This window comes from Streptomyces sp. NPDC021562 (assembly GCF_040640875.1).
Classification (GTDB): Bacteria; Actinomycetota; Actinomycetes; order Streptomycetales; family Streptomycetaceae; genus Streptomyces.
In genome coordinates this window covers 57,672-113,655 of sequence record NZ_JBFACN010000015.1, presented here as the reverse complement: position 1 = coordinate 113,655, position 55,984 = coordinate 57,672, and the positions used below count along the sequence as shown (strand labels likewise).

The following is a 55,984-nucleotide window of genomic DNA, read 5'->3' as shown; positions in this document are numbered from 1 at the left end:
GTGACGAGGGCCGCCGCCGCCATCTCGCAGGCGACCCGGACCAGCAGGGCCACGTTGAGGTAGCGGGTGGGGTCGGCGGCGACCTGGGCGAGCCTGGCGCTGCCGCGCCGCCCGGACTTCACCGCCTCCTCGGCGCGGAAGCTGGAGACGCGGGCGATGCCGGCCTCCGCGCAGGCGGCCAGCCACGCGACGACGACCAGCGCGATCGCTCCGACGACGATCTGCGGACTCATACGGATACGACCCGGCCCCCGGTCAGGAGACGGTCGGCGCCGGGGACGGGCCGGTCAGGCCCTGCTCCGCGCGCCAGCCGTCCACGATGGCCGCCTGCAGACCGAACATCTCGGCCTTCTCGTCGGGCTCCTCGTGGTCGTAGCCCAGCAGGTGCAGCACCCCGTGGACGGTGAGCAGCTGGAGCTCCTCGTCCATGGAGTGCTGCGTCTCGGCCTCGGCCCCCTGCTTGGCGGCGACCTCCGGGCAGAGCACGATGTCGCCGAGCAACCCCTGCGGCGGCTCGTCGTCGTCCTTCGACGGCGGACGCAGCTCGTCCATCGGGAACGACATCACGTCGGTCGGACCCGGCAGGTCCATCCACTGGATGTGCAGCTGCTCCATGGCGTCGGCGTCCACGACGATCACCGAGAGCTCGGAGAGCGGGTGGATGCGCATCCGTGCGAGTGCGTAGCGGGCGATGTCGAGGATCGCCTGCTCGTCGACCTCGGTTCCGGACTCGTTGTTGACGTCGATCGACATGGCGCGGTGCTTGTCTACTTCCCCTTGTGCCCGGCCTTCGAGCGGCCGCCGGGGTGCGTGCCGTTCTCCGTGCCGTGCTTGCTGTCGTACTTCTCGTACGCGTCGACGATACGGCCCACCAGCTTGTGCCGTACGACATCGTGGGACGTGAGGCGGGAGAAGTGGACGTCGTCCAGCCCCTCCAGGATGTCCTGGACCTGGCGCAGACCGGACTTGGTGCCGTTCGGCAGGTCGACCTGGGTGACGTCACCCGTGATCACGATCTTCGAGTCGAAGCCGAGGCGGGTCAGGAACATCTTCATCTGCTCGGGCGAGGTGTTCTGGGCCTCGTCGAGAATGATGAAGGCGTCGTTGAGGGTGCGGCCGCGCATGTAGGCGAGCGGCGCCACCTCGATGGTCCCGGCCGCCATCAGGCGCGGGATCGAGTCCGGGTCGAGCATGTCGTGCAGCGCGTCGTAGAGCGGGCGCAGGTACGGGTCGATCTTCTCGTAGAGCGTGCCCGGCAGGAAGCCGAGCCGCTCCCCCGCCTCCACCGCGGGCCGGGTCAGGATGATGCGGTTGACCTGCTTGGACTGCAGGGCCTGCACCGCCTTCGCCATGGCCAGGTACGTCTTGCCGGTACCGGCGGGGCCGATGCCGAAGACGATCGTGTGCTTGTCGATCGCGTCGACGTACCGCTTCTGGTTGAGGGTCTTGGGGCGGATGGTGCGGCCGCGCGAGGACAGGATGTTCTGCGTCAGAACCTGGGCGGGGGTCTCCTCCGCGCCCTCCCCGTTCTCACTCGCCCGCAGCATGGCGATCGAGCGTTCCACTGCGTCCTCCGTCATCGGCTGCCCGGTGCGGAGCACCAGCATCATCTCGTCGAACAGGCGCTGGACGAGGGCGACTTCGTGCGCCTCGCCGACCGCGCTGATCTCGTTGCCCCGGACGTGTATGTCGGCCGCCGGGAAGGCCGTCTCGATCACGCGCAGCAGGGAGTCGCCGGATCCCAGCACGGTGACCATGGGGTGCTGGGCGGGAACCTCGAACTGAGCTCGGGCCTGCGGCTGCGCGGGGGTGTGAGCTGTGGGTGTCTGAGTCATGGGCCGGCGCTTAAGGCCTGCGGTTCCTCCTCATCACGGCCGCGTAGCTGAGGGCGGCCTCGCGGTATCAAGCCTACGACGCGGGACGGACAACGCCGTAGGCCTTTTCACCGGGAAGGGCGCCCCCGTTGCCGCGGTGAGCCCTGGATGCGCTCCGGTGGGCCCGGGCAGAATCCGAACGGTCGTCCGTATGTCCTGACAGCGTCCTTCGGGGTTCAGAAAGAGGGAGCCGTGCAGCTGTGTCTGCCCACGTCGGTGTCCGAGGCCCGGGAGTGCCTGGCGGAGGGGGCGGTACCGGTCGGCGGTGCGACCCTCGTGTGGGCCGCGTGGCTGCGGGACGGCTTCCCGGCCCGTGCGGTGTCCCTGCGGAAGGTGCCGGAGGCGACGGCGGCCGGGGACGGGGTGCTGGGCGGCGCGGTGCTGCTGGGCCAGGTGGACGACCGGGTGCCCGAGGTGCTGCGGCTGGCGGCGAGGGGCGTCGGCACGGGGGCGGTGCGCCGGGCGGCGACGGTGGGCGGGAACATCGCCGGGTCCAGCCTGCGGGACCTGCTGCCGGCGGCGATGGTGCTGGACGCGCGGGCCGACGTGCTCACCGCGGACGGGGTGTTCGAGGTGGAGGCGGCGGAGGTGGCGGCGAAGTCGCCGGTGCTGCTGGCGCTGCGCTGGCGGGAGCCGGTGGCGGGGGTGTACGCGAAGGTGCCGGATCCGGCGGGGGGTGAGGTGCCGAGCATCGTGGCGGTGGCGGTGGACGCGGAGGGTGTGCTGCGGGTGGCGGTGCGGGAGGGGTACGCGGTGAGCGGGGGGAGTGCGGGGGCCGACGGGGGCGGGGTGGAGGAACTGTTCGCCGGGGAGTTGTCGGGGGTGTCGGAGGGGGTACGGGGGCTGGTGCGGGAGCAGGTCGCGAGGGTGGCCGGAGTGTAGGTGGGGGCGGTGCGGTCGTCAGTCGGCTGCGGGCCGGTGGGGGCCGATCGCGCAGTTCCTCCCCCAGCCTTCGGCCGGGGGTACCCCCAGCGCCCCTAAAGGGGCACGTTTCACTCCGGTGCCCGCCCCCGCTCACCCCGCCCTGCCGAACCCGATCGTCGGTACCGCTCGGCGCAGGGGCCACGGCCTCACCTGGTCCTCGTCCGGTACCAGGCCCTCCAGGAACGCGTAGCGGCGCAGCGCCGCCGGATCCTGGCCCTCCACCGACTGGACCTCGCGCCACCACGCCCCGATCTCCGACCAGCCCGGCGCCGACAGGGAGCCGCCGAACTCCTGGACGGACAGCGCCGCCGTGAGCCCCGCGAAGGCGAGGCGGTCCGCGAGGGGCCAGTTCGCGAGCGTGCCGGTGACGAACCCGGCGACGAAGACGTCGCCCGCGCCCGTCGGGTCGAGGGCCTCCACGGCGATCGCGGGGACCTCGGCGGACTCGCCGGTACGCCCGTCGACCGCGTACGCCCCCTCCCCGCCGAGGGTGACGACCGCGAGCGGCACGTGCGCGGCGAGGGCGTGCGCGGCGGCGCGCGGGCAGTCGGCGCCGGTGTACCGCATGGCCTCCTCCGCGTTCGGCAGGAACGCCTCGCAGTACTCCAGGTCGGCGAGGTTCGCCAGGTCCCAGGCCCCGGTGTCGTCCCAGCCGACGTCACCGAAGATCAGGGTGCCCTCGGCGGCGGCGCGGGCGATCCACGGGTTGCGTGTGCCGGGCGTGAGGGAGGCCACGGCGGCGCGCGCGTGCGCGGGGTGGCCGGGCGCGTTCTGCTGGCGGAACAGGGTGTCGGCGGGCGGTTCGTGCCCGTGCGAGACCATGGTCCGCTCCCCCTCGTACGCCATGGAGACGGTCACCGGCGAGTGCCAGCCGGGCACGGTGCGGGACGGGGAGAGGTCGATGCCCTCGCCCCGCGCGAGCGTGTCCCAGCAGTACTCGCCGTAGTGGTCGTCGCCGAAGGCCGCCGCGAGGGAGGTCTTCAGGCCGAGGCGGGCGAGGGCGGTGGCCATGTTGGCGATGCCGCCGGGGCTGGAGCCCATGCCCCGGGCCCAGGACTCGGTGCCCCGGACGGGGGCGGAGGCGAGGCCGGTGAAGATGATGTCGAGGAAGACGGTGCCGGTGAGGTAGACGTCCCAGGGCGGATCGCCCGGCGCGCGCAGCCCGGCCAGCGGGTCGACCTGCGCGGCGCAGTGCGGTGTCGTTGCTCCCCTGTCGTCGTCGAGGTACTCCGGTTCCTCTCCGGCGAACGCGTTGGACGCGGTCACGGTGCGCTCCCTGACGTGGTGCGGATCCGGCCAGTGTGCACCATGCCAGGGGAGCGGCGGCCGCTTGCGTCGTACGACCGCCCGGTCGGGCACCGCGGCCCGCGCCGCTACCAGCGGGGCACGGCGGGTGTCGTCCACCCGGGTTCGGCCACCCGCATCGCCGCCGCGTCGTCGCGGTCGCGCAGCGCCCCGTCGTCGTCGAGCCACCGCTGGTGCAGCCGTCGTACCTCGACGTGGTCGAGTTCGACGCCCAGGCCGGGCGCGTCGGGGACGGTGACCCGGCCGGCGTCGAAGGTGAGCCGTTCGGTGAGGACGTCCTCGGTCTGCCAGGGGTAGTGGGAGTCGCAGGCGTGGTGGAGGTCGGGGACGGTCGCGGCCACGTGGGTCATGGCGGCGAGGCTGATCCCGAGGTGGGTGTTGGAGTGCATGGAGACGCCGACGCCGAAGGTCCGGCAGACGGCGGCGAGGTGCTGGGTGTTGCGCAGCCCGCCCCAGTAGTGGTGGTCGGAGAGGACGACCTGGACGGCGCCCCTGGTGAACGCCTCCTGGATCTCCCCGAACGTGGTCACGCACATGTTGGTGGCCAGCGGGATGTCCGTGGCCGCGGCCACCTCGGCCATCGCCGGGGTGCCGAGCGCCGGGTCCTCCAGGTACTCGAGGACGTCCCCGAGTTCCTTCGCGACCTTCAGCGAGGTCTCGACCGACCAGGCGCCGTTGGGGTCGAGGCGCAGCGGGTGGCCGGGGAACGCCTCGGCGAGCGCCCGTACGGCCGCGATCTCCTCGTCGGGCGGGAAGACCCCGCCCTTGAGCTTGAAGGAGGTGAAGCCGTGGCGCTCGGTGAAGCGGCGGGCCTGTGCCACCACCCCGGCCGGGTCGAGCGCGGCACCCCAGTCGTCGGTCTCGGCGGGCACCCCCTCGGGATGCGCGGCCCACTTGTAGAACAGGTACGCGCTGTACTCGACCGAGTCGCGCACCTTGCCGCCGAGCAGCGCGTGCACGGGCAGTCCGAGCGCCTTGCCGAGGGCGTCCAGGCAGGCCACCTCGAAGCCGGAGACCACGGACAGCCGCAGTTTGTCGGCGGTCTGCACGCCGCGCAGCCCGCCGACGTCGACCTGTGCGGAGACCCGGGCCGCGTCCACGGCGACCTCGTCGGCGAGGGTGAACAGCCCGTTCAGGTCACTGACCGGGCGCCCGCGCAGCCGCTCGGCGAACGGCCGGGCCAATTCGAGGTACTTGGTGTCGCCGTAGGTCTCGCCGACGCCGACCACCCCGTCGGCGGTCTCCACCTCCACGATCAGGCGGGGCGTGTACGGCTGGTGGACGCCCTGCGTGTTCAGCAGCGGCGGGTCGGCGATCAGGATCGGCGTCAGGCGGACGTCGGTGATCGTGAGGTTCACAGGGACGCTCCTACGAGGTCGAGTCCGGCGGTGAGCAGGGTCCGCAGGGCGGCGAGGTCGGCGGGCGAGGGGTCGGTGAGCGGGGCGCGCACCGGTCCCACGGGGCGGCCGCGCAGCCGGGCCGCCGCCTTGACGAGGGACACGGCGTACCCGGGGACGCGGTCGCGGAGTTCGACGAGCGGCACGTAGAAGTCGCGCAGCAGCTTGTCGACCGTGTCGTGGTCGCCGCCGCGCAGGGCGGCGAAGAACGCGTCGGCGATCTCCGGGGCGAAGGCGTGCACGGCGGAGGAGTAGGCGGGGACGCCGACGGTGGCGTAGGCGCGGGCCTGGATCTCGGCGGTGGCGGCGCCGTTGAAGAACAGGAAGCCGTCGGGGGCGGCGAGGGTGAGCCGCTGGAGCCGGTCGAGGTCGCTGTGCCCGTCCTTGAGCCCGACGACGCCGGGGATCCGGGCGATCCGCGCCAACGAGGCGGCCGTGTAGGCGACCTGGCCGCGCTGGTAGGCGATGAGCGGCAGCGAGGTGCGGGCGGCGAGCTGCTCCAGCTGCGCGACCAGTCCGTCCTGGGGGGCCGCGACGAGGTAGTGCGGCAGCACGAGCAGGGCGTCGGCGCCCGCCTCCTCGGCGACGCGCGCGAACCGGGCGGCCTGCGCCCAGCCGTACCCCACGCCCGCGACCACCGGCACCCGCCCGCCGGCCTCCTCGACCGCCACCGCCACGACCTGCCGGTACTCGTCCTCGGCCAGCGAGAAGAACTCCCCGGTGCCGCAGGCCGGGAAGAGGGCCCCGGGCCCGGCGGCCAGCTGACCGGCGACGTACGTCCTGAACCCCTCGACGTCGAGTGACCCGTCGGGGTGGAAGGAGGTGAGCGGGAACGACAGCACCCCGTCCGCCATCCCGTCCCGCAGTCTGCGCACCGTGCTCTCCGGCTGTCCGCCCATCGAACCCGTCTCCCCACCTGGATGGCATCTACGTATGAAGACAGAGACTAGGTATGCGAACAGTCCTCGTCAACGGCGCCCCCGGCCCCGCCCCGTACGATCTGCACATGTCCGAGACAGCAGGCGTCCGCGAGGTGAAGTCCGCGGCGCGCACGGTGGAGCTGCTGGAACTCCTCGCGGCCCGCGCCGACCGCCCGGCCCGCCTCCAGGAACTCGCGGACGAACTCGGCGTCCCGCGCAGCTCGATGTACGCCCTGCTGCAGACCCTGATCGCCCGCGGCTGGGTCCGCACCGACGCCACCGGCTCCCTCTACGGCATCGGCATCCGCACCCTGCTGACCGGCACCAGCTACCTGGACTCCGACCCGCGCGTCCGCCTCGTGCGCCCCTACCTCGACGAGGCGTCCGAGGCACTCGGCGAGACGATCCACCTGGGCCGCCTGGACGGCCCGAACGTGGTCTACCTGGCGACCCGGGAGTCCCACGAGTACCTGCGCACGATCAGCAGGGTGGGCCGCCGCCTCCCGGCCCACGCGGGCGCCCTGGGCAAGGCCCTCCTCGCGGAACGCCCCGACGGCGAGCTGCCCGAGGGCCCGTACGAGCCCCTGACCCCCCACACCCGGACGACCCGCGCCGCCCTCGCCGCCGACCTGGCCCAGGTCCGCGCCCGCGGCTGGTCGACCGACCGCGAGGAGGGCGTCCTCGGCATCACCGGCTTCGGCTTCGCCCTCCGCTACGACACCCCGGCCCAGGACGCCGTCAGCTGCTCGGTACCGGTGGCCCGCCTGACCCCGGAACACGAGGCCCGCATCATCGAGGTGATGCGCGAGATCCGGAGCCGGATCGAATCGGCGACACCAGCCGGCACAGTCGACTGGCGTTAGCAAAAAGCGCCCCTCAGGGGGCGCGAGGAACTGCGCGAGCAACCACCACCGGACCGCACCCGCCGGCACACCGCTCCCCCACGGCGCGCGGCGCTGCTACCCCCCACCCCGCCCCCGAAACCGAACATGACCCACATCACACCCCCCGCGCTTCTTCGATCCCCCCGCGCTTGATACAAATTGCCCGCGCGTTCCTGTCCCTCGACGGCCTGCGCCCAACCCCCTTGTCGAACCGCACCTTTCGCATGCCCTGGGAACGCCCGTGTCCGCCCCCCGCACCACCCCCTGGCCCCTCGTCGCCCTGTTCACGGCCGGGTACCTCGCCCCGTACCTCCTGCCGACCACCGTCGGCAGACTCGACTCCGGCCTCCCTCTCACCCCCACCGAGGCCGGTGCGATCGGCAGCGCCCTGCTGCTGAGTTCCGCGGCGGCCGGCTTCCTGCTCGCCTCCCGCGTGGACCGCTTCGGCCCCCGTACGCTCGCCCGCGCCGGCCTGCTCCTCGCGGTCCTCGGCTACGGCGGCGCGGCCCTCACCACCCACCTCCCGGCGGTCGTGGCCGGCGCGGTCGTCGGCGGCTTCGGCTCCGGCACGGTCACCGCGGTCGCGGCCACCGGAATCGCCGCCCAGAGGGACCCGCACCGCGTCACCACCCTCGGCCTGCTCGCCGTGTCCGCCCTCGCCGGCGCCGTCTACCTGACGGTCCCGCACCTCGGCCCGGGCCACGCGCAGCCCCTCGCCGCGATCGCGCTCACCGCGCTCGCGGTCTGGCCGCTCACCGCACGGCTGACCCCCCGTACCGCCAAGGCCGTCGCCGTCACCGCCGGCCCGCGCCTGCCCCACCTGCGCTCCGGCCTGCTGCTGGCCGCCGCGATGCCCTGCTGGTCCGCCGCCCAGAACTCGCTGTGGGGGGTGAGCGGCCGGATCGGCCTGAGCCAGGCGCACCTGAGCGAGGCGACCGTCGGCGCGGTGTTCGCCGTGGCGCTCGGCTTCGGCCTGCTGGGCGTGGTCGGCGCGGGCGTGCTCGGCCCGCGGCTCGGCCAGGCCCTGCCGATCGGGCTCGGCACGGTGCTGATCGCGGGCTGTATCGCGCTCAGCGCGTCCGCCGGCGACCTGACGACGTTCGCGTCCGGCGAGATCGCCTGGAACCTGCTCTACCCGGTCGTCCTGTCGTACGTCATCGGCCTGGCCGCCGCCCTGGACCCGCGGGGCCGCTGGGCGGTGCTGGTCGGGTCGGCGTCGTCGCTGGGCACGGCCGTCGGCCCGATGACCGGCAGCCTGCTGGCCGCGCGGGCGGGTTTCCCGGCGATGGGGACGGTCCTGGCGGTGGGCCTGCTCGCGGTCGCGGTACCGCTGACGGCGGTGGCGCTGCGCCGCAGGACCACCACCGTCACGACCGGCCCGGCGCTCACCGACGTCGACGAGACGACGGTACGGCTGGACGTGGCGGCCTAGGCCGGACCGGCACCGAACTCGTAGGCCTCCACCTCGGCGAGGTAGCGGGCCCGCAGTTCCTCGTCGTCGTCCAGGAAGGACGCGAGGAAGGAGTTGCGGGCCAGTTCCCGCATCTGCTCCCGGGACAGGCCCAGGGTGTCGCGCACCGCGTGGTAGTTGTCGGCGACGTACCCGCCGAAGTACGCCGGGTCGTCGGAGTTGACCGTGCACAGCAGCCCGGCCTCGATCATGGCCGGAAGGGGATGGTCGGCGAGCCGGTCGACCGCGCGCAGCCGGACGTTCGACAGCGGGCACAGCGTCAGCGGGATCCGCTCCCGCACCAGCCGCTCCACCAGCTGAGGGTCCTCCATGCAGCGCAGCCCGTGGTCGACGCGCTCCACGCCGAGCAGGTCCAGCGCCTCGGTGATGTACTCGGGCGGGCCCTCCTCACCGGCGTGGGCCACCCGCCGCAGCCCGAGTGCGGCGGCCGCCTCGTACACCTCGCGGAACTTGACCGGCGGGTGCCCGACCTCGGCGGAGTCCAGCCCGACACCGGTGATCCGGTCCAGGTACGGCTTCGCGGCCTCCAGCGTCGCCATCGCCGACTCGGCGGTGTCGTCGCGCAGGAAGCACATGATGAGGCGGGTGGAGATGCCGTGGCTGTGGACGCTCCGGCCGAGCGCCCGCCACAGGCCCTCCACGACCGTGTTCATGGCCACCCCGCGGGCGAGGTGCGCCTGCGGGTCGAAGAAGATCTCCGCGTGCCGCACGCCCTGCGCGGCGGCCCGCGAGAGGTACGCGTCGGCGAGGTCGTCGAAGTCCTGCTCGGTGCGCAGGACGGCCATCAGCTCGTAGTACAGGTTCAGGAAGGACTGCAGGTCCTCGAACTGGTACGCCTTGCGCAGCGCTTCGGTGTCCGGGTACGGCAGCTCGACGCCGTTGCGCGCGGCCAGCATGAACGCCAGCTCGGGCTCCAGGGTGCCTTCGATGTGGAGGTGCAGTTCTGCTTTCGGGAGGGGCATCAACGCATCGTACGGCGGTTTCACCTGCGCTTCGGGACCGGCACTCGGAGCAGGTCGTGGGCGACGGTCAGCTCGCCGTCGTAGCCGGCGGCCCGTGCCTGCCGTCCGAACTCCTCGGGGTCGGGGTACCGCTGGCTGAAGTGGGTCAGGACCAGGTGACGCACGCCCGCGTCGCGGGCGACGGCCGCCGCCTGTCCGGCCGTCAGGTGGCCGTGTTCCGCAGCGAGTTCGGCGTCCTCGTCGAGGAAGGTCGACTCGATGACGAGCAGGTCGCAGCCCTCTGCGAGGGCGTGCACGCCCTCGCAGAGCCGGGTGTCCATGACGAACGCGAACCGCTGGCCCCGCCGCACCTCGCTGACCTGGTCGATCGTGACGTCCCCGAGGACGCCCGCACGCTGGAGCCGGCCCACGTCGGGGCCGGTGACGCCGTGCGCGGCGAGCCGTTCGGGCAGCATGCGCAGGCCGTCGGGTTCGGTGAGCCGGTAGCCGTAGGACTCGACGGGGTGGGAGAGCCGGCGGGCCTCGAGCCGGTAGGACCGGGTGACCGCGAGGTCGCCGTCCGCGTCGACCGGGACCTCGGTGACGCCGACGGTCTCCCGGTAGGCGGTGGCGTAGCGGAGGCGGTCGAAGAAGCGCTGCCCGGAGCGCGGGTAGTGGGCGGTGACCGGGTGCGGGACCCGGTCGAGGTTGATGCGCTGGACGACCCCGGCGAGGCCGAGGCAGTGGTCGCCGTGGAAGTGGGTGACGCAGATCCGGTTCAGGTCGTGGGCGGCGACCCCGGCGCGCAGCATCTGCCGCTGGGTGCCCTCGCCGGGGTCGAAGAGGATGCCCTCGCCGTCCCAGCGCAGCAGGTAGCCGTTGTGGTTGCGGTGCCGGGTGGGCACCTGGCTGGCCGTGCCGAGGACCACCAGTTCACGTACGGACACGGTGACCTATCCGGGCGGCCACTGCAGGCCGCGGCCGCCGAGGACGTGGGCGTGGGTGTGCCAGACGGTCTGGCCCGCGCCGCTGCCGGTGTTGAAGACGATGCGGTAGCTGTCCAGCTTCTCGTCGTCGGCGACGGCCTGGGCCTCGCGCAGTATGTCGGCGGCGATCGCCGGTTCGCCTTCGGCGAGTTCGGCCGCGTTCTTGTAGTGGACCTTGGGGATCACCAGGACGTGGGTGGGGGCCTGGGGGTTGATGTCCCGGAAGGCGACGGTGGTGTCGGTCTCCCGGACGATCGTCGCGGGGACGTGGCCCGCGACGATCTTGCAGAAGAGGCAGTCGTCCTGGGGTTCCCCTGGCATGTCTTCTCCTCGCCCGGTGATCGGTTTCGGTTTTCCGGGGCATCGTATCGTCGTCGGGTGCGGGTGCGGCGGGGGCTTGTCGCGGCGTGCCCCGCGCTCCTTACGTCGGCAGCACCGGCGGCGTTTTCGCGGGACTGTTCTCCAGTGCCTCCAGTGCGAGCCGGACGGCCTCGTCCAGTTGGGGGTCCCGGCCCGCGGCCCAGTCCTGGGGGGTCTGGACGACCTCCACGTCCGGGTCGACGCCGTGGTTCTCCACTCCCCAGCCGTAACCCTCCAGCCAGAACGCGTACTTCGGCTGGGTGACCAGGGTGCCGTCGACCAGGCGGTAGCGGCTGTCGATGCCGATGACGCCGCCCCAGGTGCGGGTGCCGACCACCGGGCCGATCCCCAGGGCCTTGATCGCCGCGTTGACGATGTCGCCGTCCGAGCCGGAGAACTCGTTGGCGACGACGACCACCGGTCCCCGGGGCGCGTCCTTCGGATAGCTGAACGGCCGCATGCCGCGCGGCAGGTCCCAGCCGACGATGCGGCGGGCCAGTTTCTCCACCACGAGCTGCGAGGTGTGCCCGCCGCGGTTCTCGCGGACGTCCACGACGATGCCCTCGCGGGCCATCTCCACGCTCAGGTCGCGGTGGATCTGGGCCCAGCCGGGCGCCTGCATGTCGGGGACGTGGAGATAGCCGAGGCGGCCGTCGGACGAGGCGTGGACGTGGGCGCGGCGGTCGGCGACCCAGGCGTGGTAGCGCAGCGGCTCCTCGTCGGAGACGGGTACGACCACGGGGTGGCGCAGGTCGCCGCCGCCGGCCGGGGACACGGTCAGTTCGATCGCCTTGCCCGCGGTGCCGACGAGGAGCGGGCCGGGGCCGGTCACCGGGTCGACGGGGCGGCCGGCGACGGCCACGACCGCGTCGCCGGGGCGCACCGCGGCGCCGGGTGCCGCCAGCGGGGAACGGGCGCCGGGGTCGGAGGTCTCGGTGGGCAGGATCCGGTCGATGCGCCAGCTGCCGTCCTCGTGCCGGGAGATGTCGGCGCCGAGCAGGCCCTGGCGGGCGCCGCCGCCGTAGCCGCCGCGCGGGGTGACGTAGGCGTGCGAGGTGCCGAGTTCGCCCTGCACCTCCCACAGCAGGTCCACCAGGTCGTCGTGGGTGGCGCACCGGTCGACGAGCGGACGGTAGCGGTCGAGGACGCCGGCCCAGTCGACGCCGCCGAGGTCGGACCGCCAGAACTGGTCGCGCATGATGCGGCCGGTCTCGTCGAACATCTGCCGCCACTCGGCGGCCGGGTCGACGCTCGCCCGGATCCGGGTCAGGTCGACGGTGATGTTGGTGTCGCTGTCGTCGTCGCCCGAGGCGCGGCGGTCGCTGGGTACGACCCTGAGCTTGCCGTCGGCCCGGAGCAGGACGCGTTTGCCGTCGCCGCTGACCTCGAAGCGGTCGGCGTCGGAGGCGAGGTACTCGATGCGCTGCTGGGCGAGGTCGTAGCGCTCCAGCTCGGTCCTGGGCGCCGGGTCCTCGGGGTGGGCGCGGGAGGCGCCGAGGACACCGCGCACCGGGTGACGCAGCCACAGCACGCCGTCCTTGGCGGCGCGCAGCCCGGAGTAGCGGCCTGCCTCCACCGGGAACGGCACGATCCGGTCGGCGAGGCCCTCCAGGTCGATCCGGGTGACGGGGGTGCCCTCGGCGTCCGGGGTCTCGTCCTTGTCGGGGGTCTCGAAGGGGCGGCCGTGGCGCTGCGGGCCGAACGGCGAGGGGGTGGTGGCCGCGAGGGTGATCAGGTGCGGGCGGTCGCCGACCACGAAGGCCAGGTCGAAGACGTGCTCGTCGTAGACCGGGTCGAAGGAGCGGGTGGAGAGGAAGGCGAGGTGTTTGCCGTCGCGGGTGAAGACGGGGTCGTAGTCGCGGAACCGCAGCGGGGTGGCCTCGGTGACGGTCAGGTCGGTGGTGTGGGCGATGCGCAGCTGGCACAGCCCGCCCGCGCCGGGGTGGGACCAGGCGAGCCAGCCGGAGTCGGGGGAGAACGCCAGCCCGGACACGTCGCCGTCCTCGCTGCGGTCGACCTCGCGGACCTCGCCCGTCTCACGTTCGACGAGGAGCAGCCGCCCGTCGTGCGCGGCGACCGCGACCCGGCCGCCGTCGGGGGCGACGGCGAGGTCCAGGACCCGGCCGAGCTGTCCGCCGGCGAGCCGGCGCGGGGTGGAGCCGGGGGCCGGGCCGGTGGCGGGCGCGAACTCCAGGGCGTCCTCGCCCTCGGCGTCCGTCACCCACACCACCCATTCCTCCGTGTCCACGCGGAAGGTGACGGGCAGCCGGGCCCGCACCCCGGGCCGGGCGGCGAGGGCGCGCGCCGGACCGGACCGGTGGGTCACCCAGTGCACGCCGCCGCGCACCAGGACGGCGCTGCCGCGCGCGGTGTGGTCGGGCGAGGCGGCACCGAACCAGCGGGCCGCGTCGACCGGGTACGGCTGCCGGTCCACCCGCTGCCCGCCGAGCCGGACGTCCAGCGGGCGCGGCTCGGCGCCCTCCAGGTCGTCCAGGAGCCAGAGTTCACCGGCCGAGGCGTAGACGACGCGGGTGCCGTCGCTCGCCGCGTGCCGGGCGTAGAAGCCGTCGAGGGGAGTGTGCCTGCGCAGGTCGGAGCCGTCGGCCAGGGAGGAGTACAGCGCCCCGGTGCCCTCGTGGTCGGAGAGGAACGCGATCCGGTCGCCGACCCATTCGGGGCACTCCAGGTTCCCGTCGAGTTCGGCGTGCAGCCGGACGAACTCGCCGTCGCCCTCCCGGTCGATCCACAGCTTCCCCGCCGTACCGCCCCGGTACCGCTTCCACCAGGCCGCCTCGCGGCCCATCGGCGCGGACAGCAGCACCGTGGCGGGCCCGTGGGCCACGTGCCCGACCGGGCCGTACGGAAGGACGGTGGACGGTCCGCCGTCGAGCGGGACCGCGTGGGCCCAGCTGCGCCGGAGGCTGGACTGACCGTAGGTGGTGATCGCGAGGACCCGTCCGTCGCCGGTCCAGCCGCGCACCTGGGTCCGGGAACTCCCCCAGTGGGTCAGGCGGGTCGAGGGGCCGCCGTCGACGGGAGCGATGTGGATCTCGGGGGCGCCGTCGCGGGTGGACGTCCAGGCGACCGTGGTGCCGTCGGGCGAGACGCGCGGCACGGTCACCGGCACGTTGTCGGCGCTGACCCGCCAGGCCCGGCCGCCGTCGAGGGGCGCGAGCCACACGTCGTCCTCGGCGGTGAAGGCGATCAGTTCACCGTGGACGTGGGGAAACCGGAGGTAGGACCGCGGTCCTGTCGCTGCACCCTGAGTCACCCGCTCAGCCTATGCACCCGGGCCCGCCCGCCGCGGCCGATTTCGATCACTTGCCCTGCACGGGCCAGCACGTGGGGTCCCCCTGACACCAGATCGTCCTCGTCACGGTCACGGTGGGGCCGGGCCGCTGCCCGTAGGTGGGGGGCCGGTAGGTGCTGTACCCGGGGCCGGGCGTGGCGTCGCAGTTTCCGAGGCCGTTCACCCGGAACCACTCCTTGCCGCCGACCTTCGCGACGAGGTCGCCGCGCACACAGGCACCGCTGACCGCCTTGGTGACCCGGCCGGTGACGGTGATCGCCCGCCCGTCCTTGGTCCTGCCCTTGCAGTCGACGGAGACGACGGTGGTCTCGGTCGCCGAGGGCGTCCGCGCCGACGAGCCGGACGTGCCGGCCGTGCCGTAGCTGCCGGTGCAGGTGAGCCAACTGACGTCGACGTGCTGCCGTTTCAGCTCGGCGGTGGCCGTCTGGTCGGTGGTGTACGCGACGGTCGCGGTGTTCAGGTCGCTCGGCCGGCAGCCCGCCAGGACGCCGACGGCGACCACCGCGAGCCCCGCCGCGGCCGCCGCCCTGCTGCCGCCCGGCCGGCGCCAAATCCGCCTCAATGCCCCCATGGAGGGCAGCCTGCCACCGTCCCGGCCGTGGCGGTAGGGGGCTTACGGCCACTCACGTGTTCGGGACCGTCACCCTTCAGGTGCGCAGCAGCAGCCACTCCTGGAGCTCCACCAGGTTCCCCTCCGGGTCCTTCAGGTGGGCGACCCGCATCCGCTGCGTCATCGGCGCAGGCCCGTGCACCAGGACCGCACCGCGTCCGGTGATCTGCTCGCAGTAGGCGTCGAGGTCGTCGACGCGCAGCACCACCAGCGAACGGTGCCCGGTCGCCGCGTCCCCCAGTTCGCCCAGTATCTCGGCCATCATCGCCCGGTCCTGCAGGGCGATCCCCGCGGACCCGGCGTGCGGACTGAACTTCTCGTACGGCCCCTCGCTCGCCCCCGACTGCGGCTTCAGCCCGAGCACGTCGGAGTAGAAGCGGTAGCAGGCGGCGAAGTCGGTGACCAGGAGCCGGACTTGGGCGAGTTCCACGGCGCGTTCCCCCAGGAGGTGGTGCGGGTGCGGTACGGCTGGCGTGCGGTCAGGACCACCGGCCGGTGCGGCCCAGCAGCAGGGCCGCGGCCGCGGTGCCGGCGGTCGACGTACGCATCACCGTAGGCCCCAGGGTGTACGCCCGCGCACCCGCCTCCTCGAACAGCGCCAACTCGTCCCGGGCCACGCCCCCTTCGGGCCCGACGACCAGCACGATCTCGCCCTCGGCGGGCAGTTCGGCGGTGGCGAGCGGCGCACTGTCGTGCTCGAAGTCGGAGTGCAGCACGGCGCCGAGGGCGGCGCCGGCGAGCAGCGCCGCGACCTGCTTGGTGGTCGCCGTGTCCGCGACCTCGGGGAAGCGCACCCGCCGGGACTGCTTGCCGGCCTCGCGGGCGGTCGCCCGCCACTTGGCGAGCGACCTGAGCCCCCGGTCGCCCTTCCACTGGGTGATGCACCGGGCGGCCTGCCAGGGCACGATCGCGTCGACGCCGACCTCGGTCATGGTCTCCACGGCGACCTCCCCGCGGTCGCCCTTGGGCAGCGCCTGCACCACGGTGATCCGGGGCGCGGGCGCGGGTTCCTCGGTCACCGCGCCCAGGCGCACCACGAGCCGGTCCTTGCCCTCGGCGGCGATCACCTCGCAGACGGCGTGGCGTCCGGCGCCGTCGGTGAGCACGACCTCCTCGCCGGCCTCCAGCCGCTTCACGGAGACCGCGTGCCGCCCCTCGGGGCCGTCCAGGACGTACGGGCCGCCGCCCCGAGCGGAGTCCACGGGGAACCGTTCGACGACGAACACGGGCGCTGTCATCGCCCCTCCTTCTTGGTCGACAACGCTGTCGACGCGGCCGCGAGTTCCTCGGCGAGGGTCTCCACGAGCCGGCCGGCCGGCAGCTCCCGGGCCAGCCGGTGGCCCTGCCCCGCCCACAGCGCCATGCCCTGCGCGTCCCCGGCGCGGGCGGCGGCCTTGCGCAGCGGGGCGGTGAGGTGGTGGACCTCCGGGTAGGCGGCGGGCGCGTACGGGCCGTGCTCCCGCAGGAAACGGTTGACCAGGCCGCGGGCGGGCCGCCCGGAGAACGCCCGGGTCAGCTCGGTGCGCGTGAACAGCGGGTCGGTCAGCACCCGCTTGTGCACGTCGGGGGCGCCGGACTCGGGGGTGGCCAGGAAGGCCGTGCCCAGCTGGGCGGCGCTCGCGCCCGCCGCGAGCACGGCCGCGATCTGGCTGCCGCGCATGATCCCGCCCGCGGCGACCACGGGCAGGCCCACGGTCTCCCGGATCTGGGCGACCAGCGCGAGCAGCCCGATCCCGGAGCCGTCGTTCTCGGGGACGTCCCGGTGGGTGCCCTGGTGGCCGCCGGCCTCGATGCCCTGGGCGATCACCGCGTCCGCGCCGGCCCGCTCGACGGCGAGGGCCTCCTCGGCCGTGGTCGCGGTGACGAGGGTGAAGGTGCCGGCCCGGCGCAGCGCGTCCAGGGCCTCCCGGCTCGGCACGCCGAAGTGGAAGGAGGCCACGGCCACCGGGTTGTCGAGGAGGACGGCGAGTTTCGCGTCGTACCCGTCGTCCCGGCCGCTGTCCGGGTCACCGAGCTCGGTCCGGTACCAGGCGGCCTCACCGGCCAGCTGGTGCGCGTAGAGGTCCACGGCCCCGGACTCCGCGTACTCCGGCTGCGGCATGAAGAGGTTCACGCCGAAGGGGCGGCCGGTCAGTCCCCGCAGTTGCTTGATCTCCTGGTACATCCCGTCGGCGGTCTTGTACCCGGCGGCCAGGAACCCCAGTCCGCCCGCCTCGGACACGGCGGCGGCGAGCTGCGGACCCGAGGCCCCGCCCGCCATGGGGGCCTGCACGATCGGAAAGCGGCAGAGATCGGTCAGTGCGGAGGACATGACGGCATGTTGTCACGTCCTCCGGACAAGACCGAATCGGCCGCCGGATTGGCACATGCCAGGAATGTGCCACCGCTTCGGCACGTGCCGGACGAATGTCCCGGCCCGTCAGCGACCGTTGAACGCGTCCTTCAGCCGGCTGAACAATCCCTGCTGCCCCGGCTGGAACTGTCCCGTCGGCCGCTCCTCCCCGCGCAGCTTCGCCAGCTCCCGCAGCAGCCGCTCCTGCTCCGGGTCCAGCTTGGTGGGAGTCGTCACCTCCACGTGGACGATCAGGTCGCCCCGGCCGCCGCCCCGCAGGTGCGTGACGCCGCGGCCGTGCAGCGGGATCGACTGCCCGGACTGCGTGCCCGGCCGGATGTCGACCTCCTCCAGCCCGTCCAGCGTCTCCAGCGGCACCTTCGTGCCGAGCGCGGCCGCCGTCATCGGGATCGTCACCGTGCAGTGCAGGTCGTCGCCGCGCCGCTGGAACGTGGAGTGCGGCAGCTCGTGGATCTCGACGTACAGGTCACCGGCGGGACCGCCGCCCGGGCCGACCTCGCCCTCACCGGCGAGCTGGATCCGCGTGCCGTTGTCGACACCCGCCGGGATCTTCACGGTCAGCGTCCGCCGCGACCGCACCCGTCCGTCACCGGCGCACTCGGGGCACGGCGTCGGCACGACCGTCCCGAAGCCCTGGCACTGCGGACACGGCCGCGAGGTCATGACCTGACCCAGGAACGACCGCGTCACCTGCGAGACCTCACCGCGGCCCCGGCACATGTCACACGTCTGGGCGGTGGTGCCCGGCGCCGCGCCCTCACCGTTGCAGGTGTTGCAGACGACCGCCGTGTCGACCTGGATGTCCTTGGTCGTGCCGAAGGCCGCCTCGTCGAGCTCGACCTCGATCCGGATCATCGCGTCCTGGCCGCGCCGCGTCCGCGACCTCGGCCCGCGCTGCGACGCCGTACCGAAGAAGGCGTCCATGATGTCCGAGAAGTTCCCGAACCCGCCGGCGCCGAAGCCGCCCGCGCCCCCGCCGCCGCTCTGCGACAGCGGGTCCCCGCCGAGGTCGTAGACCTGCTTCTTCTGCGGGTCGGAGAGCACCTCGTAGGCGGCGTTGATCTCCTTGAACCGCTCCTGGGTCTTCGGATCCGGGTTGACGTCCGGGTGCAGCTCCCGCGCGAGCCGGCGGAAGGCCTTCTTGATCTCTTCCTGCGACGCGTCGCGGCGCACGCCGAGAACGGCGTAGTAGTCCGTGGCCACTTACGACTCCGCCAGGATCTGTCCGACGTACCGTGCCACCGCTCGTACCGCTCCCATCGTTCCCGGGTAATCCATGCGGGTCGGTCCGACCACGCCGAGTTTGGCGAGTGTCTCGCCGCCCGAACCGTAACCGACCGACACCACGGACGTGGAGTTGAGTCCCTCGTGGGCGTTCTCGTGACCGATGCGCACGGTCATGCCCGAATCCCCCGCCTCGCCCATGAGCTTGAGGAGCACGACATGCTCCTCCAGAGCCTCCAGGACGGGCCGGATCATGAGGGGAAAGTCATGCCCGAAGCGGGTGAGATTGGCGGTACCGCCGATCACCAGCCGCTCCTCGTTCTCCTCGACGAGCGTCTCCAGCAGGGTGGAGAGCACCGCCGAGACAGTACCGCGGTCCTCGGCCTCGAAGGCGTCCGGCAGGTCCTCCACCAGCCGGGGCACGTCCGAGAACCGGCGGCCCGCGACCCGGCTGTTCAGCCGCGCCCGCAGATCCGCCAGGGACGCCTCCCCGAACGGCGCCGGGCAGTCGACCAGCCGCTGCTCGACCCGCCCGGTGTCGGTGATCAGCACCAGCATCAGCCGCGCGGGGGCGAGCGCGAGCAGTTCCACGTGCCGCACCGTCGACCGCGTCAGCGAGGGGTACTGCACCACGGCCACCTGCCGCGTCAGCTGGGCCAGCAGCCGGACCGTGCGGGCCACGACGTCGTCGAGGTCGACGGCGCCGTCGAGGAAGCTCTGGATGGCCCGCCGCTCGGGCGCGGTCATCGGCTTGACACCCGCCAGTTTGTCGACGAACAGCCGGTAGCCCTTGTCGGTGGGGATCCGCCCCGCGCTGGTGTGCGGCTGGGCGATGTACCCCTCGTCCTCCAGGGCGGCCATGTCGTTGCGCACGGTCGCCGGCGAGACACCGAGGTTGTGCCGTTCGGTCAGCGCCTTCGAACCCACCGGCTCCTCGGTGCCCACGTAGTCCTGGACGATGGCGCGCAACACCTGGAGCCTGCGTTCACTCAGCATCTTCGCGCCACACCTCCAGAAAGTCGTCCCCGCGGCCTTTCGGGTCTTTCGTCTGGCACTCTGCGAGCCCGAGTGCCAGCGTCCCCGGCCCAGTGTACGGCCGTCGGGTACCGACTGGGCAAGGTCGGTACGGGGACGGTACGGACCCGCCGCGTTCTGCGGCTAGCGTCGCGGTATGACGGTGACTTGGGAAGAGCTGGGCTGGGAGCGCCTGGCCGACGGGGTGGGCCGGTGCCGGCTGCCCGGCTGGGACTGCACGGCGGGGCTGGTCCTCGGCGCGGGTACGGCCCTCATGGTGGACGCCGGGTCGAGCCTCGCGGAGGGCGCGCGGTTGCGCACCCTGGCGCAGGCACTCGCCGACCGCCGTGTGACCCATCTCGCGCTCACCCATCCCCATTTCGATCACGTCCTCGGGGCGGCCGCGTTCGCGGGCGCCGACCTGTACGCGGCGGTGGGCGCGGAGGCCGTCCTCGCCCACGACCGCGAGGGGCTGCGCCTGGACGCGGTACGCAACGGCCTGCCGGCCCCGGAGGCCGAGGAGGCGGCGGACGCCCTCCCCACCCCCCGCCACCTGGTGTCCGGCGAGTGGACCCTCGACCTCGGCGGCGGCCGCCAGGCCCTGCTCGCCAACGTCGGCCCCGGCCACACCGCCCACGACCTCGCGGTCCTCGTCCCCGGCGACCCCGAGGTGGTGTTCTGCGGCGACCTGGTGGAGGAGTCCGGCGAACCGCAGGCCGGCCCCGACGCCGTACCGTCGCGGTGGCCCGCCGCCCTGGACCGGCTGCTGGCCCTCGGCGGTGACCGCGCCCGGTACGTCCCCGGTCACGGAGCGGTGGTCGACGCGGCGTTCGTACGGGCCCAGCGCGACGCCCTGGCGGCCCGTTTCGGCGTGTCGTAGGCACACCGCACCCGCTTCTCCTATCGTCATCCGAATGCGCCAGTACTCCGCCGACCTGACCCCGCCGTGGAAGAAGCCGAAGCCGGTGCCCGAGGTGGCCGCCGAACCCGGCCTGGTGGTGGAGGAACCCGGCACGGGCTTCTGCGGCGCGGTGATCCGCTGCGAGGCGGGCACGGTCACCCTGGAGGACCGCTTCGGCAAGCACCGCGTCTTCCCGCTGGAGCCGCGCGGCTTCCTCCTGGAGGGCCGGGTCGTCACCCTCGTACGGCCCGCCTCCGCGGGCCCGGCCCGCCCCACCCGTACCGCCTCCGGCTCGGTCGCGGTCCCCGGCGCACGCGCGCGTGTCGCCCGCGCGGGCCGCATCTACGTGGAGGGCCGCCACGACGCGGAACTGGTCGAGAAGGTGTGGGGCGACGACCTGCGCATCGAGGGCGTGGTCGTGGAGTACCTGGGGGGCGTCGACGACCTGCCGGCGATCGTGACCGAGTTCGCACCCGGCCCGGACGCCCGGCTCGGCGTGCTCGTGGACCACCTGGTACCGGGCACGAAGGAGTGGCGCATCGCCCAGTCGGTGACCGGGGACCACGCCCTGGTGGTCGGCCACCCGTACATCGACATCTGGGAGGCGGTGAAACCGGCGTCCCTGGGGATCGACGCCTGGCCCCGCGTCCCGCACGGCCAGGACTGGAAGACGGGCGTGTGCCGGGCGCTGGGCTGGCCCTCGGACAACACGGGCGCGGTGTGGCAGGCGATCCTCGCGCGCGTGAACTCCTACAAGGACCTGGAGCCCGAGCTGCTGGGACGCGTGGAGGAACTGATCGACTTCGTCACGGGCGGCGGTGGGGCGTGACCTCGGTGCGGCCTGACCTCAGTGGGGCCTGAACTCGGCGGGGCCTGACGCCTCCCGTTCAGTCCACCAGGTCCCGCACCACCGCGTCCGCCAGCAACCGGCCCCGCAGCGTCAGCACCGCCCGCCCCCCGTCGTACGCACCGCTCTCCAGCAGGCCCTCCGCCAGCGCCCGCCGTGACGCCGCGAGCCCCTCCTCCTTCAGCAGGGCCAGCGGCACCCCCTCGCGCAGCCGCAGCTCCAGCAGGATCCGCTCCACCCGCCGGTCCTCGTCCGACAGGACCTCGCGTCCGGCCCCCGGCGACCGCCCCGACGCCAGCGCCGCCGCGTACGCCCCCGGGTGCTTGACGTTCCACCAGCGCACCCCGCCCACGTGCGAGTGCGCCCCCGGCCCGGCACCCCACCAGTCGGCGCCCCGCCAGTACAGCTCGTTGTGCAGGCAGCGGCCCGCTTCCGAGGTCGCCCAGTTGGACACCTCGTACCAGTCGAAACCCGCCCCGGACAGCACCGACTCGGCGATCAGGTACCGGTCGGCGTGCACGTCGTCGTCGGTCATCGGCACCTCACCCCGGCGGATCCGCCGCGCCAGCTGCGTGCCCTCCTCGACGATCAGCGCGTACGCCGACACATGGTCCGGACCGGCCCCGATCGCCGCGTCCAGGGAGGCCCGCCAGTCGTCGTCGGACTCACCGGGGGTGCCGTAGATCAGATCCAGGTTGACGTGCTCGAACCCGGCCGCCCGCGCCTCGGCCACGCACGCCTCGGGGCGGCCGGGCGTGTGCGTACGGTCCAGCACGCGCAGGACGTGCTGCCGCGCGCTCTGCATGCCGAAGGAGATCCGGTTGAAGCCGCCCTCCCGCAGGGCCGCCAGATACGCCGGGTCGACGGACTCCGGGTTCGCCTCCGTGGTGACCTCCGCGTCCGCCGCGAGCCCGAACTCGTCCCGGATCGCGTGCAGCATCCGCACGAGATCACGGGCGGCCAGCAACGTCGGCGTACCGCCCCCGACGAACACGGTCCGCACCTCGCGCGGGTCGTCCCCGAGGACCTTCCTGGCCAGCCTGACCTCGTCGGCCACCGTGTCCGCGTAGTTGTCGCGGGAGGCGAGCACCCCACCGGTGCCGCGCAGCTCGGTCGCCGTGTAGGTGTTGAAGTCGCAGTAGCCGCAGCGGGTCGCGCAGTAGGGGACGTGCAGGTAGAACCCGAGGGGGCGGGCGGCGGCGCCGGCCAGCGCGGCCGCAGGGAGCGCGCCGTCGTCCGGGACCGGCTCGCCGTCGGGAAGTGCGGAAGGCATGTCCCCCATTGTCCCGTACTCGCCGCGTACGGATGTCCGTGCTCGTGCGCCGTCCCGTAACCGCCGCGTACGGCTGTCCCGCACTCGCCGCATACGGATGTCCGTGCACGCGCGCGTCCCGTACTCGCCGCATACGGATGTCCGGCCACACGCGCGTCCCCGTACGGTGCCGGTGACCGCGTCGTCACTCCGCCTGGAGCACCAGCAGCGCCAGGTCGTCCTCGGGCTGGCCGCCGCCGAACTCGTGGACGAGCCGCCTGATCCGCTCGGCGATCAGCTCGGCGCTCAGCCCCGCGCAGCCGGCCAGCGCCCTGGCGAGCCCGTCCCCGTCGTCGAACTGCCGGGAACCGGAGCGGCGCTCCGTCACCCCGTCCGTCACGCACAGCAGGCTGTCGCCCGGCGCGAGCTCGATCGTCTCGCTGGTGTAGGTCTCGTCCTCGACGACCCCGAGCAGGGTCTGCGGCCGGGCGGCGGTACGCACCCGGCCGTCGGGGCCGAGCAGCAGCGGCAGCGGATGCCCGGCGGAGGCGAGGGTGCAGCGCACACCGCCGCCTTCGAGCGGGATCAGTTCGCCGTACAGCAGGGACAGGAAGCGGGTCTGCGGGCCGTCGCCGGGCGGCAGGTGGCCACCGGCGGCGACCAGCGCCCGGGCGGCGGCGTCGGCGGCCTCGGTGGCGTCGTCGAGGAGCAACTGGTTGAGCCGGTCCAGGACGTCGGCGACCCGGTAGCCCTCGCGGGCGAGCAGACGCAGCCAGGGCCGCGCCAGGCCGATGACGACGGCCGCCTCGGGCCCCTTGCCCTGGACGTCGCCCACGGCGAAGCACCAGCGGCCGTCACTCGCCGGGAAGAGGTCGTAGAAGTCGCCGCTGGGTCCGCCCTTGTCGCAGGGCTCGTAGACGAGCGCACTGGCGACGCCCGGGATCTCGGCGACCGCCCCGGGCAGCAGCCCCCGCTGCAGGACGGCGCTGATGGTGGCCTGCCGGGCGTACTGGCGGGCCGCGCCGATGGCCAGGGCGACCCGGCGGCCGAAGTCCTCGACCAGGCCGGTGATCTCGTCGGGGAAGCCGTCCGGTCCTGAGCGTCCGATGACGAGCGTGCCGAGCGGCCGGCCGCCCGCGATCAGCCGGTAGGCGAGCGCCGCGCCGTGGGCGTCCCGCGGGCCGAGCGCCGCACCGGGCCAGGGGTAGGGCTCGGGCCCGGCCCGCAGGCCGTCCCCGGCGCCCGGCGGGTCCTTCTCCAGGGCCCGGCGCAGGTCCTCGATGCGGTTCTCGCTGCCGTGCCAGACACGCGCCAGCCGCGGCCCGCCGGCGCCCGTGGGGTCGTTCCAGCCGCCGCGCACGGTCGCCTCGTCCTCCAGCCACACCGCGCACCACTCGGCGAGCCGGGGCACGATCAGCTGGCCGGTGAGGGCGGCCACCAGGTTCTCGTCGAGCTGCCCGGCGAGCAGGTCGGAGGCCTCCGCGAGGAAGGTCAGGGCGCCCCGGTTCAGCCAGTCGCGGTCCCGCTCCGGGCGGTGCGGGCAGCTCCGGTCGGGCGCGGCCGACGGCGCGGGGGGCTCGGGGGCGAGGATCTCGGCGACCCTCAGCTCCTGCTCGTCGGGCAGGGTGCCGCCCCGGCCGGTCAGCCGCGCCCACACGGACTTCGCACCGGTGCGGTACGTCACCCCCCAGGATTCGGCGAGCGTGGCGACCAGCCGCAGCCCGCGCCCGTACTCCGGCGTCTCGTACGGCGTCTCGCCCGGGTGGTCGCGAGGCGCCCGGGAGGGATGGTGATCGGTCACCTCGACGACGAACGCGATCTCTTCGGTGGGGTCGCGCGGGTCACGCGCGTCGGGGACGGACTGCTCCAGCCACCAGTCGATCTCGACGTCGGTGCCCGCGTGCACCACGGCGTTGGTGACGAGTTCGCTGACGACGACCATGGCGTCCTCGGCGACCCGCTGCTGTTCCCGGCCGAGCAGTCCGCAGTCGCGCCACTCGTCCAGGGAGGCGCGCACCAGCGCGCGGGCGGAACCGGGCGCGAGGGGGCTTCCGGGCAGGGTCGCGCATCCTTGCGCGCGCGGGACCGCGCTGTCGTGCGCTTCCTCGGCGGCGGGCGCCTCGTCGCGCGCAGGCGCCTCGCGGACCCGGGAGACGGTCTCCCGTTGCGTGGGTATGGCCCCCATGTCCAGCTCCCCGAGCAGTTCGGACGAATACATCCCGACGGATGCGGACAGAGTGACAGACTGACTGCGCCCATAAGCACCGAGTTACCGAAGTGGGCCGCCATGAGTGAGAACAGTGCTACGCGTGTGCTCGAAGACGGACAGAAACCGGAACAACTCCGAGCATCCGGACCGTGCCCGCTGCTCACCGCGACGACCGCCGCGCGGGGCACTCACGGTTCGGCGCCCGCCTCGGCACCGGAACGCGGCGCGTGAGACGGGAGCCGGCAGGCCCTGACCGCCCGGACGAACGCCCCGACGGCACAGGAGGCGACGGTGCGGGAGGCGACGGTGCCGCCGACGACCGAACGGACGGAGCAATGATCGCTGACGAGCGGGCCGGCATCCTCCTGGTCGACGACATGGAGGACAACCTGAGCGCGCTGGAAGCCGTCCTCGGCTCGTTGAACGAGCCGATGGTCCGCGCGCGTTCCGGCGAGGAGGCGATGAACGCTCTTCTGCTCCGTCGTTTCGCCGTGATCCTCCTCGACATCCGCATGCCGGGCATGGACGGCTTCGAGACAGCCGCGAACATCAAACGCCTCGACCGGACGAAGGACGTCCCGATCATCTTCCTGACGGGAGCGGAGGAGGAGGCGGGGTACGCGTTCCGCGGCTATGCGACGGGCGCGGCGGACTACCTGACGAAGCCGTTCGACCCGTGGGTGCTGCGGGCGAAGGTGAACGTCTTCCTGGAACTGCACCGCAAGAACCAGCAGCTGGAGGCACTGCTGGCACGGGAACAGGCCGATTTCGGCGAGTTGAGCAGGCGGTTGGCGGTCATGGAGACGCGCTTGTCCGAGGAACCCGTCGATGTAGCGGTGCTAAGAGAAGAAGCCGGGAAACTTCGGCGACTGTTGAGCAGGACCAGATCGCGCTGACGCGGACGCGAAGGGACGCGCAGGGACGCAAAGGGACGCGCAGGGACGCGAAGGGACGCGCAGGGACGCGAAGGGACACGGGGGGGAGCCGCACGACCGCTCCCCACGCGCCCCTTCGGACCAGGATCCGACCACGAACCCCCGGGATCAGGCCTCCCGGGTCCCGGCGTACATCTCGTCGATGAGGTGCTTGTACTCCCGCTCCACGACCGGCCTCTTCAGCTTCAGACTCGGCGTGATCTCCCCGTGTTCCACATCGAGATCCCGCGGAAGCAGCCGGAACTTCTTGATGGTCTGCCACTTCTGGAGACCTTCGTTGAGCTGCCTGACGTATCCGTCGACCATCTCGACGGTGGCCGGCGCGGCCACGACCTCGGCGTAGGACTTGCCGTCCAGGCCGTTGTCCTTCGCCCATTCCAGGATCGCGGCCTCGTCGAGGGCGATCAGCGCGGTGCAGAAGTTCCGGTCGGCGCCGTGCACCAGAATGTTGGAGACGTAGGGGCAGACCGCCTTGAACTGTCCCTCGACCTCGGCCGGCGCGATGTACTTGCCGCCGGACGTCTTGATGAGGTCCTTCTTGCGGTCGGTGATCCGCAGGTAGCCGTCGGGTGACAGCTCACCGATGTCGCCGGTGTGGAACCAGCCGTCGCTCTCCAGGACCTCGGCGGTCTTCTCGGGCAGCCCGTGGTAGCCCTGCATGATGCCGGGGCCGCGCAGCAGGATCTCGCCGTCGTCGGCGATCCGCACCTCGCAGCCGGGCAGCGGCTTGCCGACCGTGCCGGTGCGGTAGGCCTCGCCGGGGTTGACGAAGGACGCCGCCGAGGACTCCGTGAGGCCGTAGCCCTCCAGGATGTGCACACCGGCGCCGGCGAAGAAGTAGCCGATCTCGGGCGCGAGCGCGGCGGAACCGGAGACACAGGCCCGCAGCCGTCCGCCGAACGCCTCGCGCAGTTTGGAGTAGACCAGGCCGTCGGCGACCTTGTGCTTGGCGGCCAGGCCGAAGGGCGCGGTCGCGGCGCCGGTGCGGCGGAAGTTGTCCTGGGTGACCTTGGCGTACTCGCGGGCGACCTCGACCGCCCACTGGAAGATCTTGTACTTGGCGGCACCGCCCGCGCGGGCCTTCGCCGCGACGCCGTTGTAGACCTTCTCGAAGATGCGCGGCACGGCGGCCATGTAGGTCGGCTGCACGACCGGGAGATTCTCGATGATCTTGTCGACGCGGCCGTCGACGGCGGTGACGTGACCGACCTCGATCTGCCCGGAGGTGAGCACCTTGCCGAAGACGTGGGCGAGCGGCAGCCACAGGTACTGCACGTCCTCGCTGCTGATCAGCCCGGTCGCGGCGATCGCCTTCGCCATGTACGACCAGTTGTCCTGCGGCAGCCGCACACCCTTGGGGCGGCCGGTGGTGCCGGAGGTGTAGATGAGCGTGGCCAGCTGGTCCTTGGTGATCGCGCCGACCCGCTCCTTGATCAGCTCGGGGTGCGTGCGCAGGTACTCGGCGCCGCGCGCCTCCAGTTCGGTCAGGGTGATCACCCAGTCGCCGGTCTCGACGCCGGCGGGGTCGATGACGACGACCTGGGTGAGCTCGGGCAGGTCGGCGCGCTTCTCGACGGCCTTGGCGAGCTGCGCCGCGTCCTCCGCGATCAGTACCCGGCTCCCGGAGTCGGAGAGGATGAACGCCGACTCCTCGGCGTTGGTCTGCGGGTAGACGGTCGTGGTGGCCGCGCCGGCGCACAGGATGCCGAGGTCGGCGAGGATCCACTCGACGCGGGTGGAGGAGGCGAGCGCGACCCGCTGCTCGGGCTCGATGCCCAGTTCGATGAGGCCGGCCGCGATGGCGTAGACACGTTCGGCGGCCTGCGCCCAGCTGAGCGACTTCCAGTCGTCGGGGCCCTGGCCGGAGGCCGGTACCGGGTAGCGGTAGGCCTCGGCGTCCGGTGTGGCCGCCACCCGATCAAGGAAGAGGGCCGCCACGGACGGCGGTCGGTTCTCGATCAGTGTCTGTGTGTCGCTCACGACATCCTCCGGGACCCGCGACGGTGCGGCTGGCTCAGTGCGGCTGGGTTTACTCACGGTGGGGCTGGCGCTGTTGTTTAACTCGCGAGTAACTATCGAGCAGGGATCAGAGTAAGCCGCGGCCGGGCTGTGCGTAAGGGGCATCGGCCTGTCTGTTTCCCCGCATCTTCCACGCAGAGCGACCCTACGCGCGCGTAGGGGCCCGCCTCACTTTCGTACGGCGGACCCCTGTTGCGCCTGTTTTGCGGACGCGACCGATCGTTACCCGCGGTTACTTCTTGCTCTTGGTCGATCCCGCGCTGTCATCGCTGCTGAGGACCGCGATGAAGGCCTCCTGCGGAACCTCCACGGAACCCACCATCTTCATCCGCTTCTTGCCTTCCTTCTGCTTCTCCAGCAGCTTGCGCTTACGCGAGATGTCACCGCCGTAGCACTTGGCGAGGACGTCCTTGCGGATGGCGCGGATGGTCTCGCGAGCGATGACCCGGGAGCCGATGGCGGCCTGGATCGGCACCTCGAAGGCCTGCCGCGGAATGAGCTCGCGCAGCTTGGCGACGAGCCGCACACCGTACGCGTAGGCCGCGTCCTTGTGCGTGATCGCCGAGAACGCGTCGACCTTGTCGCCGTGCAGCAGGATGTCGACCTTGACCAGGCTGGAGGTCTGCTCACCGGTGGGCTCGTAGTCCAGCGACGCGTAACCGCGCGTCTTCGACTTCAACTGGTCGAAGAAGTCGAAGACGATCTCCGCGAGGGGCAGGGTGTACCGGATCTCGACCCGGTCCTCGGACAGGTAGTCCATGCCGAGCAGGGTGCCCCGCCGGGTCTGGCACAGCTCCATGATCGAGCCGATGAACTCGGTCGGCGCGAGGATCGTGGCCCGGACGACGGGCTCGTACACCTCGTTGATCTTCCCCTCGGGGAACTCGCTCGGATTGGTGACCGTGTACTCGGTCCGGTCCTCCATGACCACGCGGTAGACCACGTTCGGCGCGGTGGCGATGAGATCGAGACCGAACTCGCGCTCCAGCCGCTCCCGGATCACGTCCAGGTGCAGCAGACCGAGGAAACCGACGCGGAAACCGAAGCCGAGAGCGGCGGAGGTCTCCGGTTCGTAGACGAGAGCGGCGTCGTTGAGCTGAAGCTTGTCCAGTGCCTCACGCAGCTCCGGGTAGTCGGAGCCGTCGAGCGGATACAGACCGGAGAAGACCATGGGCTTCGGGTCCTTGTAGCCGCCCAGGGCCTCGGTGGCGCCCTTGTTCTGGCTGGTGACGGTGTCACCGACCTTGGACTGCCGGACGTCCTTCACGCCGGTGATCAGGTAACCGACCTCACCGACGCCCAGCCCGTCCGCGGCCAGCATCTCCGGCGAGTTGGTCCCGATCTCCAGCAGCTCGTGCGTGGCGCCGGTCGACATCATCTTGATGCGCTCGCGCTTGTTGAGCTGGCCGTCGATGACGCGGACATACGTCACGACACCGCGGTAGGAGTCGTAGACCGAGTCGAAGATCATGGCGCGGGCGGGCGCGTCGGCGACGCCGACCGGCGCCGGGATCTCCTTGACGACCTTGTTGAGCAGCGCGTCGACGCCGACACCGGTCTTCGCGGAGACCCGCAGCACGTCGTCCGGCTCGCAGCCGACCAGGTTCGCCAGTTCCTCGGCGAACTTCTCCGGCTGCGCGGCCGGCAGGTCGATCTTGTTGAGCACGGGAATGATCGTGAGGTCGTTCTCCATCGCCAGGTAGAGGTTGGCGAGGGTCTGCGCCTCGATGCCCTGGGCGGCGTCGACGAGGAGGATGGTCCCCTCGCAGGCCGCCAGCGACCGCGACACCTCGTAGGTGAAGTCGACGTGACCCGGGGTGTCGATCATGTTGAGGATGTGCGTGCTGCCCTGGTCCGGGCCCTCGGTGGGGGCCCAGGGCAGACGCACCGCCTGGGACTTGATCGTGATGCCGCGCTCGCGCTCGATGTCCATCCGGTCGAGGTACTGAGCACGCATCTGCCGCTGCTCGACCACACCGGTCAGCTGGAGCATCCGGTCGGCGAGCGTGGACTTGCCGTGGTCGATGTGCGCGATGATGCAGAAATTGCGGATCAGAGCCGGGTCGGTACGGCTCGGCTCGGGCACATTGTTAGGGGTCGCGGGCACGCAGGGTCCTGTCTCTTGAGGCGCCTTATGCCTCGGGTCGGATCTATACGTAGCCTCCATGGTCCCATGGAGAGCGACCGGGGCACGGTTTGGGCTGGCCGCCGCCCCACTGCTAGTGTGGGCAGCTGTGTCTCATGCCCTCTCAGCGCGAGGCACGTCAATCAGAAAACACCCGGTAGGGGATCCGGACTCCTCCACGCCTTCGTCGCGCGGAGAACTCCTGGCCCGTACCAGAACCTGAAAAGGCTCATTCGTGGCGAACATCAAGTCCCAGATCAAGCGGATCAAGACCAACGAGAAGGCTCGGCTGCGCAACAAGGCCGTCAAGTCCTCCCTGAAGACCGCGATCCGCAAGGCCCGTGAGGCCGCCGCCGCGGGCGACGTCCAGAAGGCCACCGAGCTCCAGCGCGCTGCTGCGCGTCAGCTCGACAAGGCCGTCTCCAAGGGCGTCATCCACAAGAACCAGGCCGCCAACAAGAAGTCGGCGCTTGCTTCCAAGGTCGCTTCCCTCCAGGGCTGAACCTCTTCCCTGATCTGACCGCCGGAAGGACCCAGAGCGGGCCCTCTCTCATCCGCTCCCGACCGGCACCCAGAGTCTGTTCGCGGCCTGCGTTCGCCACGCGGGAACGGACTCGACAGCTGTGCGACAAGGCCCCGCCCCCGCCCTTCCCCAGGGCGCCGGACGGGGCCTTCGTCATGCCCGCTCCCGGCGGGACTTTCGCGGCAACTCTCAGCCGCGCCCTCGGGACCGGGCCGCGCGCGCGATGGTCACCACGGCCTTCTCCAGGGCGTACTCGGGATCGTCCCCGCCGCCCTTCACTCCCGCGTCCGCCTCGGCGACGGCCCGCAGCGCGACCGCGACCCCGTCCGGCGTCCAGCCACGCATCTGCTGCCGCACCCGGTCGATCTTCCACGGCGGCATCCCGAGCTCCCGCGCGAGATCGGCGGGCCGACCGCCCCTGGCCCCGGACAGCTTCCCGATCGCCCGCACGCCCTGCGCGAGCGCGCTCGTGATCATCACCGGTGCGACCCCGGTCGCCAGCGACCAGCGCAACGCCTCCAGCGCCTCCGCCGTACGCCCCTCCACGGCCCGGTCGGCGACGGTGAAGCTGGACGCCTCGGCCCGCCCGGTGTAGTACCGCCCGACGACCGCCTCGTCGACGGTGCCCTCGACGTCCGCGGTGAGCTGGGACACGGCGGACGCCAGCTCCCGCAGATCACTGCCGATGGCGTCGACGAGCGCCTGACACGCCTCGGGCGTGGCGGACCGCCCGAGCGCCCTGAACTCGCTCCTGACGAACGCGAGCCGATCGGCCGGCTTGGTCATCTTCGGGCACGCGACCTCCCGCGCCCCCGCCTTGCGCGCCGCGTCCAGCAGCCCCTTGCCCTTGGCCCCGCCCGCGTGCAGCAGCACGAGCGTGATCTCCTCGGCGGGCGCCCCCAGATACGCCTTCACGTCCTTGACCGTGTCGGCGGACAGATCCTGCGCATTGCGCACGACCACGACCTTGCGCTCCGCGAACAGCGACGGGCTGGTCAGCTCCGCGAGGGTGCCGGGCTGCAACTGGTCCGGGGTCAGGTCCCGTACGTCGGTGTCGGCATCGGCGGCCCGGGCGGCGGCCACCACCTGCTGCACGGCACGGTCGAGCAGCAGGTCCTCCTGACCCACGGCGAGGGTCACCGGGGCGAGCGGATCGTCATCAGCAGTCTTCTTGGGCATCGCGCCAAGCATCCCACGGCGCACTGACAACCTGGCCGCGCGGCCAGAGGCCCGTCAGCGTCGCCTTCCCGGGCAGCGGCGGCTCACGGCTCCTCCCGCCAGCCCTCCCACTCCCCTGCGAACTCGTCCAGCGCCGCCGGATCCAGCCGCCCGTCCTCGTCCCGCAGCAGCACCAGCCACTGCGCGTCCTCCGCGTCGTCCTCGCCCGCCAGCGCGTCCCGCACCAGCCGAGGCTCCTCGGCGACCCCGAACCGCTCGCTCAGCGCCTCGGCCGCCTCCTGTGCCGCGTCCCGGTCCGGCAGCACCAGCACATGTCTCACATCGCTCACGGCCTCATTGTCGGGCACCGCCGCGCCCCACGACGATCCGGACGGGCGGCTCAGCCCCTGGGCACGATCTGCACGTCCAGGTCGACCCGGATGCTCGGCCCGACGACGGCGATCCCGCGCGCCAGCATCGTCTGCCAGCTCACGGTGAAGTCGTCCCGGTGCAGTTCGGTCGTGGCGCGGCAGGCCGCCCGCACCTCGCCCTCCATGCCGTTGCCCATGCCGAGGTACTCGGTGTCGAGGGTGACCGTCCGCGTCACACCGTGCAGGGACAGCGCCCCGGTGACACCCCATCGCGCGCCGCCCCTGTGCACGAACCGCTCGCTGTAGAACTCCAGCGTCGGAAAACGCTGCGCGTCCAGGAAGTCGGCCGACCTCAGGTGGTCGTCCCGCATCCGGACGCCCGTGTCGATGGTGGCGGCGTCGATCACCACGTGCATCGCGGACCGCTCCATCTGCTCGGCGATCCGCACCGCACCCGCGAACGAGTTGAACCGCCCGTGGATCCGGGCCAGTCCGATGTGCCGGGCGGTGAAGCCGATCGAGGAATGCGCGGGCTCGATCTCCCAGTCCCCCGGCGCGGGCAGCTCCGGCGGCGCGGCGACCTGGAGGGTCACGTCACCGAGCGAGGCGAGGCAGTTCTCGCCGACCTGCGCGGTGGCCCGGTAGGGCGCGAACCCCTCGGCGGACACCGCCAGCCGGTACTCCCCCGCGGGCACCGTCGTCACGAACGACCCGTAGGGGTCGGCGCCGCCGCTGACCACCGTGCGCCCACTGGTGTCACTGACCGCGAACTCCGCGTTCGTCACCGGTTCGTTGACCGGGTCCAGCACCCGGCAGCTCAACACCCCGGCGTCCGGCGGAGTCTGCACCGCCGCAAGAGGGCTCGTCCGCTGCACCCGGTTCGTTCGGTTTCCCATCAAGCGGCCGAACATCCACGCCACCCCTGTACGCCTCGCCACCATCCGTTACCGAAGGAACATTCGATCACTGATGCGGCTTTCGAGGCAACACGCGACCACATCAAGGGAATGCAGCACATCCGCCGGAACAACCCACGAGTAGCACGCTAAGCGGCAGTAGAGACGTGTCATCCCCCGAAGGGCGAATTAGCCGTTCCGGTCCTCCCCCGGCGGGTTCCGCACGACCGGCACACGGTCCAGCGCGATCCCGAACCGCTCCCGGTACACCCCGAGCACCTCGCCGTCCCGCCCCAACTCCCGCACCTCACGCGTCCCGTCGGCCGCCGTCACCGTCAACCTCCGGCCGCTCAGCGTCACCCGTCCACCGTCCTCGGTGACCCGGGAACAGACCAGCGACTGCGTGAAGTGCGACGCCGGGGAGGTCCTGTGCCACCACGCCCCGGCCGTGAAATCCCCGAGCACCCGCGGCCTGACCTCCAGCCGGTACTGCGGCTGCCCGTCCCGCAGCACGTCCAGATCTCCGGACGCCGCGTCCCGCGACACGCCAGGATCTCCGGAGATCCCGTCGCGCGACACGTCCACGCCTCCGCCCGCAGCGCGGCCCGCCCCGCTCACCCCGGCCGCGTCCGGCCCAGCCGCCGTGATCCGGAACGTCCCGCCGGGATCGGCCTGTTCGCCCCGCTCCGCGAACGCCAGCGGGTAGTGGCTGTGTGCCCCGAACCCGACGTCCGCCAGCCATTCGGCGCCGTCCACCGTCCGCACCCGCAACGCGAGATGGTCGTACGGGATGCCCAGCCGCCCCTCCTCCCCGTACACCCGCCCCGCCAGCGGCGTCACCCCGAACCCCAGTCCCGTGAGCAAGGCGGCGAAGGCGCCGTTGAGCTCGTAGCAGAACCCGCCCCGGCCCGCCCCCACCACTTTGTCCAGCAGCCTGTCCTCCTCCAGCACGATCTCCTCGCCGAGGTGGATCGACAGGTTCTCGAAGGGCACCGCCAGCAGGTGCCGCAGATGCAGCTCGCGCAGCGCCTCGGCGGTCGGTCGGGCCGGGCGGGCGGCGCCGAGGCGGTGGAGGTAGGCGTCGATCCGCGCGGAGTCAACCGAGTTCATGCCCTCAGTCTCGCGCCACTCTCAGCTCGCCCGCCTGCCGTCCGCCGCCACCACCACCGCCACCGGTCACCGCGAGCGCCCCGTCCCGGTCGGTCCGCAGCACCACCGCCCCCAGGTGCTCCAGCTCCGCCACCGTGCCCGGTGCCGGGTGCCCGTACGGGTTGTCCACCCCGCAGGAGATGAGAGCGACCCTCGGCGCCACCAGACGCAGCAACTGCGGATCCTGATACGCCGACCCGTGGTGGGCCACCTTCAGCACATCCACCCGGCCCAGCTCGGCCGCCGACGGCGATCTCAGCAGTTCCTGCTGGGCCGCCGGTTCGAGATCACCGAGCAGCAGCATCCGCAGCCCGGCCGAACGGACCAACAGGGCGACACTGGCGTCGTTCGGGCCGTCCGGTTCCGGTGCCGGATCAGAGGGCGGCCACAGCACCTGCCAGTCCAACGGCCCGGTCCTGCGCCGCTCCCCGGCGACCGCCCGCGTGATGGGAACATGATGCGCGGCGGCCTCACGGACGACGAACTCCACCTGGTCGGCGGGTTCCGCGAACCCGGTCGTCTCGATCTGCGCGACCTCACGCCCCCTCAGCACCCCCGGCAGCCCCGCCACGTGATCGGCGTGGAAGTGGGTGAGGACGACCAGCGGTACCCGGGTGATGCCCAGTTCCCGCAGACAGTGGTCGACCAGTTTCGGATCGGGCCCGGCGTCGACGACCACCCCGGTGCCCGCGCCGGCCGCGAGCACGGTCGCGTCGCCCTGTCCGACGTCGCACATCGCCAGCCGCCAGCCGGGCGGCGGCCAGCCCGTGACCACCCGGGCCAACGGCGCCGGCCGGACCACCAGCAGGACCAGCAGCACCCCCAGCGCCCCGCACCACCACGGGTGCCGCAGCAAGCGCCGCCCCAGCAGCACGACTACCACCGTGACCCCGGCCAGCACGAACGCCCCCGCCCAGCTCCCCGGCCAGTCCACTCCCGCCCCCGGCAACCCCGCCCCCGCCCGGGCGATCCCGGCGATCCAACCGGCGGGCCAGCCCGCGCACCAGGCCAGCACCCTGGCCACCGGCATCGCCACCGGCGCGGCCGCGAGCGCCGCGAACCCCAGCACCGTCGCCGGCGCGACCGCGATCTCCGCCAGCAGATTGCAGGGCACCGCCACCAGGCTCACCCGCGCCGACAGCACCGCGACCACCGGCCCGCACACCGCCTGCGCGGCGGCTGCCGCGGCCAGGCCCTCGGCCAGCCGCTCCGGCACCCCGCGCCGCCGCAACGCCTCGCCCCATCCCGGCGCCAGCACCAGAAGCGATCCGGTGGCCAGCACGGACAGCAGGAAGCCGTAACTGCGAGCGAGCCAAGGGTCGTACAGCACCAGCAGCAGGACCGCCGTCGCCAGCGCCGGCATCAGGGACCTGCGACGGCCGGTCGCCAGGGCCAGGAGGGCGACGGCTCCGCAGGCCGCCGCCCGCAGCACACTGGGATCGGGTCGGCACACGACGACGAACCCGAGGGTGAGCGCCGAGGCGAACAGGGCGGTCGCCCGCAGCGACAGCCCGAGTCGCGGGGCGAGCCCACGGCGCTCGACCTGCTGGGCCAGCCCCGGCGGTCCGATGAGCAGGGCGAGCAGGATGGTGAGGTTGCTGCCCGACACGGCCAGGGTGTGTGCGAGATCGGTCGCCTCGAAAGCCTCGTCCAGTTCGGGGGTGATCCGCGAGGTGTCTCCGACGACCAGTCCCGGCAGCAGCGCCCGCGCGTCCTCGGGCAGCCCGTCGGTCGCCTCCCGCAGCCCGGCCCGCAGCCGTCCGGCCAGCCGCTGCGGTCCACTCGGCTCACCCACCACCACCGGCGCGGGACGCTCCCGCACCCGCAGCATCGCCGCGACCCGGTCCCCGCCGACCGTGGGCGCCGCCAGCCGCGCGGTCAGCCGCAACCGCGTGGAGGGCAGCAGCCCGAGCCACCGCGTCCGACCGCCACCGCCGGGCGCCGGCACGCCCGGATCGACGACCACCAGCACCGGCGAACGCGTCGTCTGCGCCGTCCCGTCGCCCCGCTCCACCCGCCTCACCTCGCCGCGCACCAGCACGGCGGCCGACGTGGTGTGATCTCCCCGCACCCGCGGCCTGCTGACCCAGGGATCACCGGTGAGTTCCACCTCCGCGGTCACCGTCGCGTACCCGCGGGCCAGTTGTGGCACCGGCCCCCGGCGCACGTCCGCCCCGTGCAGCCCCGCGGAGGCGGCCGCCCCGGCGACGCAGAGCAGCAAGGCACCGACGGAGGCCCGCCGCCACGTCGGCCGCGGCAGTACGAGGTGGGCACGGCGGGTGACGGAGGGGGCGGCGGGAGGGGCTGCCGAGGAGGTGGTCGGGAGGCTCCCCACCGCGTTCCCCGGCCGCTTTCCGGCTCTGCTGCGCCACACCAGGATCAACCCGGTCAACGCGCAGCCGACGACGATCCCGGTCGTCCACCCCGGCGACGCGTCCAGCGTCAGCGCCGCCGTCGCCCATACGGCCAGGGCGGGCGGCACGAGCCGCAGGTCGGCGGCGCCCTCCTGCCGAGGGTGCGCGATCCCCGGTCGCCGGTCCGAGCCGTCGTGCGCGGCCCGGCGACCGGCCTCAGTTCCGGGCGGGGTGCCGTCGGTCGTCCGGCTCATGGCCGTACCAGGTCCCTCAGGTCCGTGAAGCGACGGTCACCGATGCCCTTGACCTGACGCAGTTCGTCGACCGAGCGGAAACCGACGTGCTGGGTGCGGTACTCGACGATGTGCTGGGCCAGCACCGGGCCGACTCCCGGCAGGGCGTCGAGCTGCTCCACGGTCGCCGTGTTCAGGGAGACCGGCGCCGACGGACCGGCCCCTGCCACGCCGCCTCCTGCCACCTGCCCGGCCTGGCCCGCCTGCCCTGCACCGGCCGGTGGGGCAGGCCCCCCGACGACGATCTGTTCGCCGTCCATGAGGAAACGCGCACGATTAAGCCCGTCGGTGTCCGCACCGGGGCGCACCCCGCCTGCTGCCCGCAGCGCGTCGGTCACCCGGGACCCGGCCGGCAGCGTGTGGACCCCCGGCTCCCGGACCTTCCCGGTGACGTCCACGACGATCTCGCCACCGCCGGTCCCGCCCGTCCTCCCGGCCCCGCCGGTCCCACCGGCCGCCGCGGCCGTACCGGCAGCGGCGGCCGGGGCGTCCTGCCCGTTGTTCCTCCCGGCCTTCCCGGCCTGCTCGTCCTTCTCGTACGGCGCCTGGGCGCGCACCACCTCAGGAGCGCTCACGGACTCGGTCCGGCCGGTCCAGAAGTGCTGCACCGCGAGGGCCCCGGCCACGACGAGGACCACCCCGAGGGCTACGGCGCCCCGGCGTTCCATGGCGACGCGTGTCTGAAGCCACACCGGCACCCGTTCCCGGACGGCCACCCCCAGCCGGGTCCGCAAACCCGGAAGAGCCGGCCGGCGCCGGGTCCTGGTCTCGCCGGCGAGGGTGCGGGCGGACGACATCACTGCCGCCGCCGTCGACAGCGCCGCCGCCGCTGTGCGCATCCCGGTGGTGGCCGTGCGCAGTGCGGTCGTCGCCGCGGTCAGTCCGGCCGCGGACCCGGTGCCGGCCACCGTCCCCTCCGCCGGAGGTGCTTGACCCGGTTTCGGCCCGCTGACTCCTCCTTCGCCGAAGAGGAGTTCCGCCCGGCGGCGCAGTTCGTCCGCCGGGGCCGGACGGTGGCGGGCGCCGGCCCGCACCGGGGACCGGCGATGCCGGGTGCGGCCGTCGGAGGTGGGGCCCCGGCCCGGGCCGCTGGTCGCATGTGTCTCGTGTGAGCGTGATCGAAGTGCCATGCGACGAGGATCGGGCTTTCCGCCGATCCGCGATGATCTTGCTCGGTTTCCGTGGACCGTCCGCCGGTTGTGGACAACTTCGCCACCCGGACGAGTGATCGTGACGAGGCTGCTGCCCCGCGTCCACAGGTCAGCGCGCGGACACGACCGCCCCGAGCAGCCCGGGTCCGGTGTGCGCCCCGATGACCGCTCCGACCTCGCTCACGTGGAGGTCGGCCAGCCCGGGCACCCGTGCCCGCAGCCGGTCGGCCAGCGCGGCGGCGCGGTCGGGGGCCGCGAGATGGTGGACGGCGATGTCCACTTCCGCCCCGTCGGCACGCTCAGCCGCGAGTTCCTCGAGGCGGGCGATGGCACGGGACGCCGTCCGTACTTTCTCCAGGAGTTCGATCCGGCCGCCGTCCAGTTGGAGCAGGGGTTTCACGGCGAGCGCGGACCCCAACAGGGCCTGGGCGGCGCCGATGCGGCCGCCGCGGCGCAGATAGTCGAGGGTGTCGACGTAGAAGTACGCCGAGGTGCCCGCGGCCCGCTTCTCCGCCGCCGTGACGGCCTCGTCCACGGTGCCGCCCGTCTCGGCTGCCTCGGCCGCCGCGAGCGCGCAGAAACCGAGCGCCATCGCGACCATCCCGGTGTCCACCACCCGTACCGGGACGGGTGCTTCGCGGGCCGCGACGACCGCCGCGTCGAAGGTGCCCGACAGTTCGGCGGACAGGTGCAGCGAGACGATGGCGGTGGCCCCGGACTCCGCGACCTTCCGGTAGGTCTCGGCGAACACTTCGGGGCTGGGCCGGGACGTGGTGACGGAGCGCCGTTTCTGCAGCGCCTGGGCCAGGGACCGGGTCGAGATCTCGGTGCCCTCTTCGAGCGCCCGGTCGCCGAGGACCACGGTCAGGGGAACCGCGGTGATGCCGTGGCGCTCCATCGTCCGCGGCGGCAGGTAGGCCGTTGAATCGGTGACGATCGCGACATGGCAGGACATGAGCTGGAGGTTACCTGGCGTAGCCCGGGCACGGCAGCCCGCCCCCGGTCACCCGGCACCGGACCGGCCGCGTCAAGTGGTGCTCTCCGGCCGGGGCTTCTTCTGCCACGGGTACGCCCGCGGCGGGCCCGGCGGAGTGATCGCGGACGGGGCCGGCCCCTCGGCCGCTCCGGACCGGGGCGCCTCCGGCCAGGTCTGACGGTCCTGCTGGCCCGGGGCCGCCTCGGGCCACGGCGGGGTCTCGGGGCCGGAGGCGGGCCGGGTCCAGTGCCGCAGGGCGTCCGCCTCGACACCGATCTGCGTGCTCAGGGTGTCCAGGTCGTCGTCGGCGAACCGGCGGGCCCGGTCGCGGGCCGCCCAGCGCAACGCGTCCGCGGACTCGGTGACACGCTTCGCACGCCGGCGCAGCTCGGGCAGTCTCGTGGCGAGCGTGGCCCGGTCCGGCTCGGACTCCAGGCGCCTCAGTTCGCCGTCCAGTTCGTGCCCGTGGGCGCTGAGCCGCTGGAAGAGGCCGAGGGACTCCTTCAGTGACTCGTCCTCGGCGACGCCCGCGTGCAACGCTTCCTGGGTGGCACGCATCGAGGTGCGCAGGGTGAGCCGGAGCTGGGCGATCTCGGCCGCCAGGCCGATCTGGACCATGGATTTGGCGCGCAGTGTCTGGTCCTCGACCGTGCGCCGGGCCTGCGCGATCGTGCGGTCCACACCGCGTCTGGCGGCGCCGACCGCCTTGAAGGTGATGTACGCCCCGCCGGCGACGAAGAGCAGGAACAGCACGGCGAACACGGCGATCACTGCTTCCACGATGCTCCTCCTCGCTCCCGATCGCCCCGGCCGTCTCCGAGCCCGGCGGGGACGGCCGCGCTCCTCCACGGTAAACGCAAAGGGCAGGCCCGGAGTTCCGGAAGGACCCCGAACCTGCCCGTAGGGGACCACCCGGAGGCGGCCCTTCAGATCAGCCCGTGACGATGTTGACCAGCTTCGGCGCGCGCACGATCACCTTGCGGATCCCGGCACCGCCCAGCGCCTTCACGACCGTCTCGTCGGCCAGCGCCACCTTCTCCAGTTCCTCCTCGGAGATGGCCGGCGACACCTCCAGGCGGGCCTTGACCTTGCCCTTGATCTGGACGACGCAGGTCACGGTCTCGTCGACGACGTAGTTCGGGTCGGCGACCGGGAAGTCCTGGTGCACGACCGAGTCGGTGTGGCCCAGCTTGTGCCACAGCTCCTCGGCGATGTGCGGGGCCAGGGAAGCGATCAGCAGTACCAGCGGCTCGGCGACCGTACGCGGCACCGCGCCGCCCGCCTTGGTCAGGTGGTTGTTCAGTTCCGTGACCTTGGCGATGGCGGTGTTGAAACGCAGCCCTTCCAGGTCCTGGCGGACGCCGTCGATCGCCTTGTGCAGGGCGCGCAGCGACTCCTCGTCGGGCTCGGCGTCGGTGACGGTGACCTCACCGGTGGCCTCGTCGACGATGTTGCGCCACAGCCGCTGCAGCAGCCGGAACTGGCCGACCACCGCACGCGTGTCCCACGGCCGGGAGACGTCCAGCGGGCCCATCGCCATCTCGTACAGGCGCAGGGTGTCGGCGCCGTACTCGGCGCAGATCTCGTCCGGGGTCACCGCGTTCTTCAGGGACTTGCCCATCTTGCCCAGCAGGCGGCTGACCTTCTCGCCCTGGTAGTAGTAGGCGCCGTCCTGCTCCTCGACCTCGGCGGCGGGCACCGGGAAGCCACGGCTGTCACGGTAGACGTAGGCCTGGATCATGCCCTGGTTGAACAACTTGTGGAACGGCTCGGCCGACGAGACGTGACCCAGGTCGTACAGGACCTTCGACCAGAAACGGGCGTACAGCAGGTGCAGCACGGCGTGCTCGGCACCGCCGACGTACAGGTCGACACCGCCGTGCGGCATGCCTTCGCGGGGGCCCATCCAGTACTGCTCGACCTGCGGGTCGACCAGCTGCTCGCTGTTGTGCGGATCCAGGTAGCGCAGCTCGTACCAGCAGGAACCCGCCCAGTTGGGCATGGTGTTGGTCTCGCGGCGGTACTTCTTCGGTCCGTCGCCCAGATCCAGGGTGACGTTGACCCACTCCGCGTTGCGTGACAGCGGCGTCTCGGGCTGGGTGTCGGCGTCCTCGGGATCGAAGGTGCGCGGCGAGTAGTCCTCGACCTCCGGCAGCTCCAGCGGCAGCATCGACTCGGGCAGCCCGTGAGCGACGCCGTCCTCGTCGTAGACGATCGGGAACGGCTCGCCCCAGTACCGCTGGCGGCTGAACAGCCAGTCGCGCAGCCGGAAGTTGACGGTGCCTTCGCCGATGCCCTTGTGGGCCAGCCACTCGGTGATGCGGGCCTTGGCCTCGGGGACCGGCAGACCGTCCAGCTGGATCTCGTCGTTCGACGAGTTGATGATCTTCGCGTCGTAGGAGGCGAAGGCGTCCTCCCACGTCGAGGTGTCGGTGCCACGGCCGTCGGTCGGTTCGACGATGCAGACGATCGGCAGCTCGAAGGCCCGGGCGAACTCGAAGTCGCGCTGGTCGCCGGCCGGAACCGCCATGATCGCGCCGGTGCCGTAGCCCATCAGGACGTAGTCTGCGATGAAGACGGGGATCCGCTCGCCGTTGACCGGGTTGGTGGCGTACTCGCCGGTGAAGACGCCGGTCTTGTCCTTGGCCTCGGCCTGGCGCTCGACGTCGGACTTCGACGCGGCCTGCGTGCGGTACGCGGCGACGGCCTCGGCCGGGGTGGCGTACCCGCCGGTCCACGCCTCGTGGGTGCCTTCGGGCCAGGCGGCCGGAGTGAACCTGTCGACCAGCGGGTGCTCGGGGGCCAGCACCATGTAAGTGGCGCCGAACAGGGTGTCCGGGCGCGTGGTGAAGACGGTGATCTTCTCGCCGTCGATCGGGAAGTCGACTCGGGCGCCTTCGCTGCGGCCGATCCAGTTGCGCTGCTGCAGCTTGATCGCCTCGGGCCAGTCCAGCTCGTCCAGATCGTCCAGCAGCCGGTCGGCGTAGGCGGTGATGCGCATGTTCCACTGGCGCAGCTTGGCCTTGAAGACGGGGAAGTTGCCGCGCTCGGAGCGCCCGTCGGCGGTGACCTCCTCGTTGGCCAGCACGGTGCCCAGGCCGGGGCACCAGTTGACCGGTGCGTCGGAGGCGTAGGCCAGGCGGAACTCGCCCAGGACGTCACCGCGCTCGGCGGCGGTCAGCTCGTGCCACGCGCGCGTGTGACCCGGTACGGCACGCTCACCGGACTCGAACTGGGCGATCAGTTCGGAGATCGGGCGGGCCTTTTCGGCTTCGTCGTCGTACCAGGAGTTGAAGATCTGCAGGAAGATCCACTGGGTCCACTTGTAGTAGTCCGGGTCGATCGTGGCGAAGGACCGGCGCTTGTCGTGGCCCAGGCCCAGCCGGCGCAGCTGGGCCTTCATGTTCTCGATGTTGGCCTCGGTGGACACCCGCGGGTGGGTGCCGGTCTGCACCGCGTACTGCTCGGCGGGCAGGCCGAAGGCGTCGAAGCCCAGCGTGTGCAGGACGTTGTGGCCGTTCATCCGCTGGAAGCGGGCGAAGACGTCTGTGGCGATGTAGCCCAGGGGGTGGCCGACGTGCAGGCCCGCACCGGACGGATACGGGAACATGTCCATGATGAACTTCTTGGGCCTGGCGACCAGCTCGGGGTCGCCGGCCAGGTCACCCTTGGGGTTGGGGGCCGCGTAGGTGCCGTCAGCGTCCCAGAAGTCCTGCCAGCGTGCCTCGATCTCGGCCGCCAGAGCGGCCGTGTAGCGGTGCGGCGCGACCTCCGCCGACGTGGCGGTGGCAGCGGGGTTCGTCTCGCTCATGATCCTCAAAGCTCCATCGGTCGTCTCTGCCTGCGGCTGCGAACTTTCTAGAAACGAAAAATCCCCTCGCACAGGAGGGGACGCCGCGCCGATGCCGGCCAGCCGCTTCGTGCGGCGGTCGGGACTGATCAGCGCGGCCCGCTAAGCAGAAGGCGTACGGCACGCATGGCGTCAGGGTACCGCAGCCCTTGAGCAAGCCGCGACGCGCTTACGTATCAATGGTTGACACGTGCGTCTAAGGCGACCATCGGGACGAGAGTTGAACCAGGTTCAAAGATTACTTCGCGTACCGTCCACTAAGGGACACCCCCAGGACGGCATCGCTCTTCGGTAACAACGCAATAACTGAAACCTCGTACTGATCGGTATGGCGCCACTTAGGCTGCGGCACCGGGACCGCTTTCCCGAACTGCTCGGAGTTGCCCCCATGAACCCTCGTCGTAGTAACAGCTCGCTTCCCAAGCCAGGCCGCTCGGCCTACGGGGTGGCGTCCGCTGTCGTCCTGCTGCTGATACCCGTCGTCGTCCTCCTGGGAGGCGACTGGCTGCAGCAGTTCCTGAACTTCGGTGCGGGCGTCCTGGCGCTCGTCTGCCTGACCTGCTCGTGCATCTGGGGCCTGGTGGCCCAGGACCGCATCCTCCTCAACATCCGCCAGCGGATCGTGGCCCAGGCCATCCACCGGGTCACCGCGGTGGGCTCGATCGCGTTCCTCCTCGTGCACATCGGGGTGAAGATCGCGCTGGACCACGCCGACTGGATCGCGGCCCTGATCCCCTTCGGCTGGCTGATCACCGGAGGCGGCGGCGCGAACCCGGGCAGCGCCACTCTCGTCGGCATGGGCTCCCTGGCCGCCTACCTGATGATTTTCGTGGGCATCACCGGCGCGCTGCGCAACCAGTTCGCCGCCCCCGCCGTGGTGGCCGCCCGCTGGCGCGCGATGCACATGCTGGCCTACCCGGCCCTGTGCTTCGCCCTGCTCCACGGCCTCTTCGCGGGGCGCCCGGCGAAGACGTTCTTCATGGTGTCCTACGAGCTGTGCCTGGCCGGAATCATCGCGGCCCTCGTCCTGCGCGCCGCCCCCCGCCCGTTCAAGCGCCGTTTCGCCGACCGGCTCGTCACGCTCCTCGGGGACACGGATCGGTCCCGCATGAACGATCTCGACGCGAGCCGCGCCCGGATGAGCGAGTCCGGGCTGCCCGGTTACGAGAACACGCGCGAGCGCGAACCCAGGGCTGGGCGCGCCGACACCATGTCCACGCAGTCGAACCCGCTGTTCCCCTCCGCCGCCCCCATCCCCGAGCCGGCCTCCGGCTTCGCGGCTGCCTACCGGGCCACGAACGCGCCCGGGCAGCAGCAGTCGCCCTTCGCGGCCGGGCAGACCGCACGCATGGAGCGGCTGGACCTCCAGTCCACCCAGCCCGTCCCCCGCATGGACGGCCCATCGAGCACCTCGGGCAGCTGGCCGATCCCGTCCCCGCCGCCGGTCGGCGAGGCGCCGCCGTCGGCGTACGACCCGCTCCAGGACACCGGATACAACATCCCGGTCTACGGCAATTCGGGCACCGGCGGAGCCGCTGGACGTGATGTGTACGACACGGGTGAGACGAACGCCCGCTATGGGACGTACAACTCGAATGACACATACAACAGCGGTCCCGCCAACGAACCAACGCCCGGCTCGTCCTTCGACGCGCCGGGTTCGGGCGAACCTTGGAACACGCCTTCCGGAGGCTATAGGTGAACGAGGCCCTGCCCGACGTCCCAGAAGTCCGCGTGGTCGGTCTTCCGCAGCTCACGTCGGGTTTCGACCTTGTCGAAAGACTCGATCTGCCCATGCACCTCAAGGTGCACGGGCCGCTTGAGCCGTTGGGCGGGGAGCAGCTGGCGCAGCTCTCCGAACGCATCAATCTGAAGGGCCGCGGCGGCGCGGGCTTCCCATTCCACAAAAAGCTGCGCTCGGTCGCCGAAGCGGCGATCAAGCGCGGTGTGCGGCCGGTCGTCGTCGTCAACGGCAGCGAGGACGAGCCGGCCTGCCGCAAGGACACGGTGCTGATCAACCGTGCCCCACATCTGATCCTGGACGGCGCGCTGCTGTGTGCCGAGGCCCTGGGGGCCCGCACGCTCGTCATCGGCGTCACCCGGGAGTCCACCCAGCGCTCCATGGAGCAGGCACTCGCCGAACGCGGCCTGAGCAACGGCCGCCGTTCGGCCCTGAAGGCGTTCGTCCAGCGCAATCCGGTCCGCATGGTCACCGGCGCGGCGGCGTCACTGATCCGCTCGATCGACGGCGGCCCGGCGATCCCTCCCGGACGCAAGACCAGCGCCTCGCAGAACGGCGTCGGCGGCGCGCCGACGCTGCTGTCGAACGCGGAGACGTTCGCGCAGCTGGCGATCGCCGCCCGTATCGGCCCGGAGCGGTACGGAAACACCGGCCTGTACGACGAGCCGGGCACCGTCATGCTGACGGTGTCCGGTGCCGTCGCCCGCCCCATGGTGATCGAGGTGCCCACGGGTGTGCCGCTGCGCTACGTGCTGCAGCTGGCCGGTGCCCCGCCGGTGCCGCAGGGTGTGCTCACCGGTGGTTACCACGGCAAGTGGATCGACGCGGCCACGGTCAACGAGGCGATCGTTTCCCGCAACTCGCTCGATGCGGTGGGGGGCGCGCTGGGCGCCGGCGCGATTTTGCCGATCACACAGGAGACGTGCCCGCTGGGCGAGTCGCTGCGGGTCGCCCAGTGGCTGGCGGAGGAGAGCGCGGGCCAGTGCGGTCCCTGCTACCTGGGTCTGCCGGCGGCCGCGCGGGGCATGGAGGACATCCTCAACGGCGGCGGACCGGCCGCCCTGGAGGCGCTGAAGCAGGTCGCGAAGAACGTGAAGCGGCGCGGGGCCTGCTCGCACCCGGACGGTTCCGCGATGTTCCTCGAGTCGACGATCAAGGCATTCACCGACGACCTGGCCGCGCATGTCCTCGGCAACGGCTGCGGGCGGCCCGTGGAGGGCGTTCTGCCGCTCTTCGAGGACGGCAAGATGCCCACCGGCATCCCCGGTGGCGGAGAGCCCGACGACAACGGTGGCGGCAGTCGTCAGAAGATCTACGTCGACTGGACGCTGTGCCGCGGCCACGGCCTGTGCGCGGACATCCTCCCGGAGGTCTTCGAACTCGGCGCGGACGGTTTCCCGACGGTCGCCCAGGCGAAGGTGCCGCGGTTCGCGGAAGCCAAGGCGATCCGTGCGGTGCGCCGCTGCCCGGCGCTCGCGCTGCGCCTCGAGGAGGACACGCGCTCCCAGGCGCCGGCGAAGAACCTGCCGGTGCTGTCGCAGGGCCGCGGCCGCCGAGCGCTGGGGCGCTGACCGCGGACACATCGGCGCGTGAAGTGAGGAGGGGCCCACCGGGACGGGTGGGCCCCTCCTCCTTTGCCAGGAAGGGTTTCCCGAGAGTCGCGACAACGCCGAAGGCGGACCATCCGTCCGGATGGTCCGCCTTCGATTTCTGTGGAGCTAAGGAGAATTGAACTCCTGACCTCCTGCATGCCATGCAGGCGCTCTACCAACTGAGCTATAGCCCCTTGTTTTGGTCCGCCCGGTTTCCCTGGCGGCGACGCCAACATTACACGGTCGAGGGGGTGCATCACCAAATCGTTTCCGTTCTGTACGGATACGGGCGATAGTGTCGTGCTTCGTGACCGTGATCGCCTTCTCCGAGGCCCGGCGCCGGGTGTCGGTGCCGCTGGCGGCGTGCCTGTTGTCGTTCGCGGTGTTCTGGGCGGCGCAGCGGGCCGCACACGTCTCGATGATCGACCTGATGGTCTACCGGGCGGAGGGAGCGACCGTCCGCGCGGGCGGCGATCTCTACGCGCTGCGCGCGACGGCGGCTCATCTCCCTTCCACCTATCCGCCGTTCGCGGCGTTGCTGTTCACACCGCTGACGCTGCTGGACGTGCCGAGCATGCGCGCGCTGGCGACGGCCGGGAATCTCGTCCTCCTGCTGGCCTTCGTCGGGCTGTCGCTGCGGCTCGTCGGGCACGCGCGCGTGGAGTGCGTCCTTTGGGTCGCGGCGGGCGCGGTGTGGTGCGAACCGGTGTGGACGACCGTGCGCTACGGGCAGATCAACCTGCTGCTGGCGGTGCTGGTCCTGTGGGATCTGTCACGCCGTCCCGCCGAACGGCCGGGCCGCTGGGCGGGGGTGGGTGTCGGGCTCGCCGCCGCGGTCAAGCTGACGCCGGCCCTGTTCGCGGTGTTCCTGCTCGCCACGGGGCTGGTGGCGCGTTGCGGCGGCCGGGACGCGGGGCCGTGGCTGCGGCCCGCGCGGAGGGCGGCCGGCGCCTTCGCGGGGGCGACCCTGGTGGCGGCGGCCGTCCTGCCGTACGACTCGTGGCGGTTCTGGACCGGGATGGTTTTCCGGACGGGGCGGGTGGGGCGGGCCGAGGAAACCGCGAATCAGGCTCTGCGCGGCGTTCTGGCGCGCTTGCTGCACAGCGCCGAGCCGGGAGCCCTCTGGGCGGCCGCGGCGGCTGTGACGGCCGTTGTGGGGCTTGCGGTGGCGGTGGGGGCGGAATTGCGCGGCGGGCGGGCCTGGGCGGTGGCCGTGTGCGCGGTGACCGCGCTGATGATCAGCCCCGTGTCGTGGTCGCACCACTGGGTGTGGTGCGTGCCCGTGGTGTTGCTGTTGTGGACGCGTGGGCACCGGGCGGTGGCCGCGGGGGCGACGCTGGTCTTCTGCTCGTATGCCCTGTGGTGGGTCCCGCACGGTCACGGGCGGCCCGAACTGCACCAGGATGCCGTCGACTTGGCGCTGTCAGCGCTCTACCCGGTCACCGGCGCGCTGTTCCTCGCCCTCGCGTGGCAACGTTGCCGCGGCCGCGGCCGGGCCCGGCTCAGGCCGTGACGAAAGAGTAGAACCTCTTGAGCGTGCAGTGCTCCTCGAGGAGACGGCCGTAGATCGGCTCGCCCTCCAGCTCACGGTAGGTCTCGATCGGGTCGCCTTTTATGATCAGCGCCCGCGCGCATTCCTCGCACCAGTACTGGTAGTCGGGGTTGATCGGCTCCATGTCGCGGACGATCGGGGTCCCGCTCCCGCACCAGTCGCACTTCCGCCTGTGTGCACCCATCGATCAGCTCCAGCTGTGGCCGCAGGCCGTGCACACGTAGGAGATCCCGCCGTTGTCGCCGAGTACTTGGGCCACATGGGCGGAACCGCAGGAAGGGCAGAGCAGCCGGGTGATCGTGTCCCGTATCAACGCCGCACCGAGGAGGTGGCCGCCCTCCTCAAGGATGCTCGCAGGCATCGCTACTCCTCCCGTCGGGCCGCGCCCCCTTCCGGCCGTTTGATTCTGCCACGGCCGGACCAATACGGTCAGCGACGCCTCAGTACCAGTCCGGACACGGCGCCTGCGACCGCCGTCGCAGCGAGCGTCCGTGCGCAGGCTGACAGCGCCTCCGCAGAGGTATACGCCCGTGGGGCCCCAAGTGACTCAAGCCCGTTCAAGAACAGTGTGCCGAACGCGGCGGCCCCGGTGAGCTGACCGAACCGGGTGACGGGCGCCAGAAGGCCGCTGGCGTCCGCCGCGTCCTCGGGGCGCCCGTGGCGAGCGCACCCGTGAGCGTGGGGCTGAAGGCGAGCGCGAGCCCCGTCCCGCTCCGGCGTACGCCAGAAAGAACCATGCGCCCCCGTCGCCGCCCCCGCGGAAAGTGATTCCGACGCCGACCGTGTCCAGTGCGGCAAGCGCGAACCCCGCCGGGGCCAGCGTGAGTGGCGCAGCGCCCTGGGTGCGATCAGCGGGGCGCCGCGCCGCGTTCCTGCGCACCAGGCGGGCGCGGGTGACACCGGCGGACAGACGGTGCAGATCGGTGTGCCGGACGTGTTGTGGACGTTGTTCACGGTGCCGAAGGAGGCCTGCCCGGTGGTGCACCTGGAGCGTGAACTGCCGAGGATGGTGGCGACGCCCGCGTTCCAGCCGTGGCAGACATGTGGGGGGGTGGTGGCCCGGCCGGGACTGTGGGTGAAGACGTTCCGTCATGAGGCGGTGGGTGGGGTGCGGATGACGTCGCAGTCGCTGTCGATCGACGGGATGCCGGAACCCTGGATCGTGGTCTGCACGCCCGAGGACGAACAGACGCGGGAGAGGGTCGCACGAGGCAGCCGCCGGGATCATCCGGAAGTGGAACAAAGAGAATCCCGCCCCCTGAAGAGGGCGGGATTCTCATCACCGATCTGTGGAGCTAAGGAGAATTGAACTCCTGACCTCCTGCATGCCATGCAGGCGCTCTACCAACTGAGCTATAGCCCCTTGCGTTCTTCCCGTCTTTCCGCTTGGCGGGGCGAACAAGAAGAACTTTAGCCTGCGACCTGCCGGAAAGTGAAATCCGGGCTCCGGGACGGGCCGGGCGACCGGAGGATCCTGGGCCGGCGGCCCCTGGGCTGTCAGTCGTCGTCGCCGAGGACGGGCTCGGGAAGGGTGCCCGCGTTGTGCTCCAGCAGCCGCCAGCCGCGGGCGCCTTCGCCCAGCACGGACCAGCAGCAGTTGGTGAGGCCGCCGAGGCTCTCCCAGTGCGGGGAGTCCAGGCCGAGGAGACGGCCGATGGTGGTGCGGATGGTGCCGCCGTGGCTGACGACCACGAGCGTGCCGTCCTCGGGCAGCTTCTCGGCGTGCCTGAGCACGACGGGGGCGGCCCGGTCGGCGACCTCGGTCTCCAGTTCGCCGCCGCCGCGGCGGACCGGCTCGCCGCGCTTCCAGGCGGCGTACTCGTCACCGTGGCGGGCGATGATCTCCTCGTGGGTGAGGCCCTGCCACACGCCCGCGTAGGTCTCGCGCAGCGCCTCGTCGCGGACCACGTCGAGGCCGGTGAGGTCGGCGAGCTGGGCGGCCGTCTCGTAGGCACGTTTCAAATCGGAGGAGATGATCGCGTCGGGGCCCAGGGAGGCGAGCAGGCGGGCCGCGCGCCGGGCCTGGCCGATGCCGGTCTCGGTGAGCTCGACGTCGGTGGAGCCCTGGAAGCGCCGCTCGACGTTCCAGGCGGTCTGGCCGTGCCGCCACAGGATGATGCGGCGGCCGCGGCCCTTGCGGTCGGTGACCTCGCCGGTGGCGCTCATCACCACTCCCCGGCCGGCTCGCCGGCGTCGTCGGCGGCCTGCAGCCTGGCGTGCTCGGCGGCCTTGCCGCGGGTCGCCTTGGCGTCGGCGGGCAGCTCGATCTCGGGGCAGTCCTTCCACAGCCGCTCCAGGGCGTAGAAGACGCGCTCCTCGCTGTGCTGGACGTGGACGACGATGTCGACGTAGTCGAGCAGGATCCAGCGGGACTCGCGGTCGCCCTCGCGGCGCACCGGCTTGGCGCCGAGTTCCTTCTGGAGGCGCTCCTCGATCTCGTCGACGATCGACTTGACCTGGCGGTCGTTGGGTGCGGAGGCCAGCAGGAAGGCGTCCGTGATCGACAGGACGTCGCTGACGTCGTAGGCGATGACGTCGTGGGCGAGCTTGTCGGCGGCCGCCTGGGCGGCGGTGGTGATGAGCTCGAGGGAACGGTCGGTGGCGGTCACTGCGTGGCTTTCCGTCGGCGGTCGTTTGACCACAAGGGTCTCACGGACCGCCGGGCGCACCCCACGTGATTACCGTGTCACGTGGGGTGCGGCGGCCGGCTGCCTCAGGAGGAGGACGGTTTGTAGTCCTGGCCGAGGACGACCGAGACGTCGGCGCCCGCGGCGACGGTGCCCTTGGCCACGTCCTTCGCGTCGAGGCCGAGGGTCTTGGCGACCTCGGTGGCGTTCTCCTTGTCGGCGGCGCCGGAGTACAGCACCTGGGAGGTCGCCCGGGTGCCGGAGGCCGTGCCGCCTTCCAGGAAGGTGTAGCCGCCGTTGACGAGGACCACGCGGGCCTTCTCGGTGTCGTCCTTGACGCCGGTGGCGTTCTGGACGGAGACGCGGACGGCCGAGCCCGCGCTGGGGCTCTTGGCGGTGCCGCCGAGGATGTCCTTGACGACGCTGGAGCTGGTCTGGGCGCTGAGGGTGCCGTCGTTCCGGACGGGGAGCAGGGCGGTCTTGTAGTCGCCGCCCTTGGCGAGGTCGGCGAGTTTGGCGAGGAAGGTGCCGAGGTCCTTGTCGGTCAGCGAGGGGTCCAGGATCTGCGCCAGGGTCTGCACGGTGACCGTGGCGGCCGCCGGGTCGGAGGACAGCTTGCGCAGGACGCCCTGCATGACCTGCCCGAACCGTTCCAGCTGGGCGTTCTGAGCCTCGCCGGAGGCGCGGTAGGTGGCGTAGGCGACGGCTGCCTTGCCGCCGAGGGTCTGGTCCTTGCCTTTTTTGACGAGGGGTTCCTCGCCCTTCTTCTTGGCGTCCGGGTCGGGGACGTCGGTGTTGGTGTCGATGTCGATGTTGCCGACGAGTTCGACGAGGTTCTGCAGGTAGGGCGTGTCCAGGCGCCAGGTGCCCTCGATGTTCGTGCCGAGGACGGTGTCGAGCTGGTCACGGGTGCCGGAGGAGCCGTCGTCGTCGACGGACTTGGCGAGGGTGGTGGTGGTGCCGTCGTCGGAGGTCAGCGCGAGGGAGTTGGGCAGCAGGACGGTGCTGCCCTGCTTGGTGGTGGTGTTGTCAACGAGCAGCGCGGTCGAGGTGCCGCCGCCACCGGTGTTGTGCAGGTGGACGACGACCACGTCGCGTTTCTGTGCGGCCGTGGAGGTCGTCGTACCGCCCTTGGCGGCGGAGGAGGACAGGCCGGGGAGTTTTCCGGCGTACCAGAGGTAGCCGACGCCGCCGGCGGCGACCAGGGCGAGGACGACGACCAGGGCGATCGTCCGGCTGCGGGCGCGCCGCTTGGCCTCCTCGCGGCGCTCGGTGCGGTTCTCCGTGAAGTTCAGCCAGTCGATGACGTCCTCGGAGTCGCCGTCGGGCTCCTCGACGAACGCGAACTGTTCGGTGCGGTAGTCCCGCTCGCCCTGCCGGGGCTCGGCGGGTTCCTCGGCCGGTCCGGCCTGCTGCGGGATGTGCGCGGTCTGCTCGGCGACGCGCGGCTGCCGGCCGCTGGTGGCCGTCTGCCCGTAGGGGTGGTAGCCGGTCGGGCCGGCGGCGTCGTACGGGCCGTATCCGGGCGTAGGCGGCTGCTGCCCGGTGTCGTGGACGGGAGCCTGCTGCCCGGTGTCGTACGGCGGCGTCTGCTGCCCGGTGTCGTACGGGGAGGCGGGGTGCCGGCCGGCGTCGGGGTACGGGTCGTAGCCGTAGCCCTGCCCGGCGTACGGGTCGTAGGTCTGCTGTTGCTGTTGTTGCGCCGGGATCGGGCGGTACACCGGCTGCCCGTACTCGTCGTAGCCGACGAGTTCGTACTGGTCGCTTCCGTAGCCCGCGTCGTATCGGTCGTTCACCGGTGCCCCTCTCGGCTCACTCGCCGCGGTACAGCTCGCGCTTGTCGATGTAGCGCACGACTCCGTCGGGCACCATGTACCAGATGGGGTCGCCCTTGGCGACTCTCGCACGGCAGTCTGTGGAGGAGATGGCGAGCGCGGGAACCTCCACCAGCGACACACCTCCCTCGGGAAGCCCGTGGTCGGTCAGGTGGTGGCCCGGCCGGGTGCAGCCGATGAAGTGCGCGAGGGAGAAGAGTTCCTCCGAGTCCCGCCAGGTGAGGATCTGGCCGAGGGCGTCGGCACCGGTGATGAAGAAGAGGTCGGTGTCGGGGTTGAGGGCGCGCAGGTCGCGCAGGGTGTCGACGGTGTAGGTGGGGCCGCCGCGGTCGATGTCGATGCGGCTGACGGAGAACTGGGGGTTCTCGGCGGTGGCGATGACCGTCATCAGGTAGCGGTCCTCGGCGGGCGAGACCGCGCGATGCGTCTTCTGCCACGGCTGTCCGGTGGGGACGAACACCACCTCGTCCAGGTGGAACTGCGCGGCGACCTCGCTGGCCGCCACGAGGTGCCCGTGGTGGATCGGGTCGAACGTTCCGCCCATGACGCCGAGGCGGCGCTTGCCGGTGTCCGCCAGGCCCGCCGGTGCGTACCGGAGGGGGGGCACCGTGTCGTCGGCGTGCTCGGTCACGTCGTTCGCCGGACCGGTAGGCATGTCCTGCTCTCCCATGCGTGCAGACCCTACCGGCCCGGCCCGTGGGCCCCGTCCCGAGGACGGGTGCCGGGTGCGACGGGCCCGCTCAGCGGTCGCGGTTGAAGCGGGTGGTGATCCACAGCAGGAGCAGCAGGATGATGAACGCGCTGCCACCGGTGACGAGCGGGTTGAGGCTCTCGTGGTTGCCGCCTCCCTCGCCCTCGGCGGCAACGGTGACCAACTGGGCAGCGGCGCTGTGGAGATTCATCATCTGCGGCAGGACCTATCGCGTGTGGGCGGGATAAAGATGTCGGCCCATCGTATGCGGGCGGTGTCGCGGCGATCACGCCGACTCCTCCGTTGGGCCGACCTGTGCGTCCCCGCGCGCGGGGAACGATTCCGGCGGCTCAGTCGTCCTTCTGTCTGTACCCGCGCAACAGGAACCAGGCGGTCAGCGCGCAGCCGACGAACATGACGACGAGGACGACCCGGAGCAGATCGCCCGAGCCCTGGTGCTGGGCGGCGCTCGCGGCCTGGGTGAGCCAGGCGGCCGGGGGGTGGTGCTCCATGAGGACTCCTTCGGCTGTGCTGCCCGTCCACGGTAGCGCCGCCTAGGCTGGGCCCTGCTTCGGGGGCACACGGGACACACTCACGCGCATGGGGGATGACATGTCCGATGACGGCCACGAGCACCACGGGCAGGGGCACGAGCGGGTGCCGAGCAGGCAGCGCAGACGGTTCGCCGGGATCTCCTCGCGCGCGTACGAGCATCCGGCCGATCGTTCGGCCCTGGTGGCGCTGCGCAAGCTGAGCGGTTTCGACACGGTCTTCAAGGCGCTCAGCGGGCTGCTTCCGGAGCGGAGCCTGCGGCTGCTGTTCCTGTCCGACTCGGTGCGGGTCTCCGACCAGCAGTTCGCCCACCTGAACGACATGCTGCGGGACGCGTGCCACATCCTGGACCTGGAGAAGGTCCCGCCGATGTACGTCACGCAGGATCCGCAGCCGAACGCGATGTGCATCGGCCTGGACGAACCGATCATCGTGGTGACCACGGGGCTCGTCGAACTCCTCGACGAGGAGGAGATGCGGGCCGTCGTCGGCCACGAGGTGGGGCACGCCCTGTCCGGGCACTCCGTGTACCGGACGGTCCTGCTGTTCCTGACCAGCCTCGCGGTGAAGGTCGCCTGGATCCCGCTGGGCAATCTCGCGATCCTGGCGATCGTGACGGCGCTGCGGGAGTGGTTCCGCAAGTCGGAGCTGTCCGCGGACCGCGCGGGCCTGCTGGTCGGGCAGGACCTGCGGGCCTCGATGCGGGGCCTGATGAAGATCGCGGGCGGCAACCACCTGCACGAGATGAACGTGGACGCGTTCCTGCAGCAGGCCGAGGAGTACGAGGCGGGCGGTGACCTGCGCGACTCGGTGCTGAAGATCCTCAATGTGCTGCCGCGCTCCCACCCCTTCACCACGGTCCGTGCGGCCGAGCTGCAGAAGTGGGCCGGGTCCCGGGACTACCAGCGGATCATGGACGGTCACTATCCGCGGCGCGCCGAGGACAAGGACACCTCGGTCGGCGACTCGTTCAAGGAGTCCGCGGCGAGCTACGCGAATGACGTGAAGGCGTCCAAGGACCCGCTGATGAAGCTGGTCTCGGACATCGCGGGCGGGGCGGGCGGCCTCGGCGGCCGGGTCAGGCGGGGCTTCGACGGTTTCACGAGCGCGCCCCCGCCGAAGGACGCACCGCCGAAGGACGCACCGCCGCAGGACGAGGAGTAGCGGGTCGCGGGTTCGGCTCGGTCAGGCTCTCCCGGAGTGTCCTAGACCTTCGGTTCCGCCGCGGCGGACAGCGTCCCGCACAGGGCTGTCGCGCTGTCCGTGGCGAACGGGTTGGTGCCTGCCGGGCCGCCCGCCCGGGCCGTCTCGCCGGCCAGGAGGGGACGCAGGTGGTCGGTGGCGTCCTCGGCGCAGGACAGGGGGCCCGCCTGGACGTAGGAGACGACCAGCTGGGTCTGGTGCAGGCGCAGGTCGTCGCGGTCGAAGCGGAAGGTCAGCTCGCGGCGGACGGTGAACAGGGAGACCGGGGAGCCCGCCGGGGCGCCGGTGGGGCGCAGCGCGTAGACGAGGGTGTGGTCCGCGGTGACCTCGAGGGTGGCCGAGTCGGCCTCGGTGGCCGACAGGTTGCCCTGGACCCGGATCCTCGGGTCGGCGAGTTCGGCGCGGGTGGGGTCGAAGCGGATCAGCCATCCGGTGGGGGCGTGCCGCCCGTCCGCGGCGGGGTGGTCGAAGCTCTGGTCGAACTGGTCGAGCTGGCCGGGGTCGAGCAGTGCCCGTGCGGGCCGTACCTGGCTGCTGTCGAGGACCTCGGGGTAGAGCGAGGAGCGGACGAGGTAGTCCTTGACCGTGGTCAGGGCGGTGACGACCTGGCTGTCGGAGAAGTGCGCGGTGCTGCGGGCGGCCGGCAGCGGTATCCCTTCGGCGCCGATCTCGTACTGTGCGGCGGGGCTGTGTGCGAACAGGGACTCGGCGTCGGCGGCGCCGGGCACCTTGCCCTGCGGGGAGAGCGGGATGAAAGTCATCCGCAGCGGTTCGGCGGGCTGCTGGGCCTCCTGGGTGCCGTAGGGGTGGCGGACACCCATGTAGATCGCGGTGCCGAAGGCGACGAGGATCATCACGAAGAGGATCACGGCCTGCCGGGTGAGGCCCCGGCGCAGCGGGGGGCGGCGGCGTACGGCGGGCGCGTGGTCGGCCATGCGTTCGCGTGCGGAGGACTCCTGGAGGCGGGCAGCGCGGACGAACGACTCGTCGAAGACGACGGATCGGTACTCGTCCTCTCCACCCACGGGGCCGCCCTCGGGTGTCCCCTCCGGTGGGTCTCCTGGCCCGCCCATACTTTCAGAGTAGGTCCCGGGAGCCTCAGGTAAACGCGCCGCTGCACGACAAGTTCTGACAGGTTCTCACCAGGAAGGACAAACCCCGTCAGGGGGTGCGCGGGACCGCGGAGACCGCCTGCTGTGCGGGCGGCGAGTAGTCGGCGGACATCGAGGGGGCCGCCGCGGTGCCCTGTTCCAGACCGGTGGAGGAGGGTCTGGGCAGCTGGTCGCGGTTGCCGCCCGAGGAGGCGCTGCGGTAGACCGCAGCGAAGGCGAGCGCGACCATGCCTATGCCCATGACGAGGGCGAGCAGCCAGGCGACGGGGCGGTGCCAGCGGACGTGTTTGCCGTACGTCCCGGTGGCCCCGTACCGGTCCTCGCGCACGCCGGTATCGTCCGGGTCGTCGAGATCGCCGCCGGAGCCGAAGCCGGGTCCGTCGGGTCCGTAGCCGTCGTCGTAGCGCTCGCCTCTGCCGTGGGCGCGGCGGGCCTCGGCCTCGGAGGCCTCGGCTCTGGCCTGGGCGGCGGCAAGGAGGCGTTCGACCGCGGTCGGC

Annotated in this window: 51 protein-coding genes, 2 tRNA genes and 1 pseudogene (2 of these 54 only partly in view); 12 read left to right on the top strand and 42 right to left on the bottom strand. The window is 72.0% G+C overall.

Translation table 11 applies throughout. The features are described 5' to 3' along the window. The 3 genes in view from AB0G52_RS23970 to AB0G52_RS23960 are tightly spaced (at most 22 nt apart) and all read right to left on the bottom strand, a layout consistent with a single transcriptional unit that may run on beyond the window. Positions 1-233: the start of a hemolysin family protein gene (locus AB0G52_RS23970; protein WP_132886708.1), read on the bottom strand. It extends 1,072 nt beyond the left edge of the window; only the first 233 of its 1,305 coding nucleotides appear in the window; the start codon lies at positions 231-233; its stop codon lies beyond the left edge, outside the window. 22 nt (positions 234-255) lie between these two features. Further along, positions 256-753 carry an rRNA maturation RNase YbeY gene (gene ybeY, locus AB0G52_RS23965; protein ID WP_132886709.1) on the bottom strand — a complete coding sequence of 166 codons (498 nt, stop codon included), beginning with the start codon at positions 751-753 and terminating at the stop codon, positions 256-258. 14 nt (positions 754-767) lie between these two features. Further along, positions 768-1,835, bottom strand: coding sequence for a PhoH family protein (locus tag AB0G52_RS23960; protein WP_132886710.1), 1,068 nt, complete (start codon positions 1,833-1,835; stop codon positions 768-770). Between the two features lie 231 nt (positions 1,836-2,066). On the opposite strand from AB0G52_RS23960, the gene AB0G52_RS23955 reads away from it, so the two are divergent. Then, positions 2,067-2,756 carry an FAD binding domain-containing protein gene (locus AB0G52_RS23955; protein ID WP_361338409.1) on the top strand — a complete coding sequence of 230 codons (690 nt, stop codon included), beginning with the start codon at positions 2,067-2,069 and terminating at the stop codon, positions 2,754-2,756. 132 nt (positions 2,757-2,888) lie between these two features. Here the strand turns inward: AB0G52_RS23955 and AB0G52_RS23950 are convergent, their stop codons facing one another. The 3 genes from AB0G52_RS23950 to AB0G52_RS23940 all read right to left on the bottom strand — a co-directional run bounded on the left by AB0G52_RS23950 (position 2,889) and on the right by AB0G52_RS23940 (position 6,399). Further along, positions 2,889-3,968, bottom strand: a complete 1,080-nt coding sequence (locus tag AB0G52_RS23950) for a PfkB family carbohydrate kinase (protein ID WP_361338635.1) — start codon at positions 3,966-3,968, stop codon at positions 2,889-2,891. A gap of 203 nt (positions 3,969-4,171) precedes the next feature. Then, complete coding sequence (locus AB0G52_RS23945) at positions 4,172-5,461, bottom strand: glucarate dehydratase family protein (RefSeq protein ID WP_132886713.1); 1,290 nt, start codon at positions 5,459-5,461, stop codon at positions 4,172-4,174. Further along, positions 5,458-6,399 (bottom strand): 5-dehydro-4-deoxyglucarate dehydratase, encoded by a 942-nt coding sequence (locus AB0G52_RS23940; protein ID WP_132886714.1) that lies wholly within the window; start codon positions 6,397-6,399, stop codon positions 5,458-5,460. The genes AB0G52_RS23945 and AB0G52_RS23940 overlap by 4 nt, the downstream gene beginning before the upstream one ends. Before the next feature lie 107 nt (positions 6,400-6,506). On the opposite strand from AB0G52_RS23940, the gene AB0G52_RS23935 reads away from it, so the two are divergent. Both AB0G52_RS23935 and AB0G52_RS23930 read left to right on the top strand, forming a co-directional pair. After that, on the top strand, positions 6,507-7,283 hold the full coding sequence (locus AB0G52_RS23935) for an IclR family transcriptional regulator (protein ID WP_132886715.1): 777 nt from the start codon (positions 6,507-6,509) through the stop codon (positions 7,281-7,283). A 262-nt stretch (positions 7,284-7,545) separates the two neighbouring features. Continuing rightward, positions 7,546-8,736 carry an MFS transporter gene (locus AB0G52_RS23930; RefSeq protein WP_132886716.1) on the top strand — a complete coding sequence of 397 codons (1,191 nt, stop codon included), beginning with the start codon at positions 7,546-7,548 and terminating at the stop codon, positions 8,734-8,736. On the opposite strand, the gene AB0G52_RS23925 is transcribed toward AB0G52_RS23930, so the two are convergent. The 10 genes from AB0G52_RS23925 to hrcA all read right to left on the bottom strand — a co-directional run bounded on the left by AB0G52_RS23925 (position 8,733) and on the right by hrcA (position 19,555). Then, positions 8,733-9,737, bottom strand: a complete 1,005-nt coding sequence (locus tag AB0G52_RS23925) for an adenosine deaminase (protein WP_165939239.1) — start codon at positions 9,735-9,737, stop codon at positions 8,733-8,735. The genes AB0G52_RS23930 and AB0G52_RS23925 overlap by 4 nt on opposite strands. Before the next feature lie 20 nt (positions 9,738-9,757). Continuing rightward, a complete protein-coding gene (locus tag AB0G52_RS23920) occupies positions 9,758-10,663 on the bottom strand; it encodes a ribonuclease Z (protein WP_361338405.1) in 906 nt (301 codons plus the stop codon). A gap of 6 nt (positions 10,664-10,669) precedes the next feature. Continuing rightward, positions 10,670-11,023, bottom strand: coding sequence for a histidine triad nucleotide-binding protein (locus AB0G52_RS23915; protein ID WP_132886719.1), 354 nt, complete (start codon positions 11,021-11,023; stop codon positions 10,670-10,672). Positions 11,024-11,123: 100 nt separating this feature from the next. After that, positions 11,124-14,333 carry a S41 family peptidase gene (locus tag AB0G52_RS23910; protein WP_361338403.1) on the bottom strand — a complete coding sequence of 1,070 codons (3,210 nt, stop codon included), beginning with the start codon at positions 14,331-14,333 and terminating at the stop codon, positions 11,124-11,126. A gap of 46 nt (positions 14,334-14,379) precedes the next feature. Beyond that, positions 14,380-14,943 carry a hypothetical protein gene (locus AB0G52_RS23905; protein WP_361338401.1) on the bottom strand — a complete coding sequence of 188 codons (564 nt, stop codon included), beginning with the start codon at positions 14,941-14,943 and terminating at the stop codon, positions 14,380-14,382. 76 nt (positions 14,944-15,019) lie between these two features. Continuing rightward, positions 15,020-15,412 carry a VOC family protein gene (locus tag AB0G52_RS23900; RefSeq protein WP_132886721.1) on the bottom strand — a complete coding sequence of 131 codons (393 nt, stop codon included), beginning with the start codon at positions 15,410-15,412 and terminating at the stop codon, positions 15,020-15,022. A gap of 49 nt (positions 15,413-15,461) precedes the next feature. Continuing rightward, on the bottom strand, positions 15,462-16,220 hold the full coding sequence (locus tag AB0G52_RS23895) for a 16S rRNA (uracil(1498)-N(3))-methyltransferase (protein WP_132886722.1): 759 nt from the start codon (positions 16,218-16,220) through the stop codon (positions 15,462-15,464). Next, entirely contained in the window at positions 16,217-17,293 is a 1,077-nt protein-coding gene (locus tag AB0G52_RS23890) for a nitronate monooxygenase (RefSeq protein ID WP_361338398.1), read from the bottom strand. The genes AB0G52_RS23895 and AB0G52_RS23890 overlap by 4 nt, the downstream gene beginning before the upstream one ends. Positions 17,294-17,401: 108 nt before the next feature. Then, positions 17,402-18,538 carry a molecular chaperone DnaJ gene (gene dnaJ / locus AB0G52_RS23885; RefSeq protein ID WP_132886724.1) on the bottom strand — a complete coding sequence of 379 codons (1,137 nt, stop codon included), beginning with the start codon at positions 18,536-18,538 and terminating at the stop codon, positions 17,402-17,404. Continuing rightward, on the bottom strand, positions 18,539-19,555 hold the full coding sequence (hrcA, locus tag AB0G52_RS23880) for a heat-inducible transcriptional repressor HrcA (protein ID WP_132886725.1): 1,017 nt from the start codon (positions 19,553-19,555) through the stop codon (positions 18,539-18,541). Between the two features lie 175 nt (positions 19,556-19,730). Here hrcA and AB0G52_RS23875 point away from each other — a divergent pair, with 175 nt between their 5' ends. Both AB0G52_RS23875 and AB0G52_RS23870 read left to right on the top strand, forming a co-directional pair. Continuing rightward, positions 19,731-20,453, top strand: a complete 723-nt coding sequence (locus AB0G52_RS23875) for an MBL fold metallo-hydrolase (protein ID WP_132886726.1) — start codon at positions 19,731-19,733, stop codon at positions 20,451-20,453. Positions 20,454-20,487: 34 nt separating this feature from the next. Continuing rightward, a complete protein-coding gene (locus tag AB0G52_RS23870; RefSeq protein WP_361338395.1) occupies positions 20,488-21,303 on the top strand; it encodes a DUF3097 domain-containing protein in 816 nt (271 codons plus the stop codon). Between the two features lie 58 nt (positions 21,304-21,361). On the opposite strand, the gene hemW is transcribed toward AB0G52_RS23870, so the two are convergent. Continuing rightward, positions 21,362-22,594, bottom strand: coding sequence for a radical SAM family heme chaperone HemW (gene hemW / locus AB0G52_RS23865; protein ID WP_361338393.1), 1,233 nt, complete (start codon positions 22,592-22,594; stop codon positions 21,362-21,364). Positions 22,595-22,778: 184 nt separating this feature from the next. Next, entirely contained in the window at positions 22,779-24,758 is a 1,980-nt protein-coding gene (locus AB0G52_RS23860; protein WP_361338391.1) for a SpoIIE family protein phosphatase, read from the bottom strand. 359 nt (positions 24,759-25,117) lie between these two features. On the opposite strand from AB0G52_RS23860, the gene AB0G52_RS23855 reads away from it, so the two are divergent. Then, a complete protein-coding gene (locus tag AB0G52_RS23855; protein ID WP_361338390.1) occupies positions 25,118-25,678 on the top strand; it encodes a response regulator in 561 nt (186 codons plus the stop codon). 147 nt (positions 25,679-25,825) lie between these two features. On the opposite strand, the gene AB0G52_RS23850 is transcribed toward AB0G52_RS23855, so the two are convergent. After that, on the bottom strand, positions 25,826-27,697 hold the full coding sequence (locus AB0G52_RS23850; RefSeq protein WP_361338388.1) for an AMP-dependent synthetase/ligase: 1,872 nt from the start codon (positions 27,695-27,697) through the stop codon (positions 25,826-25,828). A 271-nt stretch (positions 27,698-27,968) separates the two neighbouring features. Further along, the gene (gene lepA, locus AB0G52_RS23845) at positions 27,969-29,843 is read right to left on the bottom strand and encodes a translation elongation factor 4 (RefSeq protein WP_361338386.1); all 1,875 of its coding nucleotides are present in this window, start codon (positions 29,841-29,843) and stop codon (positions 27,969-27,971) included. Positions 29,844-30,096: 253 nt separating this feature from the next. Here lepA and rpsT point away from each other — a divergent pair, with 253 nt between their 5' ends. After that, positions 30,097-30,363: a 30S ribosomal protein S20 gene (rpsT, locus tag AB0G52_RS23840; RefSeq protein WP_046733201.1), complete on the top strand. Its 267-nt coding sequence runs from the start codon at positions 30,097-30,099 to the stop codon at positions 30,361-30,363. A 210-nt stretch (positions 30,364-30,573) separates the two neighbouring features. Here rpsT and holA read toward each other — a convergent pair whose 3' ends face one another. The 9 genes from holA to leuS form a co-directional block, all read right to left on the bottom strand. Beyond that, complete coding sequence (gene holA, locus AB0G52_RS23835) at positions 30,574-31,563, bottom strand: DNA polymerase III subunit delta (protein ID WP_207921621.1); 990 nt, start codon at positions 31,561-31,563, stop codon at positions 30,574-30,576. 83 nt (positions 31,564-31,646) lie between these two features. Then, positions 31,647-31,892: a hypothetical protein gene (locus AB0G52_RS23830; protein WP_132886735.1), complete on the bottom strand. Its 246-nt coding sequence runs from the start codon at positions 31,890-31,892 to the stop codon at positions 31,647-31,649. A gap of 50 nt (positions 31,893-31,942) precedes the next feature. Further along, positions 31,943-32,824: a YceI family protein gene (locus AB0G52_RS23825; protein ID WP_132886736.1), complete on the bottom strand. Its 882-nt coding sequence runs from the start codon at positions 32,822-32,824 to the stop codon at positions 31,943-31,945. Positions 32,825-32,998: 174 nt separating this feature from the next. Next, the gene (locus AB0G52_RS23820; protein WP_361338383.1) at positions 32,999-33,919 is read right to left on the bottom strand and encodes an arylamine N-acetyltransferase; all 921 of its coding nucleotides are present in this window, start codon (positions 33,917-33,919) and stop codon (positions 32,999-33,001) included. A 4-nt stretch (positions 33,920-33,923) separates the two neighbouring features. Continuing rightward, positions 33,924-36,566: a ComEC/Rec2 family competence protein gene (locus tag AB0G52_RS23815; protein WP_361338381.1), complete on the bottom strand. Its 2,643-nt coding sequence runs from the start codon at positions 36,564-36,566 to the stop codon at positions 33,924-33,926. Next, positions 36,563-37,735: a ComEA family DNA-binding protein gene (locus AB0G52_RS23810; protein ID WP_361338379.1), complete on the bottom strand. Its 1,173-nt coding sequence runs from the start codon at positions 37,733-37,735 to the stop codon at positions 36,563-36,565. The genes AB0G52_RS23815 and AB0G52_RS23810 overlap by 4 nt, the downstream gene beginning before the upstream one ends. 130 nt (positions 37,736-37,865) lie before the next feature. Then, positions 37,866-38,711 (bottom strand): DegV family protein, encoded by an 846-nt coding sequence (locus AB0G52_RS23805; RefSeq protein WP_132886792.1) that lies wholly within the window; start codon positions 38,709-38,711, stop codon positions 37,866-37,868. 72 nt (positions 38,712-38,783) lie between these two features. Further along, a complete protein-coding gene (locus AB0G52_RS23800) occupies positions 38,784-39,512 on the bottom strand; it encodes a hypothetical protein (protein WP_361338377.1) in 729 nt (242 codons plus the stop codon). A 151-nt stretch (positions 39,513-39,663) separates the two neighbouring features. Then, positions 39,664-42,543 (bottom strand): leucine--tRNA ligase, encoded by a 2,880-nt coding sequence (gene leuS, locus AB0G52_RS23795; protein ID WP_361338375.1) that lies wholly within the window; start codon positions 42,541-42,543, stop codon positions 39,664-39,666. Positions 42,544-42,970: 427 nt separating this feature from the next. On the opposite strand from leuS, the gene AB0G52_RS23790 reads away from it, so the two are divergent. Together AB0G52_RS23790 and AB0G52_RS23785 are read left to right on the top strand one after the other, a co-directional pair. Further along, positions 42,971-44,284: a cytochrome b/b6 domain-containing protein gene (locus AB0G52_RS23790; protein WP_207921623.1), complete on the top strand. Its 1,314-nt coding sequence runs from the start codon at positions 42,971-42,973 to the stop codon at positions 44,282-44,284. Beyond that, complete coding sequence (locus AB0G52_RS23785; RefSeq protein ID WP_132886795.1) at positions 44,281-45,894, top strand: NADH-quinone oxidoreductase subunit NuoF family protein; 1,614 nt, start codon at positions 44,281-44,283, stop codon at positions 45,892-45,894. The genes AB0G52_RS23790 and AB0G52_RS23785 overlap by 4 nt, the downstream gene beginning before the upstream one ends. 142 nt (positions 45,895-46,036) lie before the next feature. Here the strand turns inward: AB0G52_RS23785 and AB0G52_RS23780 are convergent. Then, positions 46,037-46,109, bottom strand: a tRNA-Ala gene (locus tag AB0G52_RS23780). A gap of 113 nt (positions 46,110-46,222) precedes the next feature. On the opposite strand from AB0G52_RS23780, the gene AB0G52_RS23775 reads away from it, so the two are divergent. Continuing rightward, positions 46,223-47,428 carry a glycosyltransferase 87 family protein gene (locus AB0G52_RS23775; RefSeq protein WP_361338372.1) on the top strand — a complete coding sequence of 402 codons (1,206 nt, stop codon included), beginning with the start codon at positions 46,223-46,225 and terminating at the stop codon, positions 47,426-47,428. Here the strand turns inward: AB0G52_RS23775 and AB0G52_RS23770 are convergent. The 3 genes and pseudogenes from AB0G52_RS23770 to AB0G52_RS23760 form a co-directional block, all read right to left on the bottom strand. Continuing rightward, positions 47,418-47,651: a hypothetical protein gene (locus AB0G52_RS23770; protein WP_006136074.1), complete on the bottom strand. Its 234-nt coding sequence runs from the start codon at positions 47,649-47,651 to the stop codon at positions 47,418-47,420. The two genes, AB0G52_RS23775 and AB0G52_RS23770, sit on opposite strands and share 11 nt — an antisense overlap. 3 nt (positions 47,652-47,654) lie before the next feature. Next, entirely contained in the window at positions 47,655-47,828 is a 174-nt protein-coding gene (locus AB0G52_RS23765; RefSeq protein WP_107408581.1) for a hypothetical protein, read from the bottom strand. Between the two features lie 68 nt (positions 47,829-47,896). After that, positions 47,897-48,287: pseudogene (locus tag AB0G52_RS23760) on the bottom strand (MFS transporter); the annotation flags it as partial. A gap of 93 nt (positions 48,288-48,380) precedes the next feature. Here AB0G52_RS23760 and AB0G52_RS23755 point away from each other — a divergent pair. Continuing rightward, a complete protein-coding gene (locus AB0G52_RS23755) occupies positions 48,381-48,776 on the top strand; it encodes a hypothetical protein (protein ID WP_361338370.1) in 396 nt (131 codons plus the stop codon). Here AB0G52_RS23755 and AB0G52_RS23750 read toward each other — a convergent pair. The 7 genes from AB0G52_RS23750 to AB0G52_RS23720 form a co-directional block, all read right to left on the bottom strand. Then, positions 48,758-48,830: transfer RNA gene (locus AB0G52_RS23750), tRNA-Ala, on the bottom strand. The two genes, AB0G52_RS23755 and AB0G52_RS23750, sit on opposite strands and share 19 nt — an antisense overlap. Before the next feature lie 134 nt (positions 48,831-48,964). Then, complete coding sequence (locus tag AB0G52_RS23745) at positions 48,965-49,633, bottom strand: histidine phosphatase family protein (RefSeq protein WP_132886796.1); 669 nt, start codon at positions 49,631-49,633, stop codon at positions 48,965-48,967. Further along, positions 49,633-50,076, bottom strand: coding sequence for a ribosome silencing factor (gene rsfS / locus AB0G52_RS23740; protein WP_132886797.1), 444 nt, complete (start codon positions 50,074-50,076; stop codon positions 49,633-49,635). The genes AB0G52_RS23745 and rsfS overlap by 1 nt, the downstream gene beginning before the upstream one ends. A 104-nt stretch (positions 50,077-50,180) precedes the next feature. After that, entirely contained in the window at positions 50,181-51,890 is a 1,710-nt protein-coding gene (locus AB0G52_RS23735; protein WP_361338368.1) for a LytR C-terminal domain-containing protein, read from the bottom strand. Positions 51,891-51,906: 16 nt separating this feature from the next. Then, positions 51,907-52,599 (bottom strand): nicotinate-nucleotide adenylyltransferase, encoded by a 693-nt coding sequence (nadD, locus tag AB0G52_RS23730; RefSeq protein ID WP_361338366.1) that lies wholly within the window; start codon positions 52,597-52,599, stop codon positions 51,907-51,909. Positions 52,600-52,669: 70 nt separating this feature from the next. Beyond that, positions 52,670-52,834, bottom strand: coding sequence for a hypothetical protein (locus AB0G52_RS23725; RefSeq protein WP_165939217.1), 165 nt, complete (start codon positions 52,832-52,834; stop codon positions 52,670-52,672). 136 nt (positions 52,835-52,970) lie between these two features. Beyond that, complete coding sequence (locus tag AB0G52_RS23720; protein ID WP_165939241.1) at positions 52,971-53,132, bottom strand: hypothetical protein; 162 nt, start codon at positions 53,130-53,132, stop codon at positions 52,971-52,973. Positions 53,133-53,232: 100 nt separating this feature from the next. On the opposite strand from AB0G52_RS23720, the gene AB0G52_RS23715 reads away from it, so the two are divergent. Continuing rightward, entirely contained in the window at positions 53,233-54,336 is a 1,104-nt protein-coding gene (locus AB0G52_RS23715; protein ID WP_132887054.1) for a M48 family metallopeptidase, read from the top strand. A 41-nt stretch (positions 54,337-54,377) separates the two neighbouring features. Here AB0G52_RS23715 and AB0G52_RS23710 read toward each other — a convergent pair whose 3' ends face one another. Beyond that, positions 54,378-55,448, bottom strand: a complete 1,071-nt coding sequence (locus AB0G52_RS23710; protein ID WP_132886800.1) for a hypothetical protein — start codon at positions 55,446-55,448, stop codon at positions 54,378-54,380. A gap of 88 nt (positions 55,449-55,536) precedes the next feature. Further along, on the bottom strand, positions 55,537-55,984 hold the 3' portion of the coding sequence (locus tag AB0G52_RS23705; protein ID WP_132886801.1) for a hypothetical protein. Its footprint extends 137 nt past the window's final position; only the last 448 of its 585 coding nucleotides appear in the window; the start codon falls outside the window, past its right edge; its stop codon occupies positions 55,537-55,539.

What these genes read in the sequence shown, in the direction of transcription:
- ybeY (WP_132886709.1), bottom strand. Translation starts at nt 753, where the DNA reads ATGTCGATCGACGTCAACAACGAGTCCGGAACCGAGGTCGACGAGCAG.
- AB0G52_RS23960 (WP_132886710.1), bottom strand. Translation starts at nt 1,835, where the DNA reads ATGACTCAGACACCCACAGCTCACACCCCCGCGCAGCCGCAGGCCCGA.
- AB0G52_RS23940 (WP_132886714.1), bottom strand. Translation starts at nt 6,399, where the DNA reads ATGGGCGGACAGCCGGAGAGCACGGTGCGCAGACTGCGGGACGGGATG.
- AB0G52_RS23935 (WP_132886715.1), top strand. Translation starts at nt 6,507, where the DNA reads ATGTCCGAGACAGCAGGCGTCCGCGAGGTGAAGTCCGCGGCGCGCACG.
- AB0G52_RS23925 (WP_165939239.1), bottom strand. Translation starts at nt 9,737, where the DNA reads ATGCCCCTCCCGAAAGCAGAACTGCACCTCCACATCGAAGGCACCCTG.
- AB0G52_RS23915 (WP_132886719.1), bottom strand. Translation starts at nt 11,023, where the DNA reads ATGCCAGGGGAACCCCAGGACGACTGCCTCTTCTGCAAGATCGTCGCG.
- AB0G52_RS23905 (WP_361338401.1), bottom strand. Translation starts at nt 14,943, where the DNA reads ATGGGGGCATTGAGGCGGATTTGGCGCCGGCCGGGCGGCAGCAGGGCG.
- AB0G52_RS23895 (WP_132886722.1), bottom strand. Translation starts at nt 16,220, where the DNA reads ATGACAGCGCCCGTGTTCGTCGTCGAACGGTTCCCCGTGGACTCCGCT.
- AB0G52_RS23890 (WP_361338398.1), bottom strand. Translation starts at nt 17,293, where the DNA reads ATGTCCTCCGCACTGACCGATCTCTGCCGCTTTCCGATCGTGCAGGCC.
- hrcA (WP_132886725.1), bottom strand. Translation starts at nt 19,555, where the DNA reads ATGCTGAGTGAACGCAGGCTCCAGGTGTTGCGCGCCATCGTCCAGGAC.
- AB0G52_RS23875 (WP_132886726.1), top strand. Translation starts at nt 19,731, where the DNA reads ATGACGGTGACTTGGGAAGAGCTGGGCTGGGAGCGCCTGGCCGACGGG.
- AB0G52_RS23870 (WP_361338395.1), top strand. Translation starts at nt 20,488, where the DNA reads ATGCGCCAGTACTCCGCCGACCTGACCCCGCCGTGGAAGAAGCCGAAG.
- hemW (WP_361338393.1), bottom strand. Translation starts at nt 22,594, where the DNA reads ATGCCTTCCGCACTTCCCGACGGCGAGCCGGTCCCGGACGACGGCGCG.
- AB0G52_RS23860 (WP_361338391.1), bottom strand. Translation starts at nt 24,758, where the DNA reads ATGGGGGCCATACCCACGCAACGGGAGACCGTCTCCCGGGTCCGCGAG.
- AB0G52_RS23855 (WP_361338390.1), top strand. Translation starts at nt 25,118, where the DNA reads ATGATCGCTGACGAGCGGGCCGGCATCCTCCTGGTCGACGACATGGAG.
- holA (WP_207921621.1), bottom strand. Translation starts at nt 31,563, where the DNA reads ATGCCCAAGAAGACTGCTGATGACGATCCGCTCGCCCCGGTGACCCTC.
- AB0G52_RS23825 (WP_132886736.1), bottom strand. Translation starts at nt 32,824, where the DNA reads ATGTTCGGCCGCTTGATGGGAAACCGAACGAACCGGGTGCAGCGGACG.
- AB0G52_RS23820 (WP_361338383.1), bottom strand. Translation starts at nt 33,919, where the DNA reads ATGAACTCGGTTGACTCCGCGCGGATCGACGCCTACCTCCACCGCCTC.
- AB0G52_RS23815 (WP_361338381.1), bottom strand. Translation starts at nt 36,566, where the DNA reads ATGAGCCGGACGACCGACGGCACCCCGCCCGGAACTGAGGCCGGTCGC.
- AB0G52_RS23810 (WP_361338379.1), bottom strand. Translation starts at nt 37,735, where the DNA reads ATGGCACTTCGATCACGCTCACACGAGACACATGCGACCAGCGGCCCG.
- AB0G52_RS23805 (WP_132886792.1), bottom strand. Translation starts at nt 38,711, where the DNA reads ATGTCCTGCCATGTCGCGATCGTCACCGATTCAACGGCCTACCTGCCG.
- leuS (WP_361338375.1), bottom strand. Translation starts at nt 42,543, where the DNA reads ATGAGCGAGACGAACCCCGCTGCCACCGCCACGTCGGCGGAGGTCGCG.
- AB0G52_RS23790 (WP_207921623.1), top strand. Translation starts at nt 42,971, where the DNA reads ATGAACCCTCGTCGTAGTAACAGCTCGCTTCCCAAGCCAGGCCGCTCG.
- AB0G52_RS23770 (WP_006136074.1), bottom strand. Translation starts at nt 47,651, where the DNA reads ATGGGTGCACACAGGCGGAAGTGCGACTGGTGCGGGAGCGGGACCCCG.
- AB0G52_RS23765 (WP_107408581.1), bottom strand. Translation starts at nt 47,828, where the DNA reads ATGCCTGCGAGCATCCTTGAGGAGGGCGGCCACCTCCTCGGTGCGGCG.
- AB0G52_RS23745 (WP_132886796.1), bottom strand. Translation starts at nt 49,633, where the DNA reads ATGAGCGCCACCGGCGAGGTCACCGACCGCAAGGGCCGCGGCCGCCGC.
- nadD (WP_361338366.1), bottom strand. Translation starts at nt 52,599, where the DNA reads ATGGGAGAGCAGGACATGCCTACCGGTCCGGCGAACGACGTGACCGAG.
- AB0G52_RS23725 (WP_165939217.1), bottom strand. Translation starts at nt 52,834, where the DNA reads ATGATGAATCTCCACAGCGCCGCTGCCCAGTTGGTCACCGTTGCCGCC.
- AB0G52_RS23720 (WP_165939241.1), bottom strand. Translation starts at nt 53,132, where the DNA reads ATGGAGCACCACCCCCCGGCCGCCTGGCTCACCCAGGCCGCGAGCGCC.
- AB0G52_RS23715 (WP_132887054.1), top strand. Translation starts at nt 53,233, where the DNA reads ATGTCCGATGACGGCCACGAGCACCACGGGCAGGGGCACGAGCGGGTG.
- AB0G52_RS23710 (WP_132886800.1), bottom strand. Translation starts at nt 55,448, where the DNA reads ATGGGCGGGCCAGGAGACCCACCGGAGGGGACACCCGAGGGCGGCCCC.